The organism is Butyricimonas sp. Marseille-P3923 (assembly GCF_900184685.1).
Classification (GTDB): Bacteria; Bacteroidota; Bacteroidia; order Bacteroidales; family Marinifilaceae; genus Butyricimonas; species Butyricimonas muris.
Genome location: NZ_FXXL01000006.1, coordinates 807,400 through 865,070 on the forward strand (window position 1 = coordinate 807,400; position 57,671 = coordinate 865,070).

The window sequence follows — 57,671 nt, forward strand, 5'->3', positions numbered from 1 at the left end:
TGTAGTGTCGATTATTAGTTCTATTTTCGCGTATAATTACATATAATCTTTAGTTGATAGAATAAATATGCAGAAATTAAAGAAAGCTCGTCTGGTTCTGGAAGACGGGACGGTTTATGAAGGAACTTCCTTTGGTTACGAGAAATCGGTGTCCGGGGAAGTTGTTTTTTACACGGCAATGACGGGGTATCCCGAGAGTTTGACGGACCCTTCCTACAAGGGGCAAATACTGGTTCCCACTTACCCGATGATAGGGAATTACGGGGTCCCGGTGGATGATGAACGGGACGGGATATCGAAGTTTTTCGAGTCGGACAGGATTCATTGCAAGGCGTTGGTGATTTCCGATTATTCTTCCCGGTACAGTCATTGGAATTCACAAAAAAGCCTCGGAGATTGGTTGAAAGAACAACAGATTCCGGGGCTTTTTGGTATAGATACCCGGGCTTTGACGCGGAAGTTGAGGGATAACGGTGCGATGGTGGGGAAAATTTTGTTTGATGATGAGGACGTGCCTTTCTACGACCCGAATAAGGATAATATCGTGGCTGAGGTTTCTACCAAAAAGATTATGGAGTACGGGAACGGGAAGTATAAAGTGATGTTGGTGGATTGCGGGGTGAAGAATAATATTCTGCGATGTTTATTGAAACGTGACGTGACGGTGAAGCGGGTGCCGTGGAATTACGATTTCACGAGGGAGAAGTATGACGGGCTTTTCCTTTCCAACGGACCCGGTGACCCGGCGATGTGCGTCGAAACTATCGAACATATACGGAAGGCCTTGAAAGGGAATATCCCGATTATGGGGATTTGTCTTGGAAACCAATTGATGGCGAGAGCGGCAGGAGCTTCGACCTATAAATTGAAGTACGGGCATCGAAGCCATAATCAACCAGTGATGAAACCCGGGGGAACCCGTTGTTATATAACTTCACAGAATCACGGGTTTGCCATTGACGAGAAGACTCTTCCGGCAGATTGGGAACCGTTTTTCGTGAACGTGAATGACGGTACGAACGAGGGAATACGGCACAAGAAAAAGCCGTTCTTTTCCGCGCAATTTCACCCGGAAGCGTCGAGTGGTCCGGTAGACACGGAGTTTTTATTCGATGATTTCATCGCCTCGATGAAATCATCGAATATTTTGGATTTATGATTTACGATTTATGATTCCACCGATATCCGGCTAAATCTAAAATCGTAAATCATAAGGTAATCATTAAATTATAGAATTCATAAATCATAAATCGTAAATCATAAATCGTAAATCATAAATAAATATGAAGAAAGTTTTGCTTCTAGGTTCGGGAGCGTTAAAGATAGGGGAAGCGGGGGAATTTGATTATTCGGGTTCGCAGGCGTTGAAGGCACTGCGGGAAGAGGGTATTTATAGCGTGTTGATTAACCCGAATATTGCCACGGTGCAGACTTCCGAGGGAGTGGCAGATAAGATATATTATTTGCCGGTTACTCCTGGATTCGTGGAAGAGGTGATTAAGAAGGAACGTCCGGAAGGGATACTGCTTTCTTTCGGCGGGCAGACGGCATTGAATTGTGGGGTGGAGTTGTACAAATCCGGGGTATTGGAAAAATATAATGTACAGGTGTTGGGGACACCCGTGCAGGCGATTATAGACACGGAAGACAGGGAAATATTCGCCGGGAAACTGGCTGAGATTGACGTGAGAACACCGAGAAGTATTGCCGCCAATAGCATGGAGGAGGCTTTCGCGGCGGTGGATAGGTTGGGATTCCCCGTGATTATCCGGGCTGCCTACACGTTGGGCGGTTTGGGTTCTGGTTTCTGCTCGAACAAAGAGGAGTTGGAACGTCTGGCTTCCAGCGCGTTTTCCTATTCGCCGCAGATTCTCGTGGAAGAGTCTTTGAAAGGCTGGAAAGAGGTGGAATACGAGGTTGTTCGGGATAAGTATGACAATTGCATCACGGTGTGTAATATGGAGAATTTCGACCCTCTTGGAATACACACGGGCGAGAGTATCGTGGTGGCTCCATCGCAGACGTTGAGTAACAGTGAATACCATAAACTGAGGTCAATCGCTATCAAGATTATCCGTCATATCGGGATAGTGGGAGAGTGTAACGTGCAATATGCCTTGGACCCCAACTCGGAGGATTACAGGGTGATAGAGGTGAACGCGCGTCTTTCCCGTTCCAGCGCTTTGGCTTCTAAGGCCACGGGATACCCGTTGGCATTCGTGGCGGCGAAATTGGGCATGGGCTACGGGTTGCACGAGATTAAAAATTCTGTAACGAAGGTGACCACGGCTTGTTTTGAACCGGCGTTGGATTACGTGGTGTGTAAGATTCCCCGTTGGGATTTGAATAAATTCGAGGGGGTTTCCAAGGTGATAGGTTCCTCGATGAAGAGTGTCGGGGAGATTATGGCTATCGGCAGGACTTTTGAGGAGGCTATCCAGAAAGGGATTCGGATGATTGGGCAAGGGATGCACGGGTTCGTAGGTAATGTGCTTAAATCGAGAGATATAGATGAGGAGTTGGCGAACCCGACGGATGCCAGAATATTCGCCATAGCCGGGGCTTTCGATAAAGGGTACAGCGTGCAGAAGATTCACGATTTGACAAAGATAGACCATTGGTTTTTGCAACGTTTGGAGAATATTCACTTGTTGAAAGAAGAGTTGTCAAAATTGAATGGCGAGGAGGAGATTAGCGCGGATTTATTGCGCGCGGCAAAGCAATACGGGTTTTCCGATTTTCAGATAGGTCGGTTGACGATTAAAAATACGCCTCTTTCGCATCACGAGAAGATGTTGAAAGTGAGAGAATACCGTAAAAAACTGGGTATTTTGCCCGTCGTGAAGCAAATAGACACGCTGGCGGGGGAGTATCCTGCCATGACGAACTATCTTTATATCACGTACAATGGCTCTGAAAATGACGTGGCGTACGAGCGTGACGGTCTTTCGGTTATCGTGTTGGGGTCGGGAGCGTATCGTATCGGCAGTAGCGTGGAATTTGACTGGTGCGGGGTGAGTGCTTTGAACACGATTCGGAAAATGGGGTATCGCTCGGTCATGATTAATTACAATCCCGAAACGGTAAGCACGGATTACGATACCTGCGACCGCTTGTATTTCGATGAACTTTCCTTCGAGCGGGTAATGGATATTGTCGAATTGGAGGTGCCGAAAGGAGTGATTGTTTCCACGGGGGGACAGATACCGAATAACTTGGCGATGCGTTTGCACGGGCAGCACGTGAATATACTGGGTACTTCGCCCGAATCCATTGACAGGGCGGAAGACCGTAGGAAATTCTCGTCCATGTGTGATGAACTGGGAATAGACCAGCCCCGGTGGAGCGAATTGACGAGCATAGAGGATATATACGCTTTCGTGGATAAGGTAGGCTTCCCCGTGTTGATTCGTCCCTCTTACGTGCTCTCGGGGGCTGCCATGAACGTGGTGTCGAATAAAGACGAGTTATTGCATTTCCTTGAGTTGGCGGCGGAAGTATCGAAAGAGCATCCCGTGGTTGTGTCCGAGTTTATCGAGCAGGCGAAAGAGGTCGAGATTGACGCCGTGGCACAGGAAGGGGAGGTGAAAGCTTACGCTATCAGTGAACACGTGGAGTTTGCCGGTGTACATTCCGGTGACGCTACAATCGTGTTTCCCGCCCAGAAATTGTACGTGGAAACGATTCGCCGGATTAAAAAGATTGCCCGGTCGATAGCGAGGGAATTGAATATATCCGGTCCTTTTAATATGCAGTTTCTGGCGAAAGACAATGATATAAAAGTAATCGAGTGTAACTTGCGGGCTTCGAGGAGTTTCCCGTTCGTGTCGAAAGTCTTGAAATACAACTTTATTGACATGGCAACCCGGATTATGCTGGGGGAGAAAGTGGAGGCGTTGAACAAATCGGTTTTCGATTTGGATTACGTGGGAGTGAAGGCTTCTCAATTCTCGTTTGCCCGCCTGTTGAAAGCCGACCCCGTGTTGGGAGTGGATATGGCATCGACCGGGGAAGTCGGTTGCATCGGTGAGAATTATTACGAGGCAATATTGAAGAGTATGCTTTCCGTGGGACATCGTATCCCGAAGAAGAATATCCTGATTTCCTCGGGTCCCACGCGTTCCAAAGTAGAGTTGTTGAATTCTACCCGGATGCTGATAGAGAAAGGATTCACGATATATTCCACGGAAGGAACGGCTAAATTCTTCAAGGAAAATAATATCGACGTGAATATTCTTTACTGGCCGGATGAGGATAAGGAACCGAATATCATGGAATATTTGCATGACCGTAAGATAGACCTCGTGATTAATATCCCAAAGAATCACACGAAACGGGAGTTGGATAACGGGTATAAAATCCGTCGTGCTGCGGTGGATTATAATATCCCGCTAATCACGAATGCCCGTTTGGCAAGCGCGTTTATCTATGCAATCTGCAAAGTCAATCCTGACGAAATCGCTATCAAGAGTTGGGACGAATACGGGGAAAGCTGAGAGATAAAAACTAAAAGTTGAGTAAATTGCCGATTTAAAGTAGCGTTTTTTGAACAAATTGCTGTTTTGAATCGGCAATTTTGTATTTTTGTAATCACCATTACAAAAAATAGGTGCTTATGAAGAATAAGAAATTGAAAGGGATACTTTATTTATGCGCTATTCTGGTGTTATTCGCGCTAGGGTTGTTCATTTGGATGAAGACGTCCAAAATAGTGGAGGAGAAGACATTCACGATAAAAGGGCAACAGGAAGCGATTTTCGAGTATAACACGAAGATAGAATTACCTAAAGCGATACGTGTACATTTTGACGGGAAATTAGATTGTGATGCTATATTGATTATCAAGGAAAACGGGGAAGGAAATGCCATTCGTTTCCGTCGTTCTTTCCCGCTGAAAGCCGGAGAACTCAAAGATTACGATTTTCAGACAACTTGGACACATCCGGGTATGATTATCGAGTTACGTTCTAAAGATTGCGAAGTAAACGATGTGGAAATTCATATCGAAGTCGAAGGGTAAGTAAAAATTATTTGTTCTGGTTTACATTTTTGATTAAAAATCGTATATTTGTAAACTCAAATAAAAGTTACTATGGAACAAATATTTTCTCAAAGATTAAAGAATGCGAGGATCATGCAAGGACTCTCTATGGATGAATTGTGTGAAGTAATGGGTAATATTGTTTCTAAACAAGCTATTTCGAAATATGAGAATGGAAAGATGTTACCCAATAGTACTGTGTTGATACAATTGGCAAATGTACTTCACACGAGTATTGATTATTTTTTCAGACCGTTTCAGGTTAAATTAGAAGGAATTGAATTTCGAAAAAAAGCAAAATTATTATCCAAAGAGAAAGCTAAAATTGAAGAACAAGTTTTGGATATGGTGGAAAGATACTTGGAAATAGAAAGTATTCTTAACATTGATTCTACGTTTAGTACTGAATTGGATTATATAGTAGTACGGGATGCCAAAGATATAAGACCTTTAGTTGATCGGCTCCGAGAGGTATGGAAAATAGGTGAAGATCCTATCAATAATATTATAGAATTATTGGAAGAGAATAAGATTAAAGTAATAGAAATTGATGCAGATAATTCCTTTGATGGGCTTAGTGGCTTTATTGGGGGAAAATGTCCGTTTATTATTTTGAATAAGAATTTTTTACCGGAAAGAAAAAGATTCACGGCGGCACATGAATTAGGGCATTTATTATTGAATATAGATCCTGTTTTATCAAGTAAGAAGAAAGAATATTTATGTAATCGATTTGCTAATGAGATTTTGATCTCTGAATCTGTGTTTATTAATCTTATTGGCAACAGTCGGAAAGATATTTCTTTAAAAGAGTTGATAGATATTCAATGTCAATTCGGTGTATCGATAGATGCGTTGATGTATAAGGCGAAAGAATTGAATATCATAACGGAATCAAGATTAAAAACGTATTATATAAAAAAGAATAGAATATCTGATTTTAAAGAAATTGTAGAAAAAAGTCGTTTTCCTGAAGAATGTTCTTCTCGTTTCGAACGACTCGTGTATCGGGCTCTAGCAAGTGAAATAGTTTCATTCTCAAAGGCTTCTGTGTTGGTTAAAAAGCCAGTACACCAACTAAAAGAAAGTTTAAATCTCGTGTAAATGGAAACTGTTGTTGTTAATGATACCAATGTATTTATAGATCTCTGTGATATAGATTTATTGGATGATTTTTTTAGACTTTCTCAGAAAATTCATACAACTGATTTTGTTATGAATGAATTGGTAAAGGAAGAACAACGGGTAAAAGTTGAGCAATTTTTTAATGATGGCTTGTTAGCGGTTAAGACACATTCTGTTGATGAATTATTAGAAATAATTAATTATCAGCAGAAACAAGATAATAATGTGTCTATTACTGATTGTTCCGTTTGGTTATACGCTCAAAAGAATCATTATAGATTACTCACGGGAGATAACAAGTTGCGTAGATCGGCTGTTAAATCGGGAACTATTGTTTCTGGAATTCTTTATATTTTTGATCAGTTGGTAGAACAACATATAATAACTCCTCAAATTGCGTATGATAAACTAAATTTGTTGAGGACGATTAATCAACGTTTACCTGATAAGGATATTTCGGAACGTTTGAAAAGATGGACTGAAATGGTGTCGTGATGTTTGCGGCTAGAATGAGTGAAAAAAAAGGTAAAATAACAGGCAATGAATTGATTTATCCAGATTTTTACCGATATAAGTCCGGATTTTCGTGTATGCTTTTTTGATGTTTTTATGAACTTGGGAATGTGTTACGTTCAGCTCATTCGATATTTCGTCGTAGTTTTTGCCCGCTAATTTCATTTCTACGATTCGCTTTTGCAGGTCGGAAAGGTTATCCATTGCCAGATTCAGTTTTGTGAACAAGTCGTCATACGTGGTGTCATATTCGGAAGTGGTACTGAAAACGAGCGATTCGAAATACTTCAGGTTATTGCGGTCTATCACGTTCTTGTGGCGGAGAAAGCTGATACAACGATTTTTAGACATAGCCAGCAGGTATTGTTTCGTGTTTATCTCTTCCGGTATAGTTTGATATTTCTCGAAAAAACAGATAAACACGTCTTGAACCAAATCTTCGGTATCATCTCTATTCATTATATAGTGATAAATGAAGTTATATATATCACTATAATAGCTTTTGAAGATATGTTCAAATTTCTCCTCGGGCATATTCGGGATTTAAAATTTCTGTTTTTTTCCAAAACCACATCACAAATATATGCGATAAAATTTTTATTTGGACTTGTTGGGGTAAAAATATATTGTTGGAAATAATAAAAAAATATTGGAATAAGGGGGGCCCATTTTTTCACTTAAGCGTTTTATTATAAAAATCAAGTGGTTTTATGCAGATAGATTGGAGCAAATTATTTTCATATATCAACGGTTTTGCGGACCGGAAGACTATCGAGGAAGTGGAAAGTTGGCGTGAAAAGGATTCCCGGAATGAAGAGTTTTACCGGCGTACCCGGGATTATTATGCGAATAGTCCAACCCGGAACGAATCTTTTTCGGAAGGACAATTGGATATTCTTTACAAGAAGATGTTGAAGAGTAAACGAGGCAGGAAACGGCGTGCGTTGTGGCAAAGGACAACGGTGGCAGCGTCTGTTATTTTGTTGCTTTCAGCAGGTGTTTGGTGGTATTATACCGGGAATATGCACGACGAGAGTAAAGCACATGTTCCCGTTCATGCGGCGGAGGTAATCATTATTACCGAGAGCGGCGATAAGTTTACAGCCAAGCAATTGGATTCCGGTATCGCGAGACAAGTTGCCGATAATAAATTGGAATATTCCGCGCGTGAGAACACGAGTGAAGAGGATGCTGCCCGTGTGGAAAAACAGGTGCCGAGGCACACGATAATCGTGCCGCGGGGTAAGACTTTCGAGTTGGTTTTGGCTGATGGGACTTTCGTGTTACTCGGACCTTCCAGCGAGTTGATTTATCCCGTGCAATTTGATTCTTGTTCCACGAGAGAAGTTACTCTTCGGGGAGAGGCTTATTTCGAGGTGACTAAATCATCCAACCGTTTTGCCGTGAACACGGAGCGAATGAAATTGCAGGTGTACGGGACCACGTTTAATGTTTTTGCCCGGGAAAAGATGCCGGTTGAAGCCGTGTTGGTCGAGGGGCGGGTGGGAATCACTCCCGAAAATGGTACCGAAGAAACGATACTCCATCCCGGGGATATGTATTCTATTGACGAAGCGGGAGATATTAAAGTGATGCAGGTGGATTTGGCAGAATACAAGGCAAAACGGAATGGTTATGTCCTTTTCAACGGTAAAACGATAGAACAAATAGTGCGAAGTCTTGAATTATATTATGATGTTGATTTTGTGCACGAGGGAGTAGTTCCGGATACGCGGGAATACGTGTTCTCGGTGAAACGTACTTCCTCTCTTCGGGAGGTTTTGGACGTGATAGTGTCTGTTGCTGATGTTAAATTCGTAATCGACGGGAAGGAGGTGGAGATTACCCGGAAATAGCATCATGTATAAAGAAAAACAGGATACCCGTTTGCCGACGTGCATCCTGTAGAATAAATTAATGGTTCAGTGTGTATCTCGAAAATCACGAACCGGTTAATTAACTCGATAAATATTTAAAAACAAAGTTATGAAAAAAAGTTTACTATTTCGCAATAGGGGCGGTTCTTTTTGTAAGATATGCTTGTGGGTTTGCCTGCTATTGGGAGTTACGAGCGTGAATGCTCAAGACGTTTTATCTAAAAAAATTACACTTGAATTGAAAGATGCCCCCATTATTGAGGTGTTGTTGGAAATTCAAAAACAAACGGATGTGAATTTCGCTTACGGGAAGACGCAATTGGAACAACTGAAACCCGTTACGCTTAGCGTGAAGCAAATGCCGTTGGAGGAGGTTTTGAAAATCGTGTTGAAAGATACCGGTTTTGAGTATGTTATTCAACAGAATACGGTAGTAATCAAGCGGAAAGGTGCTAAAACGCCTGAAGTAGCAAAAATCACAATCACGGGTAAAGTAACAGATAAGGATAATATTCCTTTGCCGGGAGTTACGATTTTGCTGAAAGGAACAACTTTAGGTATCACGACGGATATGGACGGAAAATACTCGCTCACGATTCCCGGCGTGGAGAATCCGGTTTTAGTTTTTTCATTCATTGGTATGAAAAAAGAGGAAATTGCTGTTGACGGGCGAAAAGTTATTGATGTTGTGCTGCAAGAAGAAAAAACAGAGGTAGAAGAAGTTGTTGTGACCGGTATCTATAACCGTAAGAAAGAAAGTTTTACCGGTTCTTCGCAAACTTATAAAGCGGAGGAGTTGAAAGTAGTCGGTAATCAAAACTTATTGCAAAGTTTGAAAACACTGGATCCCGCTTTTGCTATTCTTGAAAACAATCAATACGGTTCCGACCCCAATCGTTTGCCCGACGTGGAAATTCGGGGAAAGAGTAGTATCGTCGGTTTCAAGGAGGAGTTCGGGGAAGATCCTAATCAGCCGTTATTTATTCTGGATGGTTTCGAGAGTTCTTTGCGCACGATTATGGACTTGAGTATGGATAGGATAGCTTCCGTTACTATATTGAAGGATGCGGCTTCCACTGCCATATACGGTGCAAAGGCTGCCAACGGGGTTATTGTCGTGGAAACAAAAGTTCCGGAGGCCGGTAAAATAAGATTAACGTATAACGGGAGTTTTGATGTGTCGTTTGCCGATTTGAGCGCTTATAACCTGATGAACGCGGCGGAAAAGTTGGAGTTTGAACGTTTGGCAGGAAATTTTTCTTCAAATGTTGTAACTCATGAAGAAGAGTTACAAATGCGTTATAATCGTTTATTGGCGAACGTGAAGAAAGGTGTTGACACATATTGGATGTCCGAGCCTTTGCGAATAGGTTTGAACCAACGTCATAATTTATACGTGCAAGGAGGTGACCAGCAGATTCGTTTCGGGTTGGGGCTGAATTACACGAATATAGAAGGTGTGATGAAAGAGTCGCGTCGTCAGTTGGTAAGTGGAAACTTGGATTTGTTGTACCGGGTTGGTAAATTGAATTTCCAAAATAAATTAACTCTTGATTTCACGAAGACCACGGACCCGATAGTTCCTTTCTCGGAGTATTCAAGAGCAAACCCGTATTACCCTAAATACAACGAGTTCGGGGGAATAGATAAATGGCTGGAAACACCGGGTGCAGGTGATACTCAATCTTCAGACGGGGGAATCTACGTGCCGAATCCACTTTGGAATGCTTCATTGAACAGTTATAACGAGGGGGATACTTATGATATGCGCAATAATCTGGATATAGAATATCGTCCTTGGGATTTTTTATATGTTCGCGGACGTATCGGGGTATCGAAATCGGTATCGACAACAGAAGTTTTTCGTTCACCAGAAGACACGCAATTCGATGAAACAGAGTCATTGAAAAAAGGTTCTTATTCTGATAGCCATTCCGAATCATTCGGGTATGACGGCTCTTTAACAGTAACTTACGGACAACTATTGGCCGATGCACATCAAATCAATGCTGTTCTCGGGCTTTCTTTTTCGGAAAGCACCAGTGATTCTAAATCTTTTTCCGCGATAGGTTTCCCACGCGGAGATTATACTACACCCGGTTTTGCCAATTCGTACACGGAAAACAGTAAACCCGGTTATAGCGATGCCAAAAAGAGAGCGGTTAATTTTTATTTTAACGGTGGATATTCTTACATGAATCGCTATTTGCTGGATGTCAATTTAAGAGCTGACGGTTCATCTGTATTTGGGTCTAACAAACGTTTCACCACGACGTGGGCTATCGGGTTGGCATGGAATCTTCATAACGAGGATTTTATAAAGAATAACACGAATTTGTTTTCCATGTTGAAAATCAGAGCTTCTATCGGTAACCCGGGTAACCAGAATTTCGGTTCATTCAAAACGATTAATACTTACAAGTTTAACAACTGGATGCAGAATAATTTTGGCACGGGTATTTTGGTAGACGCCTTTGGAGATCCGGATTTGGATTGGCAGAAGACATTGGATAAAAATATTGGTGCGGATGTGAGTATGTTCAATAATCGATTCCATATTACTTTTGATTATTACCACAAATTGACGGATCCTTTATTAGCCTCCATCGGGGTTGCCATGTCCGTGGGAGTCACTTCCCGTTTGGCAAATATCGGAAAGCAAGTTGACAAAGGATTTAACGGAACGATAAAATACTCTTTCATTTATAAGCCTAAAGAGCGTGTAAATCTGACAACGAGTTTGACTTTCCGGAGAAGCAAGGCGTATTATGATGGCATCGAAACAAAATTGGGAAAATACAACAACGAGAATATCGGGAAAAATTTGTCCCGTTATTTTGACGGCGGTAGTCCGACAGCTTTATGGACCGTTCGTTCGGAGGGAATTGACCCTGCCACGGGAAAAGAAATTTTCTTGACAAAAGACGGACGTAGAACATTTACTTACGATTATGAAAATGAAGTACTTGTAGGTGATACTCGTCCGGATTTGGAGGGGGTATTCGGCAATGTTTTGTATTTTAAAGGTCTTTCGGCTAGTATTTATTTCAGGTATAGTTTTGGGGCTGATGCGTTCAACTCTACTTTGTACAACAAGGTGGAAAATATTTCGAGAGAAGGTTTACAAAAGAATCAAGACAAACGCGCGCTGTATGACCGTTGGAAAGAACCGGGGGACAAGGCCAGATTCAAAGGAATAGCCTTGACGGATGTTACCCAAATGTCATCTCGTTTCGTGCAGAAAAATAATTATATCGTGCTGGAGTCCGTTCGATTGGGATACGAATTGCCGTACAATTGGATAAAGAAGACGGGTTTTTCAGGAATGTCGTTAAGTGCCTACATGAATGATATTTGCCGGATTGCTTCTTTGAAAGATGAACGCGGTATTGATTATCCGTTCGCGAGAAGTGTTACGTTTGCTATCTCGGTTAATTTTTAATTTTTGACAATTATGAAAACGAAATTTATATCTGTTTTTCTCCTGTTAGCTGGAATATGTAGTGGATGTTCCGATTGGTTGGATGTGAAACCCAGTGACAGAATATCGGAAAAAACAGCTTTTTCAACTATTGCCGGTTTTGAAGAAGCGTTAAATGGTATTTACGTTGAATTGAACAACGATAACTTGTACGGTCGGGCACTAACATGTGAATTTGTGGAAATCTTGGCACAGCGTTACGCTATCCCGGAAGAGAATAAGAGTCTCTATTCTTTAGCGAATTACGAGTATGATGGAGCTTATTCCAAGAGTAAAATTGAATCTATTTGGCAAAAGGCTTATAGCTTGATTGCCAATACTAATCTGTTGATAAAGAATTGTGAGGTAAACCGTGCCGTTCTATCGGACGATTACTATCATTTGTGCCGGGGTGAAGCATTGGCTTTACGCGGGATGTTGCATTTTGATTTATTCCGTTTATTCGGACCGGTTTACGGGGCTTCCTCGGAAACACTTCCTTATTACGAAGAGTTTGTGTTAGATGTAAACCCTTCTTTGCCGAGCGATAAGTTTATGGGTAAGGTGATAGATGATTTACTGAACGCGGAGAAAGAGTTGGAGATTGATCCCATAATTACGCATGGAGTCCAAGGCGATTCAAGAAATGTCTTTTTCCAATATCGTAATTTACGTCTTAATTATTATGCAGTACAGGCTTTGTTAGCCCGGGTTTACATGTATATCGGAAATACGGAGAAAGCGAAAGAATACGCGCTGAAAATTATTGAAATATCGGAAAAGTTATTCCCGTGGGTAGATCCGATGACGATGGGAACTGATGGGACTATTCCCGATAGGATGTTTTCGACCGAGGTATTATTCGCGTTGCAAAATTTGAATCGTAATTCAATATTTACCTCTCTGTTTGACGCGCAAAATCTGAAATTGCAATCATCATTATTGATTCCCCGTTTCGATGTTGTAAGACAAGTTTTTCAAAAAGCAGGAGGCTCGGGAGCTGATTACCGGTATAAATATTTTTTGTCTTCCGCTACATTTGACTTTGATGGAGAGAGTTATGCACTTTATGACCGTTATCAAGGGCAAGATTCATTGTACCAGCAAATGATACCTATGTTAAGAACAAGCGAGATGTATATGATTGCCACGGAGGTGACAGAAGATCCCGAGGAAGCAACCGACTATCTTAATACCTTGCGGGTAAACCGGGGATTGCGTGAAATCTCTTCGACACAAGTAGAACAGTCTTTGGAAGCGGAATGGCTTAGGGAGTTATATGGAGAGGGACAATTGTTTTTCTATTACAAGCGGAAAATGAAAACAGAGATTCAATCGGCATACGATCCGTACGGAACGAAAACAATCAATCTGTTGAGATATGTATTACCCATTCCAGACGGGGAAACAAAATATAATTAAAGTTTAAGTTATGAAACGAATTATTTATATGCTTATCCTGTTCATGATCTTTTTGGGAGCATGCGAGGAAAAAATAGATGTATACGAGGGTGCAAGTGGGATTTATTTTGACCCGACGGAAGCCGTGTTAGACACGATTGTGGTGCCATGGGGATTGAAGAATTCAGACATAAAGACGCAAAATATGAATCTGCGAGTGTGCTTGTTGGGAGATGTGGCTGATTATGACCGAAAATTCACGATTCAGGTAATCGCAGATGAACAAGATACTTTGAGTGCCGTGGAGGGCGAAGATTTCCGTCTTCTGCAAAAAGAATACGCGATTCTCGCGGGAAAAGCGGATGCGTTGGTGGAAATCGAGTTGTTGCGGGCTGATGATCTTATCGAACGTCCCCGGCGTTTTACGTTACGACTGGAAGAAACTCCGGAATTGGGATTCCTGTATTCTCGTATGCAAACATTAATTGATACTGCTCAAGTAACTTCACTGCGAGCGATAGATTATCAACGTGTCATACACATGGATGAACGTTTTCAAACCCCCGTGTGGTGGTCGCTTTATGGCGAAAACTTCTTTGGTAAATTCTCAACGAAAAAGGCTATATTTATTTGTGACCAAATGGGGTACGATCGTGAGGATTTTGTTGCTTCTTTCGTGGAAAGCGGTTTGAATAAAGGTAAGTTGAGATTTGCCGCGAGATACTTGCATGAATACCTTCAGGAGCATCCCGAATTGGATGAGGATGGAGAACCGATGACAATGGGACCTGATGCGCAGAAATAATTTTAAATATAGCTAAATAAGAGCGTTATGAAAAGATATTTGTTTTATATATTATTGGGGTGGTGGGCATTTTCCTCCTGTTTCGATGACAAGGGAAATTACGATTATCGCGAGATTAACGAGTTGTCCATTGCCGGAATCGGTAGGGATACGACTTACACGCTGATGGCTTTCGCGGATGTACTTCGTCTGCAACCGGAAATAGCTTCTACTTTAGAAAAGGATGAATCCGAGTACGAGTATGAATGGAAATTGATACCCAGTGGAATAGATATTAATGAAGTGAAAGACGGGGAAGATTTTGTTATCGGTCGGGATAAAAACTTGGAATGGTTAGCCGAGGCGAATGCCGGCACTTACGCCGGGTTTTATATCGTGACGGACAAATCAACGGGAGTTGCCTATCGGGAGCGTTTTTCCGTACGTTTGACAACAATGACGAGTGAAGGATGGTTGGTGCTTTGTGACATGGGGGGAGAAGCTCGTCTTGATATGGTAGTCAATAGGGATGAAACAAAGGATATTATTGCCAAGAATATTTGGGCAAACCAAGATTTTTCAGTGGGGAAACCCTTGAAGTTACTTCCTTGCTGGTTCCGTAATAAACATTCTCGTATGTTACTTGTTTCGGAAAAAGGTACTTACGAGATTGATAAATCGGATATGCACGTGGGTGAAGATACTGATTTCAAATGGTTTTTTGGAATTGTTCCGGAAGTGGTAAATCTTCAGATGGCTAAGTTCTCGCAACGTTGTACCCAAGGAGAAGACCGTTGGACACTTGTTACAGAAAGCGGGGATGTCTATTCCGAGCTTGCCGCTAACGGGGTCGGTTTTTTCGGGTATCCGGTGAATTTTATCAAGGGGGAACGGTTCGAGGCGGCTCCTTTCGTCGGGGTGATGAATCGCTGGATTTATATCGCCGGTGCTTCGGACCCGGTTCCGGTGATGCTATATGATGCCACGAACCGTCAGTTTGTGAATATTAAGCAAAAAGAAACTTATCCTTCCGTGATGGAATTTTCCGGGGATAAAAAGTTTGATGCACGAACCGGGCGGGATTTTGTAGCAGGGGCGAGTACGTATAGTTCGTTGGGCGAAGGGCTCAATTGGGTTGTTTTGAAGGACCCGAACACGAGGAGGCATTACGCTTATGGGATTCTCATGGGATACGACGAGAAAAATGAACAAAGGTTCTACGAGGAGATTAAAGGTCCCGGCTTGGAAAATGCGACTCAATTTGCCTTTAGTAATAACTATAATCATATTTATTATCTCAGTAACAACACGATTTATGCTTTTGACGTTGCTTATCCCGACGAAGAAGCGATACCGGTATTGACATTCCCGGGAGAAAAGATAAAAGTGATAAAATTTGAACCTTTGGTGTCTAATAATTCTTGGGGTGCTACTGATTCATGGCAAAGAAAACGCGCTTGGCGATTAATCGTGGGGTCTACGGTGGATGGTATGGATGAATCGGAATGTGGTGTCATGCGGACCTACGATACTCCTCAAGATTTGCGGAAAGGTAAGTTTGAACTACATAAAAAACACGATAAACTGGGAAATATTGTGGATATCACGTATAAAGAACCTGATAAAAATTAAATATTGATGAAAATGAATTGGATAGTCTGGTTAGGCAGTATGATTTTGGCTGCCTGCCAACCCTCTCCTCGTTACGTGGTAGAGGGACAGATAACCGGTTACGAGGGGCGAATATTGTTGGTTACCCCGAGAGTGACGGGAACGTGGGATACCTTGGGAAATGTATTGTCGGCAGATGGCACGTTTCTCTTTGAAGGAAGTGTAAAAGAACCGGTTATGGCGGAAATCGTGGCTCCGGACACGAGATTACGAGTGCCTATACTTGTTGAAAATAGCGAGTTTAAAGTGGAAGCGAATATACCGGATGTTTCAACTTATGTCATAAATGGAGGGGGAGTCCTGCAACAGCAACGGAATGAATTGCGGAAAAAAGAGTTGGAGATAAAGGTGCAAAAAGATTCGATGCGGTTAGAATACGAGAAAATTTATGGCAATGATTACTTCGGTAAACTGCAAATACGTGGTTTATTGTCTAAAATGGATGAGCGTTATAGTGAAGTTGAGAGTGATTTTGTTCGTCAACACGATAATCTTGTCGGTGCTGCCGTCGTGTACGGGCGTATGCAAACTTTTTACAGGGCAAAACGTCTACACGAGAGATATGCTTTGCTGGGTGAAAACGCTCGTAAAACAGTGCCGGGGCTTTTAATGAAGCCGTATGTTGATAAAGAGTCACGAATCATCGTCGGGGGAACCGCTCCCGATTTCAAAATGGTAACTCCCGAAGGAGATTCGCTTTCTTTGTATGATATAAAAGCAAAAGTAAAAATACTGGATTTTTGGGCTTCTTGGTGTGGACCTTGTCGCGCGGAAAATCCTAATGTCCGGAAAATTTATCGCAAGTATAAAGACGCGGGATTGGAAATCGTAAGTGTATCTTTTGATACCAAAAAAGAGGCATGGATACGGGCGATTCAAGAGGATAAATTAAACTGGATTCATTTGTCTGATTTAAAAGGATGGAGTAGCATAGCTTCCAACCTGTATGAAGTTCACGGCATTCCTTACGTTTTCGTGTTGGATGAAAACAATCGAATTATAGCTGAAAGCCTAAGGGGAGAAGCATTGGAAGAATGTATTGTTGCAGCTTTGAAAGGAACGGAATAGGCTTGTTTCTTTAATAACTATTTGAAAATGTAGAGGGTGTGTTTCGACACACCCTCTCGTCCATAAGGCCTGAAAGTCTGACAATATCAAGATACGGAAAGGTCAAGCACGGGAAAGGGAAAAGATGTTCTCACGTCGGGTTATCGAAGTTCAGTCGTTTCGAAACGGCTGGACAATGACGGAATAACGGTTGAAGAACGAGAGAAGGGGCTGATTGAGGTCTTAACGTGAATTGTAATATCTTTATTGTCTTGCTTAATAATGTTCTAAATCTCGTTGATTTTGCCTAACTTTGTGGTTTAAATGCAAGAGAAATGAGCAACGGGTTATATCCTATCGGTATTCAGAATTTTGAGAGCCTGCGGAAAGACGGGTATCTTTACGTGGACAAAACAAGGTTGATTTATAGGCTGGTAAAATCAGGGCGTTACTATTTTTTGAGTCGTCCGCGTCGGTTCGGGAAAAGTTTGCTTATCTCGACGATTGAGGCTTATTTTCAAGGAAAGCGTGAGGTGTTTCATGGTCTTGCCATGGAGGAGTTGGAAAAAGAGTGGCTGCAACATCCTATTCTGCATCTTGATTTGAATATCGAGAAGTATGATTCTGTCGAGAGCTTGGGTAATATTCTCAATGATAACTTGACCCGGTGGGAGAACCTTTACGGGCGGGAAGCGTCGGAGGTGTCGTTCTCGTTACGATTCGCCGGGGTTATTCGTCGGGCTCACGAGCGGACGGGGCAACGGGTGGTAATTCTTGTTGACGAGTACGATAAACCGATGTTGCAGGCCATCAATAACGAAGGGTTGCAACGGGAATTTCGTAATACGTTGAAACCGTTTTACGGGGTTTTGAAAACTATGGACGGGGATATCAAGTTCGCTTTATTGACAGGTGTTACCAAGTTCGGGAAAGTCAGCGTGTTCAGTGACCTTAATAATCTGAATGATATATCCATGGATAACCGGTATGTCGCTATATGCGGGATGACGGGGGAAGAGATTCATCGTTATTTCGAGGCTGATTTGCACGAATTGGCTTCTGCCCAGAACATGACGTACGAGGAGGTATGCGCCCGGTTGAAAGAGTCTTATGACGGGTATCATTTCGTGGAAAATTCCGAGGGAATTTACAATCCCTTTAGCGTGTTGAACACCTTTTACAAGATGAAATTCGGTAGTTACTGGTTTGAAACGGGAACCCCGACTTATCTGGTGGAATTGTTACAGAAAAACCATTATAATTTGGAACAAATGTCCCGGGAGGAAACGAGCGCGGAGGTGTTGAACAGTATCTACGCGGACGAGAGCCCGATTCCCGTGATTTATCAAAGCGGGTATCTCACGATTAAGGATTATGACCCCCGCTTTGAGAATTATGTTCTTGGATTCCCGAATCGTGAAGTGGAGGAGGGATTTGTCAAGTTTTTGATGCCGTTTTACACGAGAGTGAACAAGGTGGAAACACCTTTCGAGATACAACAGTTTACACGAGAGATTGAAACCGGTAAGCCGGATGCTTTCTTGTGTAGGCTTCAGAGTTTTTTTGCCGATACGCCTTACGAGATTATCCGGGATTTGGAAGTGCATTACCAGAATGTACTTTTCATTGTTTTTCGTTTGGTGGGCTTTTACGTGAAAGTCGAGTATCACACGTCGGAGGGAAGGGTTGATTTGGTGTTGCAGACAGACCGTTATATTTACGTGATGGAGTTCAAGTTGGACGGAACGGCGGAGGAGGCTCTGCGTCAGATAGAGGAGAAGCATTACGCTCGTCCGTTCGAGGCTGATTCCCGGCAGTTGTTCCGGATAGGAATTAATTTTGACAATAAAACTCGAAATATCGGGGAGTGGATAGTGGAATGAAAATAGGTAATAAATATTTAACAGAATGCAGATATTAAAGAAATATTGGAAAGACTTTGTCATTTTTTGGGGATTGTTCGTGATATTCGTGGGAGGAATATTTTTCTTTTTTTACTTGGTTTCCGACGGGAAATTAGGTTTTATGCCCACGTTCGAGGAGTTGGAAAATCCGAATAATAGTTTTGCGACAGAGGTGTATTCTGCTGACGGGAAAATCATCGGGAAATATTTCGAGGGTAGCGAGAACCGTCGTTACATGGAATATAAAGATATTCCCCAGAGCGTGATTGACGCGTTGATAGCCACGGAGGACGTACGTTTTTATGAACATAGCGGTATTGACGTGCGTGGTCTGTTCCGTGTGGCAAAAGGAATGGCGACAGGTAATTCGGCTGCCGGGGGAGGTAGCACGATTACCCAACAGCTGGCAAAGATGTTATTCCCCAGAGAGGCAAACCAGAACTTCATGGAATTGGCGATGCGTAAGTTCCGGGAATGGGTGATTGCCGTGAAGTTGGAAAAGAGCTACACGAAAGAGGAAATCATCACCATGTATCTCAATAAATTTGACTTTTTGAATTTGGCGGTTGGTATTAACTCCGCGGCAAATATTTATTTCTCTACTTCTCCCGATTCATTACGGGTAGAGCAATCGGCCATGTTGGTGGGTATGGCGAAAAATCCTTCACTTTTCAATCCCGTGCGCCGACCGGATAAAACGTTGGGACGCCGGAACGTGGTGTTGAATCAGATGTTGAAATATGACAAGATTTCCGAAACGGAATACGATTCTTTGAAGAATTTGCCGTTGGGACTGGATTTTCATAAAGAAGACCATAAAGAGGGTATCGCTACTTATTTCCGGGAATATATGCGTTTGTACCTGACAGCTAATAAACCGGAAAAGAAGAATTACAAATGGAATAAAGATCAATATGCAGTTGATTCGCTGGCATGGGAGAGGGACCCGCTTTACGGGTGGTGTAACAAGAATCTGAAATCCGACGGTTCCCGTTATAATATTTATACCGACGGACTGAAGATTTACACGACACTGGATTCCCGGATGCAAAAATACGCGGAGGAGGCGGTGACCGAGCATTTAGGGGGAACGTTGCAACCGACTTTTATGGCGGAAAGAAAGCATAAAGCGAATCCGCCTTTCTCCAATGACCTGACGAAGGAAGCGATTAATGAAATTTTGAATACTTCTATCCGGCGCACAGAGCGCTATCGCTCCATGAACAAAGCTGGCAAGAGTTTTGCCGAAATCAAGAAAGAGTTCGCTAAACCGATAGCCATGTCTGTTTTCACGTGGAATGGAGTGCGTGACACGACAATGAGTCCGTTGGATTCTCTGAAGCATTATAAATCGTTCTTCCGTGCCGGATTTATGGCAATGGAACCCGCTACCGGACATATCAAGGCGTACGTGGGAGGTCCTAATTATCATTATTTCCAGTATGATATGGTGAGCACGGGTAAACGGCAGATCGGATCTACTATTAAGCCGATTCTTTACACCTTGGCGATGCAGGAGGGATTGGAGCCCTGTCAGAAAGTGTTGAACGTGCAGCAAACTTTCGTGTTGCCGGACGGGACTACATGGACGCCCCGCAATTCGACAAATAAGCGTGAGGGTGAGATGGTTACTTTGAAATGGGGGTTGGCGAACTCGGTAAATAATATTTCCGGTTGGGTATTGAAGCAATTTACCCCGGAGGCAGTGGTACAGATGGCTCATCGAATGGGTATTAACAGTTTTATAGATCCGGTGCCTGCTATATTCTTGGGTTCTTCGGAAGTTTCCGTGAAAGAGATGGTTTCCGCTTTTTCCGTGTACGCGAATAAAGGAGTGTACAATTCGCCGATAATGGTGACCAAGATAGAGGATAAGTACGGTAATTTATTGGCGACGTTCCAGCCCGAATCCCGAGAGGTAATCACGGAGAATACGGCTTATTTGATGGCGAATCTTTTGAAAGGTGTTATTGATGAAGGAACCGGTATCCGGTTGCGCTATCGTTATAAATTTACCAATCCGATCGGTGGGAAGACCGGAACGACACAGAATCACTCCGACGGTTGGTTTATCGGAATCACTCCCGATCTTGCCGGGGGAGTGTGGGTTGGAGCTGAAGACCGTTCCATCCATTTCCAGAACTTGGCGAATGGTCAAGGAGCCAGTATGGCTCTCCCGATTTGGGCATTATTTATGCAAAAAGTATATGCCGATAAATCGCTTGCCGTTCCGCAACGAGATTTCGAAAAACCGAATGGCGTGAATAAAGTCCTTGATTGTGATGACGAGGGTGACGAGGTGGTCACTGAATCCGATTTCGTGGATGAAATTTTTGACTAATACAATTGAAAATTGAAAGTTGAAAATGAAAGAGGAAAATATTGTTGCGGGGAAGTCTTTCCGATTTGCGGTACGGATAGTTAATTTGTACAAGTTTTTATGTGCAGAGCGTAAGGAGTTTGTGTTGTCGAAACAGTTGCTTAGGAGTGGGACGTCGATTGGAGCGTTGATTAGAGAGAGTGAACATGCGCAGTCTAAAGCAGATTTCATTAATAAAGTGAATATAGCTTTAAAAGAGGCCAATGAAACGGAATATTGGCTTCTATTGCTGAAAGAAACAGATTATTTAACCGAGTCAGAGTTTGATTCTATCATAGGGGAGAGCCGTGAATTAATCCGGCTTACAGCAAGTATAGTAAAAACAACAAAATTGAACGTTGAAAACTAATCATTTTCAATTTTCAATTTTCAATTTTCAATTGTTATGGTGAAATCTAAGACCGTTTACGTTTGCCAGAATTGCGGGGCGAAAGAATCCAAGTGGGTAGGGAAATGTGCCACTTGTGGGGAGTGGAATAGTTTTGTGGAGGAAGTGGAAGTTTCCGTGAAGGGGAAACGGGCGGCTTCTATTATCGGGAATAGTTCTTCCCGCCCGTTGAGGTTATCGGAGGTGAAAACCAATGCCGACGAACGGATGGATACGGGCGACGGGGAATTGAACCGGGTGTTGGGAGGCGGAATTGTACCGGGCTCTATGATCTTGTTGGGCGGAGAGCCGGGCATCGGGAAATCCACTCTTATCTTGCAATTTGCCTTGCATAATCATAACGGGAAGGTGCTTTACGTGTCAGGAGAGGAAAGTGTATCCCAGATCAAGATGCGGGCACAACGTTTGGGTGCGGAGAATGACGATTGTTTGTTTCTTTCCGGCAATTCACTGGAAGCGGTGCTGGAACATTCCCGTGCACTGGAACCGAAACTGTTGATTATCGATTCCATTCAGACGTTGTCTACCGAAACGGTGGATGCTATCCCGGGAAGTCTTTCACAAATACGGGAATGCACGAATGTATTGTTGCGTTTCTCCAAAGAAAATACTATTACCACTATATTGATTGGGCATATCACGAAAGACGGTCAACTGGCCGGTCCCAAGATTTTGGAACATATGGTGGATACCGTGTTACAATTCGAGGGTGACCAACAACACATGTATCGTATCCTGCGTTCCATGAAGAACCGTTTCGGTTCGACGTCCGAGATCGGGATATACGAGATGCTGCAATCCGGTTTACGTCAGGTAGCAAATCCTTCCGAGTTGCTCCTTTCCAATCATGACCAGAATTTAAGCGGGGTGGCTGTTGCCGCCACGATGGAAGGCGTCAGAACGATTTTGTTGGAAGTGCAGGCATTGGTAAGCACGGCTGCTTACGGGACGCCCCAGAGGTCCGCGACGGGCTTTGACACCCGTCGTTTGAATATGTTGCTGGCGGTGCTCGAAAAGCGGGTAGGATTTCGTTTGGCGGCAAAGGATGTTTTTCTGAATATCGCGGGAGGTATTCGGGTGAGTGACCCTGCCTTGGATCTCGGCGTGGTTATGGCTGTACTTTCCTCGAATATTGACGCCCCGATACCGTCGGACACGGTATTTGCCGGGGAAGTCGGGCTTTCGGGTGAAATACGTGCCGTTAGTCGTATCGAGCAACGAGTATTGGAAGCCGAGAAACTGGGGTTTCAACAGATATTCGTGCCGTCGGGGAATAAAAAGGCTCTTGTCAAAACTCCGGCACATATAAACGTGAAATTCGTGTCCCGAATAGGAGATATTTGCAGGGATTTGTTCGGTTCATAGATTGTTATCCACCATGTGTTTTCGTAGGATGATGACCGCTTCCCGCCGTTTATTATAGACGGTTTGGAGAGCGATACCTAGTTTTGATGCAATCTCTTCCGGTTTCCAACCTTCGAGATACATACGAATCACTGTGGCGTAATCTTCGGGCAGGATTTGAAGGGAATCGTACAGGGTTTTGTACAGCTCTACACGTTCCATATCGTCCGAGAATTCATATTCTACTTTACACTCCAATTCGAAACGTTGCTGGTGTCCCAAATGTTTTAATTTATTCTTGTATGCGTTTTTCAGGGCGATAAAACAGAATGTCTTAATGTATGCCAGCGTGGGAAATTGAACAGAACTTCGCTTCCATATATCGGCCATGACATCTTGGATAATATCTTCGGACGGGATGTTGAGAGGTTCAAACAAACGAGTTGCATATAGATATAGCTCTCTGTATATCCTACGATAAACAACGCCGAATGCATGGGCATTCCGTTGGTTGAACGATTTCAAAAGTGCATCATCCGACTCGTCTGAGTGAAGTGTCATATTCCTTCAATTTTTGCAAAAATAATATTATTTCGCAAGATGTAATAATTTATCCGCCAATCTTATCACCATTTTATCGTGGAATTCTTGCAATTTTGAAAAAAAATGTAGTTTCTCTCGGTAGTTTTTCCGGTTTCGGTTTATATATGGGTAAAAGCATAAGATATGAAAACAAAAAGAGATATAGACGAATTGATTGATACGATAAAAATACCCTCGGACCGAGAGGTTGAGGCGGCTGTGCGTCGCTTCGAGCAAAGGCTTCGCCGGATGAAGCGTCGTCGTCAAATAATATGGGCTACAAGTTCTGCAGCGGCTGTGATATTATTCGGTATCATTTTCACCTTGTTGTGGACAGAGGAACACAAGAGCGTTGAACCTGTGAAAGTTGCCAAGACCGTGAAAGTCGAAAACAAAGTCGTAGTTCCCACGTTGATTCTTGCCGGGGGAAACAGCGTGAACCTGAAACAAGAGAATGTAGAAAAGACAATTCACGAATCGAATATTCGAGTAGAGGAGAATCATATCGTTTATGATTCTGCCGTGAACAATACTCGGGAGATCGAGTACAACACGCTTGTGATTCCTGCCGGGTACACTTATAATGTTACGCTTGCCGATGGTACTCGGGTAACGCTCAACGCAGGAAGCCGCTTGAAATACCCGGTTGAGTTCGTCGGGGACAAACGGGAGGTAGAGTTGTCCGGGGAAGCGTATTTCGATGTGACCAAATCGGAAAAGCCCTTCGAGGTAAGTGTTTCTGATTCTAAAATCTGGGTTTACGGGACTCAATTCAATGTGAAGACCTCCCGTGAAAATACCGTAGAAACGGTATTGGTGGAGGGAAAAATCGGATTCCGGTCACCCGGTCGGGAGGAAGTGAAAGTTGTTCCCGGCGAACAAGTATCGTATAACGCAACTTCCGGGAATGTCGATGTTAGGCAGGTGGATACACGTTATGCTACTGCATGGATGGATGGTGTGTTCAAGTATCAGGATAAAAAGTTGAATCTTGTACTGGAGGATATTTCTGCTTGGTACGGGGTTGAATTTGAGCTACAAACTGATATTACGATGATTGAGGTTACCATGAATCTGAACAAAAAGACTTCGATAGAGGAGGTGATTTCATTTATCGAGTTGATGACAAATTGTAAATTCATAAAGGAAAGGGGGCATTACATTGTAAATAAGTAACAGAGAATAAAAAGATATCCCGCTAGGCGGGATAATCTTCAAGACAAAATCGCGGTCTTATAAAATTGGACCTTTATTGATCGCGACATTGATGCAGTAAATATTATTTACTATTTAAATTAATTAGTACTACAAATTTATGCAAAAAAAAGGAAGGGCGGTACATCTATCGCTAAAAAAAAGTATGTTGTGCATGTTATTGATATTCACAACGCTTAGTTTCATACCGTTGAATATGTATGGGACAACGAATTTTATTTTGGATGATATCCAGAAAAAGGTGACTATTTCAATGAAAGATACTACTTTGGAGAAAATCCTTGCAGAAATCAATCGGCAAACAGGAGTGGATTATGGTTTTCAGAGTAACGGGAAAGTAGATAAAAACAGGAAGTTTACAATAGACGTAAAAGAAGTTTCTGTCGAGGAAGCACTCACGATTTTGTTGAAAAATAGTCCTTATGATTTTATTTTTGAGAAGAATCGGGTAGTTATTATAGAGCGAAAAAAAGTTGCTAAACCGGTAGATTTGATAAAAATCAGCGGTCGTATCGTGGACGAGAAAGGAAATCCTATTGCCGGTGCGACAATCGTTATCGTGGGAACGACGCAAGGAGTGGCTTCTGATGCGGAGGGACACTACACGATAGCGGCTAAGCCGGATGATGTGTTACGGGTTTCCTTTATCGGTTACAAGACCGAAACGATTGATATTAACGGAAAAGAAAAATTGAATGCTCGTTTGAATCCCACGGAGGAAAATTTGGAAGAGGTGACTGTGGTGGCATTTGGAGAACAGAAACGGGAGAGTATCGTATCTGCAATAACCACGATCAGGCCGGAATCTCTGAAAAGTTCAAATAGTGATTTGACAACAACTTTTGCGGGGAAAGTTCCGGGAATGATTGCGTGGCAAACTGGCGGACTTCCGGGTGCTCTTACTGAAGAGGAGATGAACACTAAGTTTTATATTCGGGGTATCACTTCGTTCGGAGAAAATGCAAAAATTGATCCGCTTATTCTTTTAGACGGAGTGGAGGTCTCGAAACTTGATTTGGCACGTATTGATCCTGAGGATATTGAGGCATTCAGTGTGCTGAAAGATGCTTCTGCTACGGCGATGTATGGTGCGCGTGGTGCAAATGGAGTTATTCTTGTAACGACTAAAAAGGGTGTTGAAGGTAACGTGTATACGTCTATCCGTTATGAGGCAATCATGGCTGAAGCGACCCGAGAAATTGATGTCGTGGATCCGGTAACCTATATGATTGCGTATAATGAAGCGAGCATGGGGCGTTATCCCGAGCAAGGACCGAAGTATTCTGCTGATAAAATAAATAACACGGGGAACCCGCATTTCCCCTCGTGGCTTTACCCGGCTAACGATTGGTATAATATGATTTTTCGGAAAAGGGCAATAAACCATCATTTCGGATTGAATCTTCGTGGGGGCGGCTCAAAAGTTCAATATTACGCCTCACTTAACCATAATTATGATGAAGGGCGTTTTAAATCGGACAGATTGAATGATTTTGATGTCAATGTAAGGAATAATCAGTCTTCTTTACGTGTTAATTTGAATGTGAACATGACAGAGTCGGCAAAACTTGTGGTGACTTCTTTTACTACGCTTGACCAGTATAAGGGACCGGTATCTAGTGCTGCTGGAGCTTATGCAATGGCATTTAAGGCTTCTCCTGTGGATTATGCGGCGATGTATGAACCAGATGAAACCTATAATTGGCCACATTTGATGTTCGGTGGGGTTACGAAAGATTCTCCAAATCCTTACATGGAGATGCAATACGGTTATATCGAGAGAAGACGTTATTCTTCAGTGAATCGTATTGAATATATTCAAAATTTGTCCTTGTTATTGAAAGGATTGGAATTGCGTGGTAATTTATCCATTTATCAAGAAGGGCTTTATGTAACTCCTTTTGTAACAGAGCCCTATATGTACCGATTACTCGATTATGATCATCAAACCGGGAAGCATCAACTTCAGTCTTTGAAAGAGGATGCAAGGAGTACTTTGCAAACGGGGGAGAGTTCGTCTTCAGGATCAACTAGTCTAGAGGGACAATTTTACCTGTTACACAATGGTGTGTGGGGAGACCACACGACGAGTTTCACGTCAGTATTTAATTTGTCGCAGAAGTCAAATGCTCATCCGGGGGATATTTTATCTGCGATTCCCCAAAGAAACATGGGACTGTCAATGCGACTTTCTTATGGGTATAAGAATCGTTATTATTTGGAAGGTAGTTTCGGCTATAATGGTTCCGAACGTTTTGATAAAGATAAAAGATTTGGATTTTTCCCTGCCGCTGGTGCTGCTTGGATTGCTTCCAAGGAGCCGTTCATGCAGTCGACATCAAGGTGGCTCGATTATTTGAAACTTCGATTGTCTTATGGGCAAGTCGGGAATGACGGTATTGGAGGAACTCGTGGAAATCGTTTTCTTTTCCTTCCCAACATAATCCAAAATAAAAACACGAAAGAGTACACAATACGTGCATACGAAAATCCGTATATCGAGTGGGAAATTGCGGAACAGGTTAATTTGGGGGCAGAAATCAAGTTATTTAAAAATTTGATTGAATTGAATATCGATGCCTATCAACAAGTTCGTCATAATATACTCTCGTTCAGAACAACGATCCCCGCCACTGCAGGATTTGGTTTGAATCCTGAGGCCAATATCGGAAAGGCTCGTTCGCGAGGGATAGATTTGGAAGCAAACGTGAGACATTTGTTTAATCCTGATTTCTGGTTTATCCTGAGTGGAACATTCACGTATAGCAAAGCGACCTATCTCAAATTGGACGAGGCATTTGATAAACCCGTGTGGCAGATGAAAAAAGGACACGATATTTCGCAACAAATCGGTTATATCGCCGAAGGCTTGTTCCAGAGTCAGGAAGAAATAGATGCTGCTCCGAAGCAATCAGGTAACGTGATGCCCGGGGATATTCGTTATAGGGATATCAGTGAAGACGGTGTGATTGATGTGTATGATGCCACGCACATAGGGTTCCCTACCACTCCGAGAATTATATACGGTTTTTCTGGTACGCTAGCTTACAAGGATTTTGAATTTAATTTCTCTTTCCAAGGTTCTGGGCAACGGTCTTTGTTTATGAGTGCGTCGGCGTTATCGCCTTTTGTGGGTGACAATGCTTTGTTGAAAGATATTTGGGAGGATCATTGGTCGCCCGATAATATGAAAGTGAGACCTTTGTGGCCTCGGCTTTCCCCGGATGGAATCGAGGCTCATAATAAAGAGGAATATGTGGCAGGACAGGAGGCTACCCGTTATTCCACGTATTTTATGCGCGAAGTAAAATTCTTGCGTTGCACGGCATTGGAGTTGGGGTATAATTTACCTAAGAGATGGTTGGAGAAGATCAAGATACAACGGCTTAAAGTGTATGCCAGAACCAATAACCCGTTTATCATCAGTAATTTTGATTTATGGGATGTAGAATTGGGTAATAGTGCATTCAATTACCCGATACAAAGAACTTATTCTGTAGGTGTTAATCTTAGTTTTTAACTTTTAATGTATGAAAAAGATATTTATAGGAGTAATTGTTTCTTTGCTAGCGTTTACCGGCTGTAAAGATTACTTGGATATTGTCCCGAGAGAGGATATTCAGACTCTTGATGACATTTTCCAAACTAGAACAGGAGCCTTTCAATGGATGGTGGACTGTCATAAAATATATGAGGATTTAGTGTATGGAGAGCATTCGAACATGGCAATTCTGGGGGCGGATGAATATGCTGGAGGACAACGATTAAGAGATCGTTACGCTGCTTTTTTGATTGCGGATGGTGATCAGAACGTGATGCAACCGTACGATAATCGATGGACAACTTCGGGGATATGGCACTTGATTCGTAAGTGTAATACTTTCTTGGAATATATAGATAAAACCTCGAATTTAAAGGATGGTGAATTGGGAGAGTTTACAGGTATCGTAAAAGCCTTGAAAGCGTTTTATTATTTTGAATTGATCAAGCGTTATGGGCCTATTGCCATTGTGGATGAGAATTTAGAGGTGTGGGAATCATCGGAGAATTTGCGTCAGGCTCGACAGCATATTGATACTTGTTTCAACGAGGTTGTTCATCTGTTGGATGAGGCGAGCGTGTTGCTCCCGAAACAGAAAGACAAGAAAGAAAGTATGTATTCTTATTTTTCACAGGAAGCCGCAAAAGCACTGCGCGTAAGGGTGTTGCTTTATGCTGCCTCACCGCTTTATAACGGGAATGGGGCTTTTTATAAAGATTTCAGGAATATGAAAGGTGAGCCGTTGTTCGAGACGGAGTATGATGCTGAAAAGTGGCGGAAGGCTGCCGAGGCCGCAGACCAATTGCTCTCTGAACTTGTGGCGGAAGGGTATGAACTAATTTCTGGAAGTGACAATCAAGATTCGAAATTGCGAAACGTAATACGCGATGTGGAACTGTCCATTTGGGCTCCCGGTTATAAATCGACGGAGGCCATACATGTGGTGGACGGAAGGAATACGCTTTGGGTGAATCAAATCCCAATGTTGGGTACTACCGGAAATACATCAGACGAGAATGGAGACACGCATTGGGGCTCTTATTTTAAAGGAGATCTTGCTGCCAACATGAAAATGGTTGAGATGTTTTATTCGAGTAATGGAGTGCCTATTGATGAGGATATAAATTGGGATTATAACCGAAGGTATCAGATGGGACGCGAGTCGGATGTAAATTATCAGAATATCATCCCTCTTAACGAGGATGTTCTAAGGTTGCATTTGAGACGGGAACCTCGCTTCTACGCTTGCATTGCGGCGCCGGGAACTTATTGGCAAATGGGACCGGATCCAGCCATTTCGTCGGATAGAACGATGAAAGGTGATATCGTGTTGGTTCAGTCTTATAGGGGACAGCGTTTTGGATTGAAAGAGAGAACGATAAATCCGGATTATCCACAGAATCTTACCGGATACTGGGTGAAAAAAGGAACTCGAAGTGAGTTGGCAACATCTGAATATTTAGCTGGCTTGAATCGGCTGAATATACACGAAACGGTGAATATTCGTTTGGCGGAATTGTATTTGATTTCGGCGGAAGCCTGGTTGGAATACGATAAAGGTCCCGGAGGGGCGCACAGCATGCGGATATTCGAATGTTTGAATAAAATACGTGAACGGGCTGGACTTTTGGGGGTAAAAGAATCATGGAGCCGGTATTCTAAAAAGCCGAATAAGGTGAACACGTATGAAGGTATGCAGGAGATCGTTCGTCAAGAAAGAGCCATCGAACTTATGTACGAAGGCCATCGATTCTGGGATTTACGCCGTTGGAAAACGGCTCATTTGGAATTGAACGATAAACCGAAAGGTTGGAATGTGCTGGCGGAAACGAAACGGGAATTTTACAATAGTTACAGAGAGCCGGAGGTAATGTGGGGGCGTGCCCAGTTCTTGGCTCCGCGTGATTACTTGTGGCCGTTGAAGAGCGAGGAAGTGATGATTTCGGGTAATGTGCAAAATCCTGGGTGGTGATACATCGGGGAATATATGATTTCAGATTGAATGATTAAAAATATGAAATGATGAAGAATATATTATTGTTGTTAGCATTTATATGTGGCTTGTTTGCGTGTAAGGACGACGATGGGGGGCAATTCGAAATTGTGGTGGACTCCGACAAGTTACGATTGGTGCCGGTAGAGGGCGGAGCCATTCTTTACTATAAATTCGATGATCCAGAGATAAATCTGGTCAAGGCGGTATACGAGAGTGAGTTTGATGGGGAGATTACCCGTATGGGCAATGTAGCGAGCGATTCTATAGTGTTGAGCGGATTTCATAAACCTCATCAAGGAGTCAAGATAAAGGTTTCTTTGTTGGATAGATCTTACAATGAGTCGACTCCGATCGAGATGACGGTGGATACAAAAGCGTCGTCCATGTACGCCGTGCTGGATGAGCATGCGGACAATCGGCAGGCTTTCGACGTGATCTCTTACTGGGACGGATTCTCGATTTCTTCCGATTTGACGGGTAACGTGGAGGGGACCGTTATAGTGTCATTTATCGGAATAAATCCGTTCACGAAGTTACAAGATACGGTTCAATTGGATATGTTCACGTTGGAACAGGGTAAATATCGGAAAAGTTACTCGATTTCCGATAATCAGAAGGAGCAGTTAAAGGATGGCAAGGTGACGGCAGTGATAAAGACGTTGGACCATAATGCCAAGGTCGTTCGCCATCGAGTGTATCCCGATATTGTTACTATGGAAAGAGTAAAGTTACCGAATGCCAATTTCGAGTTTTACGATCCGTTCAAAAAATCAATAGAGATAGATTTGGGTGGTGATGACGAAATCCCTTCTGCTACTACAAATAAATTTGGATGGAAATACTTGTTTGATGGGGATATCAAAGGTACGAGGAGAGCGAAAACATATTATGAAATATTGAAGCGGGCGAATCAATTTACCTTTCTTACGGATGTAGGTGCTGTGCCGATGGAAGGAGAGGAGCAGCCTTTCTTTGTTATCGATATTAAAAATGAGACGGTGATAGGAGAAGTGCGTCTTTATGCGATGGTAAACTTATTCCAAGGGTCTCAAAGCAATAATTTTAATATGGGTGCAGAGGACGTATACTATGGTCGATTGCCTTCAAATTTTTCTATCTATGGTTGTTGCGATTATGATCCGGCTAACGGGAAAACTTCCGGAACTTGGGAAAAGATCGGAGAATTCAAACAAAAAGGAACAAGAATATCCGATCGTTGGTTTGCTGATCCGGATAAAGTAAAGATGAATCCGGATATGTCGTATTTGGTTTATTATGTACCTCGCACGCAAAGTTTGGTAGAGGTGGAGGCGTTAGGTCCTTATTTTTTGTCTGTACCGATTGAATTTACCGGTAAGCAATATCGTTATCTTAAATTAGAATTTCACGAAGTTTATGACGATGTAAATGGACGCGTGACATTTCATGAGTTTGAAGTTTATGCTAAAAAAGAGTAGTCATCATGAAGAAACTATTATACAGGATATTACCCATGTTTGTCATGGGATGGATTTCATTCACAAGTTGTGAGGATCTTGAGGATACCTATTCGGATTATGCCGGTGACGGACCGAAATCATTATTAACTATTTGTTATGACGTGAAGGCGAAAGCCGGTTGGGAAGAAGTGAATCTTTCTTGGACTGTCAAGGATGATCCCAAGCGGGATTCTATTTTGATCAAGTGGGAAAATGACAACGGTTCGTGGTCGGAATTGCTCGATAAGAATGCGACGGAATATACTCTCAAAGGATTGGGAAACTTCACTTACAGCATTTCTGTTTGCGGGGTGGGAAAGGTTGATGTCAATGGGAATCGGCAGGAATCGCTTGCTAGTCCGGTTTATGTTCGTCCTTACACGCTGGACCATGAGGAGTTGACTATTTTTTCCAGTATGGTATTGAAACAGTTCAAAAGAGGGGATGATTTACTGTTATTTTTGGATAAATGGTCAGAAGATATGGCCTCATTTAAAATCGGGTATTACGAGAATGGGAGTTCTATAGAATCTTTTTGGACGCCTAAAAGAGAGAGAGTGGGGACGGAGGATGACCCGAAATTCTTGCCGGATGGAAAGAATTATCATTGGCTTCGTGATGTTAATTTTGATAAAAAAATCACGATTTACCGGGAGGGGGAGATCGAGGCGCTTCCCGGACTGCAACTTCCTTTGCCTAACGTGGAGGTCAATACATCGACCTTTATCATGAATGCCGATTTCGAGGCATTGGTAGCGATGCAGTTAGGTGTGTCCTCGCTGAGGCTTGAACATCTTGTCGGTGTGAAAAAGTTGGATTTGGACTATAATCTTAGTTCAATGGAGGATATATTATATTTTCCCGACTTGGAAATTATTAATCTCGGTAAAAATAGGTACATGATGGAACAATATGCCCAGGTTACCCAATATCAGTCGAAAGTTGAAGAACATACACTTAGTCTTTTGGCGATGGAGATTTTGCGTGAAGAGAATAAATTAGAGGTAAATCAGTATAATAACCACTATTTTATTGATGATGCGGCGGATTGGTTCGTGAAGAAAGGTAATCCGGTTTTTCCGGCAGGAGTTGAATATATCATTCCGGGTAGCGGAGGATGGGAATGTGAGTCGGATCCGGTGACGGACATGAGGGATATCATGAATTTGTTTGATAATGATTCCAAAACGGAATGGTTGGCAAATATCGGGGTGAGACCGTTTTTGACGATGCGTACTCATGAGATTTTGGTTGATCTGGGTGAATACAAGGATATTCGAGGAATTCGGCTTGTTCAACCGGCGAGTTCGACCGGTATACATTTTAGAATTCCATTTATACGGGTATATTCAGGAAGTTCTGCAGAAGGACCTTGGGTATGGGCTTTGAAGGATTACACCGTGCAGTTGGGAACCTCGCCTAATGAAACCACTTTAATTCCGGTGAAAGATGAGGTAGAAAACCCGATATTGAATACCCGTTACTTAAAGATTATGATACAGGATGTTGCACATCAAGGAAATACTTCCGGACAGATGCGGGCGGCTCTTGCAGAGTTGACATTGATAGGGAGCGGATGGCCTGAATAAATGATTTATTATGAGAGTGTGTCAAAATTCATTTTGGCACACTCCCTGTCAGTAAAGTCAAGTCTCCGGCTTCTAAAGTTTATAAAGTCAATAAACGAATAAAGATAATGATTTTCAACAAGTACATTTGACCTTGTGACTTTATAGGCCTTTCGAATTTATGATCCAGGGGGGAGATTTTGGCATTCTCAAATTTTTTATTGTTGACGTGAAATTGCATATAGTTCATGAAAAAAATACTAATATTATTGGTTGTCGTGTTTGCGATGGGGAAAATTTATGCCCAAACCGGAATAAGATTTGCTCCATCACGTGTGTGGAACAGGATTGTTTCCCAAGCATTGGCGGAAAAGAAATTAATTTTTGTTGTTTGTGCCGCGGAAGAGAGTCGAGCATGTAAGACTTTGGAAGCAGAAGTATTCACGGAGGGTAAGGTCGGAGAGTTTTTCAACGCTCACTTTGTGAACGTTATATTTGATATGCAGAAAGATGCGGACGGGGTCAGTCATGCCAACGAATGGGACGTGAAGAGTGTTCCGACATTGTTGTTTATTGATCCGGAAAATGAGTATCCCATTTGTAAAATAGTGACAGCACTTAATGCTAGTCAACTTTTGAAGGCGGGGGAAATGGCTGTAGATACCAATAAACGAATGGATATCTTGATGAAACGTTTTCGTGGAGGAGAGCGTACGGAGGCGCTTGTTGCTAATCTCATCCCTCAATTGCTTATGGCGGGAATGGAGACTGAAGTGAAACAAATCGTATCGGACTACATGAACGGTTTGAACGTGAAGGAGATGATATCACCATTTAATTGGGCGTTAATCATGCAATTTGAGAATAATCCGTTATCAAAAACATTGCTAGCGGTTCGGGATAATAAAGAAGTTTTTTACGAGATGGAGAAAGTATCTAATGCCCGGCAAGTGGTGAATGCCAAGTTGGCGGATGCCATGGTAAGTATGGCGATGGAGTTTGCAATGAATCCTAATCTTGCCATTTATGATGCAGATTGTTATAATGCATTTATCGAGTACTTGAATACGGCTGATGGTATCGGGAAAGATATTTCAGCAGTTTGGTTAAATACTTCGATGCTTTCGAGGCAAAAGGATTGGAAACAGATGCTGGAAACGATGAAAGTTATAAAAGAAAATGGATTAATGCCGGATCAAATTTATCGTCAGTATTTTTCGTTTTTTATTCGTTCTTTGGCGGCAATGGAGGATAATAAAGCTGTCATTGCCGGGGTGAAGTGGTTGGACGATATTATCACGACGACACCGGGAACTGATAAGCAAGCATGTGCTGTTAAAGGTGAGATGTATATGCTTAAATCCTTGCTTTTGCGAGCTGTCCGTAAACATGGTGGTGCCAAGAAAGCCTTGAAAGAATCCCAAAAATACCTAGAATTATTTCACTAGATTAAAATTCAAAGTATTCAAAACTAATTTTTAAGTTACTGCTTTCGTTTATCGGTAGAGTGAATAAGGTCATTTAGCATTTCACTTGACAATACTTGAGTGATTGACGAAATGTTATCTGTTTGGATAGCATAGCTAAGATGAACGGTTCTGGTTTTAAATGCTTTGAATCCTAGATAGTTCGCCTCTACATGGTAAACGATATTCCTGTCACGTCCAGCATTGATGCCGGGAATCGCATCGTTTCCAAGGTGCTTCGGGATAATGGCCTTCGCAAGGAAGTGGCAGAATTATTGAAAAAGAGTAAGAAAAAGTAATCGTGTTTTATAAATTTGGTGCGTGCTAGGGGGGAGTCGAGAAATGGCTCCCCTCTTTTTATTTATTGTTTACGCCCGTCGGTGATTTTTTCATGAGGCATAAATTTAATTGTCAATGAAAACAGATTTATCGGGTGTAAGTGCACCTTTGAGAGTGTCACCGCTGGTGGCAGATGGCTTGTTTATTCGTCAGGACGAGTATTACAAGAAATATTTTTATGCCGAAATCGTTTGGATAGAGGCATCGGGTAATTATTGCTATTTTCATTTTAAAGATAACTCCCGGATTACCGTGGCGTGCCGTTTGGGTAGCGTGGAGTGGCAGCTACTGGACGCCTATCTTGTTCGTGTACACCGTGGTTTTATCCTGAACCTGCGTTATGTCGACACGTGGGCGGGCAACTCCTTGCGAGCCGGGGAGAAATGGTTCCCGCTGGGGGACTATTACCGGAAAAACGTGTTGGCTTGTTTTAATATACTGGATACTTCCCGGGAGAACCCGAAAAGGGGGAACGGGGAGTAATCGTGTAATTTAATATTCACCGGTCTCGTGGATAGATTTATCGACGGGTGCCGGTGAATATGTTTCAGGTGTTAACACGATACACGAGGTTGGGGAAACCCGATGAATATCCCGTGAAGACGGGGTGTAATCCCGGTGAAGACAGGGAACAAATTCCTTTTAAACTCCTTTCAAACTCCTTTCAAACTCCTTCGGGAAGGTTTTTGAAAAGAGTTTGATGAGAAGGGGAAAGGAATGCGCTAGTTTACTTGTTATTATTTTCAATTTGATTAGTTTGGCGCAAGAACTAGTTAAGAGACAAAAGTTTTTTGGCGTGTTGGAACACGGGAAATATTGTAGTATCTTTGCTGTAATAACGTTTAAAGTAGTTTGATAATGAAGTACCCGATAGGAATCCAGAGTTTTGACCGGATTATAGAGGACGGTTACGTTTACGTGGATAAAACCGCCTTGATTTACTCGCTGGTGAAAGAAGGAACGATCTATTTCTTGAGTCGTCCGCGTCGTTTCGGGAAGAGTCTTTTGGTGTCGACCTTGAAGAATTATTTCCTCGGTCGGAAGGAGCTTTTCAAGGGACTGGCGATGGAGGGACTGGAGAAGGATTGGCTGGAGTACCCGGTGTTTCATGTTGATTTCAACGGGAGCAATTTCACGGAGGGAGGTACGTTGGAAAATGTAATTGAAGGGTATATATCCCGTTGGGAGCAAGATTTTGGGATAGCGTCGGACAATTCCCTCGACAGGGGACGGCGTTTTATTCAAGTGCTGGAGCAGTCGCACGAGCGAACGGGACAGCGTGCGGTGGTGCTTATCGACGAGTATGACAAGCCGATTCTTGACGTGCTTGATACCCGGTTGGAAACGGAAGTCGACGGGAACTGTGGACGATTGGAAGGTGATCGAGTGATACTTGCAATATAAATTATGGCAGTGAATTGGGAAGAGCAGATATTGATTGATTTCCGGAAAGGGAAGTTGGATTTGTTGTACCGGGAGGTATATCCCGGGCTGATTCTCTATGCCGTGAAGTACTTGGGAGGGGAGAGTGAATTTTTGGCGGAGGATTGCGTGCAGAATGCCATTTTCAGCGCTTGGCAGCGACGGACAAAATTTGACTCCGTGTACACGTTCAAGTCATTTTTATATACTTCGATAAAGAACGAGATCATTAGTATTCACCGTAAAAATTCTGCAAAGGAGCGTTATGTATCGCAATTGGAGAATGAAGCGTTTTTCCAAAATTCGGTAATCGATCAGGAGGCGCAGACGATTTTGTACAACGCGATAGAAGAGTTGCCGGAGAAAGCGAGAATGGTGTTCGAGATGAGTTTTATCGAGGGGTTGAAAAACGTGGAGATTGCCGAGAAGTTGGGATTATTTGATAGTTCGGTCAAGAAATACAAAGCGAGTGCCCTTGATTTTCTGAGAGAAAAACTAGAATCTACGTTATTTTCTTTCTTATTTCTTTCCTTGTAATTAGAGGTTTATAATTTTTTTTGAAAAAAGATGCTTTTTCTATTACCCCATTCGGGGGAGGTTGCGTTATAGGGATAAATTTAAGAATCGATGATGATGCGTGATAATAAAATCGAATACCGGATAGCGAAATTGTTGGCTCGCCAGCGTGCCGGGCAAATCACGGACGAGGAGATGCGGGAGTTGGAGGTGTGGAAGGAGAACTCTCCCGAGAACGAGGAGTTGTTTCTTCGTTGGCAGAGAGGTGATTTCTTTTCGGAAGAATACGCTAAATACAAAAAGATAAATGGTATTCGGGCAAAGAATGCCATGCAGAAAAGAATCGACCGGGAACGCCGTGCCGGATTGCGTTTAAGGATATTGCGCTTTGGTGTGGCTGCCGCCGTAGTGTTATTGGTCGTTGGCAGTTTCTACTTGTTCAAGGGTGAACGGGAAGAGAAACGTGACGCTATGCCCTCTATAGCCTTGATTTCCGCCCAGCGCCCGACGCTGAAGTTGAATGACGGTTCGGTCGTGCTGTTGGATAGTGTTGCCGCCGGGTTTAAGGAAGAAGGGGTGACCGTGGCAAGAACGGGTGGTTCGACGTTGGCTTATCTGGCAGAAGATGCCATTAGTAAGCAGGTATTGGCCTTCAACACGTTGAATGTACCGAAGGGGGCGGAGTTCGATTTGATACTGGCTGACGGTACTCAAGTGTGGTTGAACGCGGAGTCGAAATTGAAATACCCGGTTGCTTTCGGGGGCAAGGAACGAGTGGTAGAGTTGGAGGGCGAGGGATTCTTCAAGGTGTCGAAAGACGCTGCACGCCCGTTTCGGGTGAAAACAAAGGGTCAAGTAGTGGAGGTGCTGGGAACGGAGTTTAACGTGGATGCTTATCCCGACGGAGAATACGTTTACACGACTTTGGTGGAGGGAAAAGTAAAAGTAGATACCGATGGGAAGAGTCTGGAATTAACCCCCGGTATGCAGTCCGTGGTCGGGAAACAGAATGTATATACCCGGAAGGTGAACACGGGGGATATCGTGAGTTGGCGGAACGGGATGTTCGTGTTGGAGGATAAGACACTGGAAGAGATTATGTCCAAGTTGACTCGTTGGTATGATTTCAGCGTTTTCTACCAGAATCAAGCCGCCAAGGATATTACTTTTAAGGGAAAGATTCCACGGTATGCTTCCTTCGAGTCAATTCTGGATATTCTGGAACGAACGGGTGAAGTGAAATTCAAGGTATCGGGACAAACGGTGACTGTATACCAGTGATATAAATAAAAAAGGGGAATTTGGTCGATTCCCCTATTACAAAACATCTGTTGGTCGCAGATGCATGTTTAACTGTAATGCTTTACAAATGTATGAAAAAAAAGAGTACAACGTGTAGTCTTCCGGAAGGAAGATTGCGAAAAATTCTGTTAGTTATGACATTGAAGTTTTTTGTTCTGCTATTGACGTTCGGGACAGCGAGTGCCATGGGGTACGCGCAGGAGCAGAAATTGAACGTGGTGTTTCATGATGAAATGCTGGAAAACGTGTTGGAATATCTCAAGGAGAACACGGATTACGAGTTCGTGTACCGGAAGGAGATTCTAGGAAATACAAAAGTGAAAAATGTAGAGTTGAAGGACGTAACCTTGCGGGAAGTGCTGGATCAGGTGTTACGGCAGAACGGTTTTGATTACGAGATCGTAGATCAAGTGATAGTGATCCGTAAACTTCCGACGGTGCAACAAAAGAAGGAAATTAAGATTGCCGGGCAGGTGACCGACGAGCAAAAGAATCCCATGCCGGGAGTAACCGTCATGGTGAAGGGGTTGACGATAGGGACGGCGACAGATCGGAACGGAAAATACGTGTTGAGATTGCCGGAGGTGAAAGATCTGACATTGATATTCTCTTTCATCGGGATGGAATCTAAAGAGGTGAAATACACGGGGCAGGACACGATCAACGTGGTATTGAGGGAAACCGTGAACGAGATGGACGAGGTAACCGTGGTCAGTACCGGTTACCAGAACGTGAACCGGAGAGATATGGTGGGTTCCTATACCACGGTGAAAGCGGAAGATATCATGATGCCTGCTTATGCCACTATCGACCAGATGTTGCAGGGACAGGTGCCGGGTATGATGGTATTGAGTTCCAGTACCCGTGCGGGTACTACTCCTAAAATTCAGATACGCGGTACTTCCACGTTATTGGGAAATCAAGATCCCATTTGGGTGGTGGACGGGATTATTCAGGACGACCCGATTTCCCTTAATGCCAGTTCCAACATGACTTTGGATATGAAGGAAATTATTGGAAATCAGGTGTCTTGGTTGAATCCGAATGATATTGAAACCATTACTGTGTTGAAAGATGCTTCTGCCACGGCTATTTACGGTTCCCGGGCTTCCAATGGTGTGATTGTGATCACGACGAAGAAAGGAAAGACGGGACGTATGTCTATCAATTACGCCGGTAATTTCTCGATAGCCCCTCGTCCGAGATACAAGAATTTCAATTTGATGAATTCGCAGGAACGAGTGCAATTCAGCGAGGATGCTTTTGCCGCCGGATTGAGGTATAAATTTGAGCCGATAAAACAAATTAATACTTATGAGGGAGCCTTGAAGATGTTCCAGAGCGGGGAAATGACGTCGGATGAATTTATTAAAACACGTAATTATTTGGAAACGGTGAACACTGATTGGTTGGATTTGTTAACCCGGACTTCTTTCGGGCACAATCATAACGTGAGTGTTACCGGGGCGTCGGATAAGGTGAATTACGCTCTTTCCGTGGGTTATAATTCAAATGACGGGCAGGAGAAAGGAAATAGTTCCGAGCGTTTGACTGCACGGGCAGCCGTGACCTTGAATATGAGTGATAATATTCGTGTGAACTTGACATTGAATGGTACAACCGGAACAAACAAAGGGTTCAACGGGGTAGACCCCTTGAACTATGCTTTGACAACAAGCCGTTCCATCGCGGCATTCGAAGAAGACGGAAGTTATTCCTATTACCGGAAAAGATTGGAATACAAGTACAATAAAGAAGTAGAATCTATCGGTTACAACGTGCTCAATGAATTGGAAAACACGGGTTCGGAAGTCAACACGGGTAGTTTGAAGTTGAGTTTTGATTTTCAATGGAAATTATTGAGTTGGCTGACCTATCAGTTTACTGGTGGGTACTCGTACAACACGACGAACAGCCAATCGTGGGCGTTGGAGCGTTCTACGGCAATCGCCTCGGCGTATCGGGGTTATGATTATGGTTCCGTGAGCGCCGAACACCCGTGGTTTAGTGCGGCTCTTTTGCCTTTCGGGGGAACGCTGTTCAGTTCTGCTGCCACGGTAACCTCGTATAACGTCCAGAATAAATTGATGTTCTCGAGATCGTTTAACGAGAATCACCGCTTGAATGCCATGGTGGCGATAGAAGCCCGTTCCACGAAAAACAAAAACGATCAAAACACACGCTACGGGTATGTACCCGACCGGGGTAATTTGACGGTACGTCCTACTCTGCCGGAAGATTTTGTTCCCGTGGGGGGAGGTGCCTCTTTGACGGGTTACGGGATATTGGAAGATTTATACAACGGTAGAAGTACTTTGAGCGAAAAGACGGATAATTTCTTCTCTGTTTTCGCGACCTTGGCTTATTCGTTGAAAAACAGGTATGTTTTTAATTTCAACGTGCGTAATGACGCCTCCAATCGTTTTGGGCAGAACACGAATAAACGATTCGACCCGACTTATTCTTTTGGTTTATCATGGAGGATGACTGAGGAGGAATTTATGCGGAACCAACGGGTATTGACAAACGTGAATTTGAAAGCGACTTGGGGGATTCAGGGAAATGCTTTGACGAATCTCAGTCCGGATTTAATATTGAACCAGAATGGGGTATTGGGGATATTCAACGAGTATTATTCGTCCATCAATTCTATTCCTAACCCGAACCTCTCTTGGGAACGCACACATTCGTGGAATTTCGGGTTGGATTTGCAGTTCTTCGGTAAAGTGAATGCCAATATCGATTACTACATCCGGCGTTCCAACGCGATTATCTCCAAGGACATTCCTTTCGAGAACGGTAGAGATGCCATGTCTGTCAATGGTGGGATAATCTATAACAAAGGTATCGAGTTTACGGTTTCTTTCGTTCCAGTGAATACGAAGAATTTCGGTATTAACATGAGCGTGAACTCTTCCAAGAACTGGAACTCCGGGGGGAAAGTCGATAAAGAAGTTGCCGATTTGGGTCAATTTTTGAACGGAACTACTGAAAGAATTTTGAAAAAGGGCTATCCGTTAGGAAGTATGTGGTCGTTTGACTTTGCCGGGTTGAATCCTGAAAACGGTCGCGCGATGTTCAATCGCATTATGTCGAAAGAGGAGTATAACGGGGACATGACCAGTTTCTTGAAATACTCCGGTCAGAAAGACCCTTATTTCACGGGAGGGGTAAATTTGAATATTCGTTATCGTTCTTTCACGTTGGCAACTTCATTTTCGTTGTTGTTAGGGGGTGTTGCCCGTTTGAGTTCTCCCTATCGTGATTTGGATACGGGGATTTATATGCCGAATGCGGAAAATAATCTTAACCGGGACTTGCTGAAACGCTGGAAACAACCGGGTGACGAGGCGCACACGAGTATCCCGGGATTCGTGATTGGAGGTAAAAATTACACGATGGAAATACCGGTAAATTCCAGGTATAATTTGTTTACCGCTTATGCTAATTCGGACGCGTTGACGGTACCGCGGTCATTCTTGCGTTGCCGGGGATTAAACTTGAGTTGGAGATTGAACAACGAGATGGCACAACGGATCGGGTTAAATAGTTTGACGGTGACGGCTTCCGTGAATAACTTGTTTGTCATTGCTTCCAAGCGCTACAACGGTTTTGACCCGGAGATGCCCAATCGAGTGATGCCCAAGACCTATTCGGTAGGAATTAATGTTGGTTTTTAAATGATTTGATATATGAAAAAGATATTATTCAATATAATTTTGCTCACGAGTTTATGTGCTTGTTCGAGCTTTTTGGAACCGGATTCTCCCAGTGAATACGTGCCCAAAAACGTCAATGCTTTGAACGAGATGCTGTTGGGAGATGCTTACCCGTTAGCAACTTCCGAGGGGTTGTTCAATCTTCACCATGCTTTTGACGATGATATCGAGATGAGTGAAGACTGTATTTTGCAGACCTCTACTCAGGGGATTGTCGGTTTGCAATACATCTATTCATGGAATCCTCATATGTTTGAGTTATATCCCTCGCAAACTTCCGTTTCGGAATGGAACAAGTATTACCAGTATATTTTGGGAGCGAATGCCGCTTTGGATTATCTGGACGACGTGAAGGGCTCGGCAGAGGAGAAGGCTTACGTGGCCGCGCAGGCTTATGCTTTGCGTGCGTTCTATTATTTCAATCTGGTAAACCTTTTCGGGGAACCGTACAATCACGATAAGAATGCCGACGGGGTGCCTTTGAAATTAACGAGTAATTTGTTAAGTAGTTTCGAGAAAAGGGAAACGGTTGCCAAGGTGTACGAGCAGATCGTGAAGGATTTGAATGCCGCGGAAGAGAATTTCCTGCTCTTGCCGATGGATCAACAGAATGCGGCGGGTTACCGTATAAATTTACCGGCTGTGCAATTACTCCATGCCCGCGTATGCCTGCACATGGAGGATATGGAAGAGGCTGCCCGATACGCGAAGAAAGTGATCGGGGATTGGGGGTTCGAGTTGTATGACTTGAAATCGTTCGTGAAGAAAACAACCATCACGGCAGGGGAAGATGCTTCTTATCCCAATTACGTGTCATTGGATAACCCGGAAACCATTTGGGTGTACGGGAATTCGGGGGATTTTACCGGGATCATCGGGGGTTCGGAAAGAATGGAAGATGGAACCACCTATGGCTATTACGTGAATGTTTCCCGTGATCTGATTGCTTGTTATAAAGATGAAGAGGATTTGCGGAAGACACTCTATCTCGTGGAAGAGTTACGCGGACCGATGAGTGCGAAACCGGAGCAACTGAAGCCGGTTGCCGGGCACTATCTCCCGTGGAGCAAGTGCGGGATGCAATATAATAATAAAGTAAAAGCTAAAACGGAATTCGGTATGTCACTTCGTTTGTCGGAGGCTTATTTGATACTCGCGGAAGCCGTCTATGACACGGACGAATCTTTGGCTTTGAAAATGATAAATGATTTACGTGAGAAGCGATACGCGGCGGATACGGATTACGAGGTAAATTATTCCGGCGAGGAGCTGTTGAATTTTATTCGGGAAGAACGTCGTCGGGAACTCTGTTTCGAGGGACAGCGCTGGTTTGATTTGCGTCGTTACGGGATGCCTCGTTTCGAGCGTCGCTGGGTGGAGTTGGGGGTAAATTTAGGCAAGTACGTGATGGAGGAGGGTGATGCCGCCTACACTTTGCCGATCCCTGTAAACGTGATAGAGCGTAATTCCGCCCTGACTCAGAATAAATTAACAACCGAGAAAACATTACAATAAAACGAGGAACCATGAAATACAAGTATGCCTTTAGTTTGATATTCTTGTTGGCAACGTTAGTTGCTTGTAACGATGAGGATAAATTGTATCCCCGTTCTGAGGATGCTTCCAGTATCAGTCGTTTTGAATTTCCTCAAGGGAATAACGCTTGGGATCAAGATTTGTTGGAAATCGCGAATACCTTCGGAACGATTCCCATTTACACGGCTTTCGATACCTTGGATTTGAATCAAGCTTGGTCCGGGACGTTCACGATAAAATATTACGGGGAACCCTTGAGTGACGAGTACGCGATATTTTATACCGATTTTTTCAAGAATCATGTATTTGGTTTCTTGAAACCGGAATTGTGTAAAGGTGTGTTACCCAATTATATCTATTTGGTCGATGATCTTCGTCAAGCAGGAGGTTTTACAGGCGGATACGCTCCTTTGCTCTGTTTTTGGGGCGGATTGGATTATTGGGCGTTTTCTTTCCGTGCGAAGGAGGAAAATTTGGCTTACTATGATTACGGGAGTATAATCATTAGACCGTATAAGCCTTACGATTTGCCGAAAACCCCATGGGAGTATAAGATACGGCGTACCGTTATTCTGCAAAACATTTTGACCAAGATGGTGGATAAAGGTACGATCGCGATTCCGGCAGATTTTCAAACGGGAGGAGCTTTCGATTATTCGATAAAATTCAGCACTTCGGTGAATGCCGAGAATTATTATATGAAACTCGGTTATCCCGGGAGTATGCTCGTGACGGCTTACGATTTCACACCTCTCCAGACAACGCTGACCATGGATGCCAAAACCAATTTCTCTAATTATTTGAAATTGGGAATGCGCTACACCCGTGATTCGGTATTGATCAAGTACCCGGAAGACAAGTACCCGTTGATCATCCGGTACTATGATTTCACGGTGAAATACATGAAAGATAAATACGATTGGGATATTACTCGAATGGCGGCTTTGAAAGAAGATTAATATGATGAAATTATTCGTATCTACTTTATTTATGTTATTGACGTTTAGCGTTTCCGCGCAGTTTTCCCTGAAGGGGAAACTGCGGACGCTACGTCCGTTGACAATCAAGGTGACCGATTTGTCGGGGAATACGATTGTCGAGTGTTCGGTGAAGAGTGGAGAGGAATTCAAAACCAAACCGGTACGTATCAAGAAAGATTTGTATAACGTCCATTTCGGAAGTTACTCGGAAATGATGATCCTCACGGATAGTCCTGTAATATTGAAAGGCTTTCTGAATGAAGACCGGCCGGAAGAGAGTTCCATAGAGTTCGACGGGATTGATCTGTATATGCAATATATGGATATCATGGCTAAATTTAGGGCTTCGGGCTCTAGGCGGGAGGAGATCCAGAATCCCGTGAAAAACGATTCGGCACTGGATCCCGTGGTACGAGTTTCGTTGATGTATTTGAACAAGGGATTCTTTGATCTGGATTACGAGTCTTACAGGCAGATATTGGATATGATTCCCGAGAACGAGAGGGAATCGCGGGTAGTGAAATACCTCGTGGATGAGGTGGCACGTCGCCGGAAATTTGCTTTGGGGCAGCAGGCTTACAATTTTACTTTCGTGGGTTTGGACGGGAATGACGTGAGCTTAAGTGATTTCAAGGGGAAGTTGGTACTGTTGGATTTCTCTGCCTCTTGGTGCGGGGGATGTCGCACGGAAGCGAGAAAGTTGGTTAAAGAGTACGACTCTATGAAAGGGGATGATCTTGTCGTTATCACGATATCCATGGACAACCGGGAAAAAGATTGGCGTAGGATGGTCGAGGAGGATAAACTGCCTTGGGTGACCTTGTGGAACCGGGAAGGATTCACGAAAGGGAACAAGCAAAATGTAATTCAGGATGCCTACGGTTTTTATCAGATTCCTTTTATCGTTCTAATCGATAAAGAGGGTAAGATCATAGCCCGTGACTTGCGGGGCGACGAGGTGAAAAAGGCAATAGAAAAAGCGAGAAAGACGTATCAATTTTAGATTTTAAATTTTAGATTGAAGGATTAGGGGATTTCCAATTCTGCATTTTCAATTTTCAATTGGAACAGGGTTCGTTTTGTATAAAAAATAAAAAACTGTAATGATGAAAAAGTATTTTACAATCTTGATGATGAGTGTATTGGTCGCTATTGGTAGTGCGGCAAAGGCTCAATTGGTGAAACAAAATTCAAAGGTGGAAGAGCAAAAACAGTCGAATAGGGACTGGTATAATTGTTCTTTTGAAAAAGACGGTGTGTATGGCGTTGGTGTAAACGAGGCGTATGAATTTTTGAAAGGAAAGAAAGCGAAAGCAAAACCTATCGTGGCACTTATCGGTACGGGTATCGACACGGAGCACGAGGCGTTGAAAGCGAATATCTGGAAGAATCCGAAAGAGAAAGCCGACGGGAAGGATAACGATAAAAACGGGTACGTGGACGACGTGAACGGCTGGAATTTCATCGGGGGCAAAGACGGGCAGGTGATGCCGTCCGTGAACCGGGAGGGAGAACGCGAGTTCTTGCGCCTGAAAGACAAGTACGGGGATATCATGAAAGACGGGGGTAAATTTTACACCTTTGTCAGCGGGAAAAGAGAGGAGTGTGCTACACCCGAGAATATGGAAGAATATAATTACTTCAATTCCGTGGTTCGGGGGGAGTCCCGGTTGTTGCAGGCTTATGGAGCCATAAATTCGGTGTATAATTCCCGGTATTACATGGGGCTGTTCGACCGGGAGGTACGGGCGGTTTCCCTAAAAAAGACAGGATTCACGGTCGAAGATGTCGTGAAGATGTGCTCGCCTAAAACAGCAGAGGATCCCACAAGCCGGGGAATAATGATTGCGGCGTTGCAAATGAGGGCTCATATGATGAAAAATGACGAGTGGGAGCGTAATCGCGATGCTTTTTTGTCGGAGACTTATCTTGCGGATCAAAAAAAGAAATATGAGCAAGCGGTAGCGAGATACGGTAATGACGGGCGTCAAGCGATCGTGGGTGACAATTATCTGGATATAAATGATCGCGCGTACGGGAATAACGTGTTGTTGACTGCGGATGCCGCTATCGGGACGATGATCGCGGGGGTGATTGCCGGACAACGGGATGTGGAAGGACGCAACAATCCCATCGCTGAACAAGCGAGAATTATGACCTTGGTGGTAGAAGCCGGTGCGGGAGAACCTTACTTGAAAGACATGGCTTTAGCGATTCGTTATGCTGTGGAGCACGGGGCTTCTGTCGTGGTATTGCCGCAACAGAACTCGTTGTACCCGGAGGTGCAAAAACAATGGATAAGCGAGGCGATTCGCTATGCAGAACAAAAAGGGGTATTGGTTATCGTCCCCGTGCACGAGATGTCCCGTGACATGAGCGAGGAAACGTTTTTCCCGAATCGTTGGATGGATGGCGGAAAAGAATTGACCAACCTGATGACGGTGGGAATGTCTGACAAAGAAGGAATGCCGTCCGCGAATTCGAATTTCGGGGCGAAGGAGTTGGATATTTACGCCCCGGGGATAAAAGTATTGTCCGCTTGCACGGGAGATATCTACCAGTACGGGAATGGCGTGCCGATGGCTTCCGCCATGGTAGCGGGTGTTGCGGCTTTGATTAAGACGTATTATCCGAAATTGACGGGTAGCCAGATTCGTGATATATTGTTACAGACGGTGACCTCCCGGAAGGGCGTGGAATTGGAAAAGAACGTCACGAGAGGAGGGAAGAATGCCGTAGACCTGTATCTTTTTGAACAATTGTGCCTTTCCGGTGGTATCGTGAATGCTTTGGAAGCCGTGAAAGCCGCTGATAAATTAAGCAAATAAGCTATGAGATACAAGATTATCATTCTATGCTTGCTTTGCGTGAGCGTTTTCCCGTCGATCGCGCAGCAATACAAGGCTGAATTGCCCTACCGGATGGTCGGGGGCAAGATGGTTGTGGAGATGAAATTGAACGGGACTCTACGTTCGTTTATTTTCGACACGGGGGCATCCCGAACTACCTTGACGGGTGAATTTTGTCGGGAGTACGGGCTGGCAGTGACGGATTCCTTGGAAGTGACCGACGCGAACGGGCGCAAGTCATTTTACCCGCTTGTGCAGATCGATAGTATAGAAACCCCCGATAACGTGTTTCGTTTCAAGAATGTGCCGGCGATGAAACTGCCGGAACCGTCGCCTTTGGCTTGTTTTCCGATCGACGGTTTGATAGGGAGCGATTTGTTGGCGCAATCAATCGTGGTGATCGACGGGCAAAAGAAGACCGTGACCATCACCACCGCCGAGAAAGAGTCTAGCGTGTCGCTTCGGAAAATGGCTCGTTTCATGCAAGCGAGAATGCCTGTTATATCACTCCAAGTGGGAAGCGGACACAACATTATTTGCCTGTTTGACACGGGTTGCCCGAGATTTCTTTCATTGAAGGAATCCGATTTCGAGGCATTGCCATCCGGCTCCGCTTATGAATTTTTGTCCGAGGGGCGTAGCGTGGGTTCTATCGGCGTGGGGGGAATAGCCGCGGAGCGTGTTTCACGGCGAGTGAACTTCCCGTTGTTATCCGTGGCGGGGACTAAATTCAAGAACGTGATAGCGGAAACTGCCACGCCTCCTTACACGTTGTTAGGCGTCAAATTACTGGATTACGGTAAGGTGACGATAGATTATCCCCGTGCCCGTTTTTATTTTGAATCCTATAAGCCAGAGAATGAGTTGGGGGAGAAACCTCATAACGTGGGATTGCAGGTGAAAGACGGTGATCTGGTGGTTGCAGCCGTGTGGGGAGATATGAAAGATGTCGTGGAGATGGGCGACAAGGTGCTTAAAATTAACGGGAAGCCTGTCGGGAAATATGATTTTTGCGAGAGCATCCTTAACGGAATCCCGGAATTGAAGGCAAAAAAGAAAACAAAATTGACGATTCAAACTCGAGAGGGGGAGAAAGTGATTATTTATTAAAATCGAAACAAGAGATGAAAAGTAAATTATTCGTGTGGCTTTTGGTGGTCTTGCTCCCCGTGGTATCGTGGGCGCAGGTTAAAAATAACGTTTCCGAGGTAAGAGATTACCGGGTGGTAGACGGGAAAATCATTATAACGTGTGTCGTGAACGGAATGGATGCCGATTTCGTGTTAGACTTGGCAGGACATCCGGCAATATTGCCGGAGTACGTGGAGAAGTTGAATATCGACCCGGGTAGCAATGGAAAACTCCCGTACAGTACGTTCCAGTTCAAAAAAGTACCGACGTCCAAGGTCGTGTCGATTCATTCGATTTCTTTCGGGAATAGCGCTTTCGCTAATGAGCTTGGGGCTTTTATACTGGAAGATGAACCATATCTGCGGGAGTTGGGTGTTGCCGGTGTCATGGGAGGGGCTCTTTTCCGGGGGGTGGTTTTAACCATTGATTCCCGTCGGGAAAAGATAACGATGTCACAGCCTTATCGTCCCGTTTACATGAAATTGGATCATCGCGCGAATGCCAAACTGTTACAAGGCGTCGGGATGGAATGTCCGGTAACGATAGACGGCATGACGTTCTCTTGTATATTGGATACTTGGAACTCGGGATTGGTGGAATTGAACGAGGCTGATTTTGCTCGTCTGAAGGGGGCGTCGGGAAATGCGGTTCCCGTGTATAACGGGTACGGCAAAACTCCGGTATCTAGTCCCGCTAAGGTGGCATCACGATGTGATTTTGTACGGGAATCTTTGCAAGAAATGGTAATCCCCGTGAATGGTTCCCTTCTACGTTCCGTGGTGGGTGCGGGTATATTGAAACACGGGATTCTCTCGGTGGATTTCACTCGCCAGACAATTTATTTCCAACCTTTTGACCTCGTGGAAGTGAAAGATGAGGTGACGGAGAAAAAAGTCAAGCTGGAACCCGGGAAACTGAACGAGATCACGGGCATCTATTTCCGGGAGAACATTCATGATTACAAGAACGGGACGGAGTTCACGTACAAGGGCGATAAGCCGGTTGTAATTGATTTCTGGGCTTCGTGGTGCGGTCCCTGCATGAGATTATTGCCCGTGATGGAGCAATTGGCGGAAAAATATAAAGACCAAGTGATTTTCTTGAAAGTGAATGCAGACAAGGAAAAAGAGTTGTGCAATAAATTTAATATAAACGCGTTGCCGACCTTGTTCTTTTTGCCCGTGAACGGAAAGCCTATTGTTGAAATCGGGGCAGATCCCGAGAAATACGAGAAGATTATACAAGAGCGGTTGCTGAAATAAGTGTTGGCGATAGTTAGTGGAATGTTTATTCCTTTCTAAAATATATTTTTAGAGGGTTAATAGTTTGTGCTAAAAGTCCGTCCGTGAGGACGGATTTTTTCTTTATCAGGTGACCTGAGTGTTCGATTGAATTTTTCTTGATTTTCTCTCTCGGTTGAGGTGAATTTATGGTGTATTCAGTCATATAACTATTATTTAAAATGATAATATAATACATTTACTATATATTAAATTTTAATCAAATTCAATTAAAATACTATTATTATACCTTTGTAATAGGAGATGAATAGGAATTGAATGGGAGTTGAATAGGAGATGCTATAAAGCAAGTATAAAGTAGATACATGAAAAATTATAATTATTTAGCTTATTTCACTTTTTTCATGTCTGTATTGGAAGAGGTGTACGAGCATTTTGTTTGTTATGGAGAATGTTTTATATTTGTCGGGAATCCAATGAAGAGAAAGAAAGGGAGTATAATTTGATGCGGGAAGAAATTTACCGGGAACTATTTCTGGCTATACAGGAATTACCGGATCGTAGCCGAGAGGTGTTCGAGTTACACTTACAGGGAAAAAAGAACGAGGAAATAGCCGAAGTGCTTGCTATTCAAGTGAAAGCGGTGAAGGTATACAGGAGAGATTCCATTACTTTTTTGAAAAATCGTTTAGGAAACAAGTTCTGTTGGTTCATATTCATGCATGTAATTTAAAATTGTAATCTGTTATCGGATAAAGAAAAAGTTTTAACTTTGTGGGAGAAATAAGTGGGGATAACGGTGTAGGCGAGTAGTATGATTTGTAGTAAAAGCGTGAAAGATAATGGGGAGACTCGTGATGGACAGGCGGATTTGCGATTTGTTGAATGCTCATGACCAAAAAGGGATGGTGCTTCTGTTCGAGGCTTATTATAAATCCTTGGTTTCATGGGCAAATACCTTTTTGAATGATTTGGATTTGGCAGAGGATGTTGTTCAAGAGTTTTTCATCGCATTATGGAATCAGGAAATACATCGGGAGTTGAAACCGGATACGCTTGCCTCGTTTTTACGGGTGTTGGTACGTAACCGGTGTTATAACCGGATGGTGAAACGGGATGTTTTCAACCGTTTCGTGGGGTTGGAGCGAATTGAGTGTATATTTGAAGAATATGATGATTCCCGGGATCGCATGGTGTCGAAAGTGATGGCCGAGATTGCTCTCTTACCCCCTCGTAGTCGTGAAATTTTGAATTGCGTGTTTGTCGAGGGTATGAAATACCGGGAGGTGGCGGAACGGTATGGAATATCTGTTTCAACGGTAAAAACTTTGTTGGGTACGTCCGTGCGCAAGTTGCGGGAGCGTATGGGACGGGAAGGATTTGCCGATTTTTTACTTTTCTATTGCCGGTATTGTTAAATTTTTGGATTCGATTCATTTTTTTTGAAAAAGCACTAGACTTTTTTATTCTCTTTTTTGTACTAAGTATGAAAAATGAGAAGAACTATGGAGAAGTTAAGATTAAATAAGGAAACAGAAAGTCAATTGATAGCCTATTTTAATGGAGAGTTGGACGGGGAGGAAGAAAAAAAGTTGGGTGAATGGATAGCTGAAAATCAAGAAAATAGAGAGGCTTGCGAGGCGTTGTTGGAAGATTATTTGCGAATACGTTGGGCGCAGGAAAATGCCAGTATCCAGGAAGAGCGGGCAAAGAAGGTGATTTTCTCGTCTTTAAAGAGGAAGCGGAAACCGTGGTTGTATTATTGTGCGGCGGCGTCTGTGATATTGTTGTTTGTTTGTGTCGGGATTTTATTCACGAGGGAAAGGAAGGAGGTGTTGCCGCAAGGTGCGGTTGACGTGGAAATAAAGTCGGTTCATCCGCGGGCTGTTTTGGTGTTGTCATCCGGGGAGCAAGTGGAATTGGCTTCATCGCGGTTGGAAATACAGGAGCGGGATGGGTTGATCGTGAAAGTGGATAGCGGCAGGGGGATTCGCTATGATTCGTTGGCTCCGGAGTTGATTGAAAAGGTGGAGTTGATTTATAATAAAATTGTTGTTCCGCGAGGGGGTGAATATTTCGTGACGTTGAGTGACGGGACAAAGGTGTGGATGGATGCCGAGTCGGAATTGGAGTATCCGGTTAATTTTAGCGCGGATTGCCGGGAAGTAAAATTGAAGGGAGAGGCTTATTTTAGCGTGACGAAAGATGAGGAGAAGCCTTTTTACGTGCGCTCCGGGGAGTATTCCGTGCGGGTTTACGGGACGGAGTTTAACGTGAACGCATATAATCTGCAACGGATTGAAACGGTTTTGGTGGAAGGCTTGGTTGGTTTCAGGCTGAACGCCTCGTTGCCGGAACAGATGTTGCAACCGAACCAGTTGGCTTTAGTGAATATGGAGACGGGAGAGTGTGAGATTCGTGAGGTGGATATTACGCCGTACGTGGCGTGGAAAAATCAGGATATCGTGTTCGCGAACGAGCGTTTGGAATCGATCATGGAGAAGGTGGCGCGTTGGTATGATGTGGTCGTGTTTTTCCAGAACGAGGGGTTGAAGAATTTGCGATTCGATTGTAATATGCGGCGTTACGCGAATATTGAGGATTTGCTTTTCTTTTTGGAGAAGACTTCCAACGCTTGTTTCGCGATAAACGGAAGGACGGTGGTCGTGAGTAAAAAATAAGTGATGAATAGATTGAGCCCTTTTCATCACTTACGTTAAATAAATAGATAGGTTCCCTTGTGTCGCACCTATCAAGTATTAATAGTTCAATTACAAATGTATGAAAAAAAGAGAAATCATGTGCCATATTTTTGATAAGGCACATAAAAAAAATTGGATGATCATGAGATTATGTGTCATTTTTGTGTTTTTTCTGGAGTTCACGACTTTTGCCAATGGAGTGGCACAAGAGCAAGTCATTAGCTTGAATTTGAAAAACGTGAGTTATTACGAGTTGTTCAGTGAGATTCACAAACAGACGGGTTTGCGTTTTATTTACAACACGAACCAGTTGGAAAAGATGTCACTGATAGATGTTCAAGTGTACCGGAAAAAGGTTGCCGAGGTACTGAACGATGTGTTGGCGAATACGCCTTTCACGTGCTTGTTCGACAAGGAGGTGGTTATGTTGATTCAGCGGGAGAATGAGGACAAGAAGGGATTCCGGATTGTAGGGAAGGTTGTGGACGAGCAGAAAGTGCCTATGCCGGGGGTGACGGTGAAGGTCGGGGGGACAACCTTGGGAACTGCCACTAATGTTAAGGGGATGTTTTCGTTGTTGTTGCCTATTCAAAAAGGAACGTTGGAGTTTTCTTTCGTGGGGTATAAAACGTGTAAGCTGGAGTTCACGAAAGTGACGAAAGACACGTTGCTGATCGTGATGCAGGAGGATGTGCAGGCGTTAGACGAAACAGTTGTCGTGGCATACGGGACGACAACCAGAAGGGAGTCTACCGGTTCTATTTCCGTGGTTAAAGCTGATGAATGGAAGGGAATACCTTCGCCAAGTATTGCGAATTTGCTACAGGGGCGTGTTGCCGGATTGGACATCACGAATATGTCCGGGGCTCCCGGTAGCGGCGGTACGGCAATCACGATTCGGGGGTACAATTCTTTGGATGTGGAACAGGGACGTCGTTTTTCTAACCCGCTGTGGGTGGTAGATGGGGTGCCGATGAATACTTTCACTTCTCCTATTACCGGAACGAATTTGTTGGCAGAGATTAATCCGGATATGATCGAGTCGGTACAGGTGTTGAAGGATGCTTCTTCCGCGGCTATTTACGGTTCCCGTGCGGCGAATGGAGTGATTTTGGTGACCACGAAGAAAGGGAGAAACAGTCAAAAGGCAACTTTTTCGGCAAATGTTTCCCAGTCGTGGAATATATTGCCTAAATTACCGCAAGTAACAATTGGGCGAGCGGAACGGGATTTCCGGTTGAAGGCATTAAGAAATTATCGGGTAGCTTATTTGGACATGGAAACGTACCGGTATAAATATCCGACAACTTTATTGGAATGCTATTTGCACAATAAGGGACGTTTGGATTATTTCTTTTCCGCACAAACTTCTGATGCAGACGGAATGTTTTTGCAGGATAGTTTGAATCCGTTCTATAATAATTCAACGAATTTTTTCCCGGTTTATTTTGAAAAGGCAAAAATCACGAATGCTAATGTGCAGACTTACGGGGGATCGGAGAATATGAATTATGCTATCGGGTTGGGGTATTATGATGAGTCTGGTATATTGAAGGGAACCGGATTTAACCGGGTGGATTTAAATTCCACGTTGAACGTGAAGCCAACGAAACGTTTGGATGTAGATTTGCGATTCACGGCTTCTTTGACTAACCGGAAGCGGGGGGAGAAGGTGGATTTTCTAGGATATAGTCCCGTGATTGAAACTGTGCCGGGAGATCCGTATGAATTGTCTTCTTTGTATCCGGGGAAAGGTACTGAAGTATGGAATTATATTTTGGAAAAATTGAGTGGCACGAAAGAGAAAAATCGTTCAATTCGTTTGCGTACGAATTTTAAGTTAGGATATGAAGTGCTCGACGGATTGAATTTATCCAGTTCTTTTGCGGCAGATTATTCGGTTCACCGGAGAAATTATTTTTCTCCATCTTATTTAAGTGATGAAGGGTTTTCTATGTCTATTGGGGAAACGGGAGTGAATTTGATGGTGTTGAGTGAAAGTTTACTTTCTTATAATAAAACAATTCGAGAAGATCATAACTTGAATTTTGTTGCAGGATTTTCTTACCAGTACGATCAGATGGAGTATAACGGGGGATCGGCAGAGAATTCTCCTAGTGATAAGATCTATTATGCTCCGTCGGGAATGCCGGAATTGATTAAAAAAGATTATGATTCAGGGGGTGAGATCGTGATAGGACCGGGTACGACTGATTACAGGGCTTTGCAACATTATCAATCGGATATGCAGGAGAAAGTGTTAGTTTCTTATTTTGCCCGTTTGGAGTATAATTATAAAAAGAAGTATTTGCTTTCTGCCAGTTTCAGACAGGATGGAAGTTCGGTATTCGGGAAAAATAATAAATGGGGAACGTTCCCTTCTATTGCGGCAGGTTGGTCGTTCTCCGAGGAACCTTTTATGGAATGTTTTTCTTCTTGGTTTAATTTCGGTAAAATTCGGGCAAGTTGGGGAAAATCTGGAATGCATTTTGACGAACCGTATTTGGCACTAGGGTTAATGAGAGTTGGTGGAAATTCATTCCAAGGTAACGGAGTTATTGTTCCACAGTATAGTAACGGACTTTATAACGAGGATTTGTCATGGGAAGAGACTGACCAGTATGATTTCGGGTTGGATTTGGATTTCTTGAATTATCGTTTGGGTATCACGTTTGATTATTATTATCGTTATTCCGACAAGAAGTTGATGCCGGTTGCTCTGCCGGGGGATCATAATGGATATGGTACACAATGGCGTAATGCTGCCGCTGTTTCTAATGAAGGAGTTGAGTTGCTGGTGAAATACGAGGTATTTCGACGTTCCGATTTGTATTGGAAAGTGTCCGTGAATGCTGCAAAGAATTGGAATCGTTTCGAGAAGTCGTATGACGGGAAAGATGTTCCTGCTTATGGTTGGATTATTGGTAAATCGTTGAATGGTATTTATGTGGGAAAGACGGATGGATATATAAATTCACAAGACGAGATGCCGATATATTATAATGCGGGAGGTGTAGGTACTTATTATAATGCGTTTCGTGATCGGTACTATAAACCGGGTGATTATAAATTGGTCGACGTGGATCGAAGTGGAGGTTGGGAAGGAAGTCCAGATGATATTTACGCTGGGAGTGCTTTGCCGGAAGTTACGGGAGGTATTGTCAGCGAGTTACGTTGGAAAAATTTTGATTTGAATTTATCGATGGCGTTTCAGCTGGGACGGCATATGATAAATTTGACAGAGCCGAACGCCGTGGCGACAAATGATGGACGAAAATTGGTACATCCGTTATTGTTTGATGTTAATAAAGTGACATTTTGGGAAAAACCGGGTGATAACACGGATTATCCGATGTTGCAATACGATCATGGTGTGGGTAATTTCATGGGAGAGCTGGATCGTTTCGTGGAGAAAGTGAATTGGTTGAAATTGAAAACTGTGACACTGGGATATAATTTACCGGATAGATGGATGAAACGATGTGGGCTGGAACAAGTGCGTGTTTTTGTTAGTGGTGAGAATTTGTTTACAATCACGAATTATTCCGGATTGGATCCTGAGATCGTGTCAATTAATACGGGTATTGATAAAGGGATTGGTTATCCTTTACCCCGGAAGTACACCTTAGGTTTAACTGTAAAATTCTAAGATTATGAAGTATAAGATTATATATTTGTTATTTGTGTTGATGGTAACATTTGCATCTTGTGAGGATGTATTGGATGTTTCTCCTCAAAATTCATTGACTTTCAGGAATGCTTTGGAAACGGAGAAGGATTTGGAAGGTGCTTTAGCCGGGGCTGGGAATTACATGAGGAGTATGGCGAATATGAATATGAGTTGCCAGATTTTGAAAGGGGTTTATATGGATAATGATTTGTATGGTAATTATACATCAGAAAGAACGCTTGCCCCGGACGGAGGGGAAACCGATCCGGTGGGTTGGGATCGTTATTATGTGATCATTGCTCAATCTAATGTGGTTTTACATTTTGCGAATCAAGTGAAAATGCCGGATGCCCGAAGAAAAATATACATGGGACAAGCTTATTTTTATAAAGCCTTTGTCTATTTGGAATTGCTGCGGCGTTGGGGGGACTGTATTTTGGTAAAAGATGATGTGAGTTTGGAGCCACAAGGGCAATCACCTTGGACGGAAGTTTGTGATTATGCTATTGAATTGGCTCAGAAGGCTGTCGACTGTTTACCGGAGTTCCCGTACGTGACGGATCATTTGGGGAAAGCTCCGCATTATAAATCTACTCCTTGCAAGGGGGCCGCTAACGCTTTGTTGGCTCATCTTTGTGCATGGAAAGCCGGTGGAAAATATTTTGCGGTGGATCAAAATTATGACGAGCAAGCATTGTGGCGCAGGGCGAAAGCTGCATGTGATAGTATTATTAATTCAGGGATTTACGAGTTGGAAGATTCTCCGGAATTAGTTTGCACTTCTGCTTTGGTTGGAGATAGTAAGGAGTGTATATATGAGACCGTGTACAAGGATCTTTGGCATGAGATGTCGGTAATGGATAGAAGTCAAGCGTTTTGTTTGGCAGATTGGTTCCAGTCTTTTCCGGTTGTACCCAATAGTACACCCTATGATGCTTTAGATGTATCTTGTCAAATATATTTGTCAGAAATGGAAAAGATGTTCCCAGGTGATGACGAGAGAAGGAATGCTTATTTTTATAAGTTTGACATTTATAATTGTTCCGATAGTCTGGAAACGACACAAGGATTGGCTTATCCTTACAAATGGCGGAATCCTTACGTGGAAACCAGTGGTCATCAAGCCGGAGAAATGATAAATTACAATCAAAATAAAGTTTGGTGGCGTTTGGCGGATATTATTTTGTTGCGGGCGGAGTGTGCGGCTCGTTTGGGAGACAATGCCACGGCGATCGAAGATATAGATCGTGTGCGAGAGAGAGCGAATGCAAAATTGTATGATGTTTCCGAATACGGTGGGGATGTTCGCTATGCTGTATTTAAAGAACGGGAGAAGGAGTTGTTATTCGAGGGGTATCGTTATTATGATATCATTCGTAACGGTTATCATAAAACGGAATTGGAAGGAGGTTTCCAGACAGCATCGGAGCAGGATTTTAAAGATGGAGCATTTTTCTTGACTATTTATGTGACTTCGATGGAA

Annotated in this window: 39 protein-coding genes and 1 pseudogene (1 of these 40 running past the window's edge); 38 read left to right on the plus strand and 2 right to left on the minus strand. The window is 43.3% G+C overall.

Going from position 1 to position 57,671, the window contains the following annotated elements:
- Nucleotides 1-67: 67 nt before the first annotated feature.
- From carA to CS948_RS09215, 5 genes are all read left to right on the plus strand, one after another.
- Complete coding sequence (gene carA / locus CS948_RS09195) at nucleotides 68-1,159, plus strand: glutamine-hydrolyzing carbamoyl-phosphate synthase small subunit (RefSeq protein WP_099291386.1); 1,092 nt, start codon at nucleotides 68-70, stop codon at nucleotides 1,157-1,159.
- A gap of 124 nt (nucleotides 1,160-1,283) precedes the next feature.
- Nucleotides 1,284-4,496, plus strand: coding sequence for a carbamoyl-phosphate synthase (glutamine-hydrolyzing) large subunit (gene carB / locus CS948_RS09200; protein WP_099291387.1), 3,213 nt, complete (start codon nucleotides 1,284-1,286; stop codon nucleotides 4,494-4,496).
- A gap of 119 nt (nucleotides 4,497-4,615) precedes the next feature.
- Nucleotides 4,616-5,020: a hypothetical protein gene (locus CS948_RS09205; protein ID WP_099291388.1), complete on the plus strand. Its 405-nt coding sequence runs from the start codon at nucleotides 4,616-4,618 to the stop codon at nucleotides 5,018-5,020.
- Nucleotides 5,021-5,092: 72 nt separating this feature from the next.
- The gene (locus CS948_RS09210) at nucleotides 5,093-6,145 is read left to right on the plus strand and encodes a helix-turn-helix domain-containing protein (RefSeq protein WP_099291389.1); all 1,053 of its coding nucleotides are present in this window, start codon (nucleotides 5,093-5,095) and stop codon (nucleotides 6,143-6,145) included.
- Nucleotides 6,146-6,661, plus strand: a complete 516-nt coding sequence (locus CS948_RS09215; protein ID WP_099291390.1) for a hypothetical protein — start codon at nucleotides 6,146-6,148, stop codon at nucleotides 6,659-6,661.
- A 9-nt stretch (nucleotides 6,662-6,670) separates the two neighbouring features.
- Here the strand turns inward: CS948_RS09215 and CS948_RS09220 are convergent, their stop codons facing one another.
- On the minus strand, nucleotides 6,671-7,213 hold the full coding sequence (locus CS948_RS09220; protein WP_099291391.1) for a sigma-70 family RNA polymerase sigma factor: 543 nt from the start codon (nucleotides 7,211-7,213) through the stop codon (nucleotides 6,671-6,673).
- Nucleotides 7,214-7,389: 176 nt separating this feature from the next.
- Between CS948_RS09220 and CS948_RS09225 the strand changes: the two genes are divergently transcribed.
- The 10 genes from CS948_RS09225 (at nucleotide 7,390) to radA (ending at nucleotide 22,956) form a co-directional block, all read left to right on the plus strand.
- Nucleotides 7,390-8,535 (plus strand): FecR family protein, encoded by a 1,146-nt coding sequence (locus CS948_RS09225; protein ID WP_099291392.1) that lies wholly within the window; start codon nucleotides 7,390-7,392, stop codon nucleotides 8,533-8,535.
- Between the two features lie 130 nt (nucleotides 8,536-8,665).
- Nucleotides 8,666-11,998: a SusC/RagA family TonB-linked outer membrane protein gene (locus CS948_RS09230; protein ID WP_099291393.1), complete on the plus strand. Its 3,333-nt coding sequence runs from the start codon at nucleotides 8,666-8,668 to the stop codon at nucleotides 11,996-11,998.
- A gap of 12 nt (nucleotides 11,999-12,010) precedes the next feature.
- Nucleotides 12,011-13,438 carry a RagB/SusD family nutrient uptake outer membrane protein gene (locus CS948_RS09235; RefSeq protein WP_099291394.1) on the plus strand — a complete coding sequence of 476 codons (1,428 nt, stop codon included), beginning with the start codon at nucleotides 12,011-12,013 and terminating at the stop codon, nucleotides 13,436-13,438.
- 10 nt (nucleotides 13,439-13,448) lie between these two features.
- On the plus strand, nucleotides 13,449-14,222 hold the full coding sequence (locus CS948_RS09240; protein ID WP_099291395.1) for a DUF4843 domain-containing protein: 774 nt from the start codon (nucleotides 13,449-13,451) through the stop codon (nucleotides 14,220-14,222).
- 27 nt (nucleotides 14,223-14,249) lie between these two features.
- Nucleotides 14,250-15,833 carry a PKD-like family lipoprotein gene (locus tag CS948_RS09245; protein WP_099291396.1) on the plus strand — a complete coding sequence of 528 codons (1,584 nt, stop codon included), beginning with the start codon at nucleotides 14,250-14,252 and terminating at the stop codon, nucleotides 15,831-15,833.
- Nucleotides 15,834-15,845: 12 nt separating this feature from the next.
- The gene (locus CS948_RS09250; RefSeq protein ID WP_176554989.1) at nucleotides 15,846-16,940 is read left to right on the plus strand and encodes a TlpA disulfide reductase family protein; all 1,095 of its coding nucleotides are present in this window, start codon (nucleotides 15,846-15,848) and stop codon (nucleotides 16,938-16,940) included.
- A gap of 314 nt (nucleotides 16,941-17,254) precedes the next feature.
- Nucleotides 17,255-18,802, plus strand: a complete 1,548-nt coding sequence (locus CS948_RS09255; RefSeq protein ID WP_099291398.1) for an ATP-binding protein — start codon at nucleotides 17,255-17,257, stop codon at nucleotides 18,800-18,802.
- Between the two features lie 31 nt (nucleotides 18,803-18,833).
- Nucleotides 18,834-21,164: a transglycosylase domain-containing protein gene (locus CS948_RS09260; RefSeq protein ID WP_176555030.1), complete on the plus strand. Its 2,331-nt coding sequence runs from the start codon at nucleotides 18,834-18,836 to the stop codon at nucleotides 21,162-21,164.
- 25 nt (nucleotides 21,165-21,189) lie between these two features.
- A complete protein-coding gene (locus CS948_RS09265) occupies nucleotides 21,190-21,552 on the plus strand; it encodes a four helix bundle protein (protein ID WP_099291400.1) in 363 nt (120 codons plus the stop codon).
- Nucleotides 21,553-21,588: 36 nt separating this feature from the next.
- A complete protein-coding gene (radA, locus tag CS948_RS09270; protein ID WP_099291401.1) occupies nucleotides 21,589-22,956 on the plus strand; it encodes a DNA repair protein RadA in 1,368 nt (455 codons plus the stop codon).
- Here the strand turns inward: radA and CS948_RS09275 are convergent.
- Nucleotides 22,951-23,496 carry an RNA polymerase sigma factor gene (locus CS948_RS09275; RefSeq protein ID WP_099291402.1) on the minus strand — a complete coding sequence of 182 codons (546 nt, stop codon included), beginning with the start codon at nucleotides 23,494-23,496 and terminating at the stop codon, nucleotides 22,951-22,953. The two genes, radA and CS948_RS09275, sit on opposite strands and share 6 nt — an antisense overlap.
- A gap of 165 nt (nucleotides 23,497-23,661) precedes the next feature.
- Between CS948_RS09275 and CS948_RS09280 the strand changes: the two genes are divergently transcribed.
- The 23 genes and pseudogenes from CS948_RS09280 to CS948_RS09390 form a co-directional block, all read left to right on the plus strand.
- On the plus strand, nucleotides 23,662-24,693 hold the full coding sequence (locus CS948_RS09280) for a FecR family protein (RefSeq protein WP_099291403.1): 1,032 nt from the start codon (nucleotides 23,662-23,664) through the stop codon (nucleotides 24,691-24,693).
- Nucleotides 24,694-24,886: 193 nt separating this feature from the next.
- Complete coding sequence (locus tag CS948_RS09285; RefSeq protein WP_255301932.1) at nucleotides 24,887-28,252, plus strand: TonB-dependent receptor; 3,366 nt, start codon at nucleotides 24,887-24,889, stop codon at nucleotides 28,250-28,252.
- A gap of 10 nt (nucleotides 28,253-28,262) precedes the next feature.
- On the plus strand, nucleotides 28,263-30,245 hold the full coding sequence (locus CS948_RS09290) for a RagB/SusD family nutrient uptake outer membrane protein (protein WP_099291405.1): 1,983 nt from the start codon (nucleotides 28,263-28,265) through the stop codon (nucleotides 30,243-30,245).
- A 50-nt stretch (nucleotides 30,246-30,295) separates the two neighbouring features.
- Nucleotides 30,296-31,726: a DUF4959 domain-containing protein gene (locus CS948_RS09295; RefSeq protein ID WP_176554990.1), complete on the plus strand. Its 1,431-nt coding sequence runs from the start codon at nucleotides 30,296-30,298 to the stop codon at nucleotides 31,724-31,726.
- A 5-nt stretch (nucleotides 31,727-31,731) separates the two neighbouring features.
- Complete coding sequence (locus tag CS948_RS09300) at nucleotides 31,732-33,336, plus strand: DUF4998 domain-containing protein (protein WP_141560917.1); 1,605 nt, start codon at nucleotides 31,732-31,734, stop codon at nucleotides 33,334-33,336.
- 227 nt (nucleotides 33,337-33,563) lie between these two features.
- A complete protein-coding gene (locus tag CS948_RS09305) occupies nucleotides 33,564-34,763 on the plus strand; it encodes a thioredoxin fold domain-containing protein (RefSeq protein ID WP_099291408.1) in 1,200 nt (399 codons plus the stop codon).
- Nucleotides 34,764-34,954: 191 nt separating this feature from the next.
- The gene (locus tag CS948_RS21875) at nucleotides 34,955-35,080 is read left to right on the plus strand and encodes a hypothetical protein (RefSeq protein WP_255301933.1); all 126 of its coding nucleotides are present in this window, start codon (nucleotides 34,955-34,957) and stop codon (nucleotides 35,078-35,080) included.
- A gap of 115 nt (nucleotides 35,081-35,195) precedes the next feature.
- Nucleotides 35,196-35,603 (plus strand): LytTR family DNA-binding domain-containing protein, encoded by a 408-nt coding sequence (locus CS948_RS09310; protein ID WP_099291409.1) that lies wholly within the window; start codon nucleotides 35,196-35,198, stop codon nucleotides 35,601-35,603.
- Nucleotides 35,604-35,978: 375 nt separating this feature from the next.
- Nucleotides 35,979-36,470 (plus strand): annotated as a pseudogene (locus CS948_RS09315) (AAA family ATPase); the annotation flags it as partial.
- A gap of 57 nt (nucleotides 36,471-36,527) precedes the next feature.
- A complete protein-coding gene (locus tag CS948_RS09320; protein WP_255301934.1) occupies nucleotides 36,528-37,079 on the plus strand; it encodes a sigma-70 family RNA polymerase sigma factor in 552 nt (183 codons plus the stop codon).
- 90 nt (nucleotides 37,080-37,169) lie between these two features.
- Nucleotides 37,170-38,339 carry a FecR family protein gene (locus CS948_RS09325; protein WP_099291410.1) on the plus strand — a complete coding sequence of 390 codons (1,170 nt, stop codon included), beginning with the start codon at nucleotides 37,170-37,172 and terminating at the stop codon, nucleotides 38,337-38,339.
- A 155-nt stretch (nucleotides 38,340-38,494) separates the two neighbouring features.
- Nucleotides 38,495-42,040 carry a SusC/RagA family TonB-linked outer membrane protein gene (locus CS948_RS09330; RefSeq protein ID WP_255301935.1) on the plus strand — a complete coding sequence of 1,182 codons (3,546 nt, stop codon included), beginning with the start codon at nucleotides 38,495-38,497 and terminating at the stop codon, nucleotides 42,038-42,040.
- Nucleotides 42,041-42,052: 12 nt separating this feature from the next.
- Nucleotides 42,053-43,594 carry a RagB/SusD family nutrient uptake outer membrane protein gene (locus CS948_RS09335; protein ID WP_099291412.1) on the plus strand — a complete coding sequence of 514 codons (1,542 nt, stop codon included), beginning with the start codon at nucleotides 42,053-42,055 and terminating at the stop codon, nucleotides 43,592-43,594.
- An 11-nt stretch (nucleotides 43,595-43,605) separates the two neighbouring features.
- The gene (locus CS948_RS09340) at nucleotides 43,606-44,574 is read left to right on the plus strand and encodes a hypothetical protein (RefSeq protein ID WP_099291413.1); all 969 of its coding nucleotides are present in this window, start codon (nucleotides 43,606-43,608) and stop codon (nucleotides 44,572-44,574) included.
- Nucleotide 44,575: 1 nt separating this feature from the next.
- Nucleotides 44,576-45,598, plus strand: a complete 1,023-nt coding sequence (locus CS948_RS09345) for a peroxiredoxin (RefSeq protein WP_099291414.1) — start codon at nucleotides 44,576-44,578, stop codon at nucleotides 45,596-45,598.
- 127 nt (nucleotides 45,599-45,725) lie between these two features.
- A complete protein-coding gene (locus CS948_RS09350) occupies nucleotides 45,726-47,423 on the plus strand; it encodes a S8 family serine peptidase (RefSeq protein WP_255301975.1) in 1,698 nt (565 codons plus the stop codon).
- A gap of 3 nt (nucleotides 47,424-47,426) precedes the next feature.
- Nucleotides 47,427-48,554, plus strand: coding sequence for a retropepsin-like aspartic protease (locus CS948_RS09355; protein ID WP_099291416.1), 1,128 nt, complete (start codon nucleotides 47,427-47,429; stop codon nucleotides 48,552-48,554).
- A gap of 14 nt (nucleotides 48,555-48,568) precedes the next feature.
- Entirely contained in the window at nucleotides 48,569-49,837 is a 1,269-nt protein-coding gene (locus CS948_RS09360; RefSeq protein WP_099291417.1) for a co-chaperone YbbN, read from the plus strand.
- Between the two features lie 430 nt (nucleotides 49,838-50,267).
- Nucleotides 50,268-50,549 carry an RNA polymerase sigma factor gene (locus tag CS948_RS09370; protein WP_099291419.1) on the plus strand — a complete coding sequence of 94 codons (282 nt, stop codon included), beginning with the start codon at nucleotides 50,268-50,270 and terminating at the stop codon, nucleotides 50,547-50,549.
- 109 nt (nucleotides 50,550-50,658) lie between these two features.
- Entirely contained in the window at nucleotides 50,659-51,234 is a 576-nt protein-coding gene (locus CS948_RS09375; protein ID WP_099291420.1) for an RNA polymerase sigma factor, read from the plus strand.
- An 87-nt stretch (nucleotides 51,235-51,321) separates the two neighbouring features.
- Complete coding sequence (locus CS948_RS09380) at nucleotides 51,322-52,497, plus strand: FecR family protein (RefSeq protein WP_099291421.1); 1,176 nt, start codon at nucleotides 51,322-51,324, stop codon at nucleotides 52,495-52,497.
- A 100-nt stretch (nucleotides 52,498-52,597) separates the two neighbouring features.
- Nucleotides 52,598-56,167 (plus strand): SusC/RagA family TonB-linked outer membrane protein, encoded by a 3,570-nt coding sequence (locus CS948_RS09385; RefSeq protein ID WP_255301936.1) that lies wholly within the window; start codon nucleotides 52,598-52,600, stop codon nucleotides 56,165-56,167.
- Nucleotides 56,168-56,171: 4 nt separating this feature from the next.
- Nucleotides 56,172-57,671, plus strand: partial view of a RagB/SusD family nutrient uptake outer membrane protein gene (locus CS948_RS09390; protein WP_099291423.1) — the 5' portion only. It continues 48 nt past the right edge of the window; only the first 1,500 of its 1,548 coding nucleotides appear in the window; the start codon lies at nucleotides 56,172-56,174; its stop codon lies off the right edge, out of view.

Excerpts from the sequence above, each read along its gene's own strand:
- CS948_RS09305 (WP_099291408.1), top strand. The coding sequence starts at position 33,564 with ATGAAAAAAATACTAATATTATTGGTTGTCGTGTTTGCGATGGGGAAA.
- CS948_RS09325 (WP_099291410.1), top strand. The coding sequence starts at position 37,170 with ATGATGATGCGTGATAATAAAATCGAATACCGGATAGCGAAATTGTTG.
- CS948_RS09245 (WP_099291396.1), top strand. The coding sequence starts at position 14,250 with ATGAAAAGATATTTGTTTTATATATTATTGGGGTGGTGGGCATTTTCC.
- CS948_RS09205 (WP_099291388.1), top strand. The coding sequence starts at position 4,616 with ATGAAGAATAAGAAATTGAAAGGGATACTTTATTTATGCGCTATTCTG.
- CS948_RS09320 (WP_255301934.1), top strand. The coding sequence starts at position 36,528 with ATGGCAGTGAATTGGGAAGAGCAGATATTGATTGATTTCCGGAAAGGG.
- carA (WP_099291386.1), top strand. The coding sequence starts at position 68 with ATGCAGAAATTAAAGAAAGCTCGTCTGGTTCTGGAAGACGGGACGGTT.
- CS948_RS09290 (WP_099291405.1), top strand. The coding sequence starts at position 28,263 with ATGAAAAAGATATTTATAGGAGTAATTGTTTCTTTGCTAGCGTTTACC.
- CS948_RS21875 (WP_255301933.1), top strand. The coding sequence starts at position 34,955 with ATGGTAAACGATATTCCTGTCACGTCCAGCATTGATGCCGGGAATCGC.
- CS948_RS09250 (WP_176554989.1), top strand. The coding sequence starts at position 15,846 with ATGAATTGGATAGTCTGGTTAGGCAGTATGATTTTGGCTGCCTGCCAA.
- CS948_RS09335 (WP_099291412.1), top strand. The coding sequence starts at position 42,053 with ATGAAAAAGATATTATTCAATATAATTTTGCTCACGAGTTTATGTGCT.
- CS948_RS09375 (WP_099291420.1), top strand. The coding sequence starts at position 50,659 with ATGGGGAGACTCGTGATGGACAGGCGGATTTGCGATTTGTTGAATGCT.
- CS948_RS09215 (WP_099291390.1), top strand. The coding sequence starts at position 6,146 with ATGGAAACTGTTGTTGTTAATGATACCAATGTATTTATAGATCTCTGT.
- CS948_RS09280 (WP_099291403.1), top strand. The coding sequence starts at position 23,662 with ATGAAAACAAAAAGAGATATAGACGAATTGATTGATACGATAAAAATA.
- CS948_RS09340 (WP_099291413.1), top strand. The coding sequence starts at position 43,606 with ATGAAATACAAGTATGCCTTTAGTTTGATATTCTTGTTGGCAACGTTA.
- CS948_RS09220 (WP_099291391.1), bottom strand. The coding sequence starts at position 7,213 with ATGCCCGAGGAGAAATTTGAACATATCTTCAAAAGCTATTATAGTGAT.
- CS948_RS09210 (WP_099291389.1), top strand. The coding sequence starts at position 5,093 with ATGGAACAAATATTTTCTCAAAGATTAAAGAATGCGAGGATCATGCAA.
- CS948_RS09330 (WP_255301935.1), top strand. The coding sequence starts at position 38,495 with ATGACATTGAAGTTTTTTGTTCTGCTATTGACGTTCGGGACAGCGAGT.
- CS948_RS09275 (WP_099291402.1), bottom strand. The coding sequence starts at position 23,496 with ATGACACTTCACTCAGACGAGTCGGATGATGCACTTTTGAAATCGTTC.
- CS948_RS09255 (WP_099291398.1), top strand. The coding sequence starts at position 17,255 with ATGAGCAACGGGTTATATCCTATCGGTATTCAGAATTTTGAGAGCCTG.
- CS948_RS09355 (WP_099291416.1), top strand. The coding sequence starts at position 47,427 with ATGAGATACAAGATTATCATTCTATGCTTGCTTTGCGTGAGCGTTTTC.
- CS948_RS09285 (WP_255301932.1), top strand. The coding sequence starts at position 24,887 with ATGTTATTGATATTCACAACGCTTAGTTTCATACCGTTGAATATGTAT.
- CS948_RS09230 (WP_099291393.1), top strand. The coding sequence starts at position 8,666 with ATGAAAAAAAGTTTACTATTTCGCAATAGGGGCGGTTCTTTTTGTAAG.
- CS948_RS09350 (WP_255301975.1), top strand. The coding sequence starts at position 45,726 with ATGATGAGTGTATTGGTCGCTATTGGTAGTGCGGCAAAGGCTCAATTG.
- CS948_RS09370 (WP_099291419.1), top strand. The coding sequence starts at position 50,268 with ATGTTTTATATTTGTCGGGAATCCAATGAAGAGAAAGAAAGGGAGTAT.
- CS948_RS09295 (WP_176554990.1), top strand. The coding sequence starts at position 30,296 with ATGAAGAATATATTATTGTTGTTAGCATTTATATGTGGCTTGTTTGCG.
- CS948_RS09240 (WP_099291395.1), top strand. The coding sequence starts at position 13,449 with ATGAAACGAATTATTTATATGCTTATCCTGTTCATGATCTTTTTGGGA.
- CS948_RS09265 (WP_099291400.1), top strand. The coding sequence starts at position 21,190 with ATGAAAGAGGAAAATATTGTTGCGGGGAAGTCTTTCCGATTTGCGGTA.
- CS948_RS09385 (WP_255301936.1), top strand. The coding sequence starts at position 52,598 with ATGAAAAAAAGAGAAATCATGTGCCATATTTTTGATAAGGCACATAAA.
- CS948_RS09235 (WP_099291394.1), top strand. The coding sequence starts at position 12,011 with ATGAAAACGAAATTTATATCTGTTTTTCTCCTGTTAGCTGGAATATGT.
- CS948_RS09300 (WP_141560917.1), top strand. The coding sequence starts at position 31,732 with ATGAAGAAACTATTATACAGGATATTACCCATGTTTGTCATGGGATGG.
- radA (WP_099291401.1), top strand. The coding sequence starts at position 21,589 with ATGGTGAAATCTAAGACCGTTTACGTTTGCCAGAATTGCGGGGCGAAA.
- CS948_RS09225 (WP_099291392.1), top strand. The coding sequence starts at position 7,390 with ATGCAGATAGATTGGAGCAAATTATTTTCATATATCAACGGTTTTGCG.
- CS948_RS09380 (WP_099291421.1), top strand. The coding sequence starts at position 51,322 with ATGGAGAAGTTAAGATTAAATAAGGAAACAGAAAGTCAATTGATAGCC.
- carB (WP_099291387.1), top strand. The coding sequence starts at position 1,284 with ATGAAGAAAGTTTTGCTTCTAGGTTCGGGAGCGTTAAAGATAGGGGAA.
- CS948_RS09345 (WP_099291414.1), top strand. The coding sequence starts at position 44,576 with ATGATGAAATTATTCGTATCTACTTTATTTATGTTATTGACGTTTAGC.
- CS948_RS09310 (WP_099291409.1), top strand. The coding sequence starts at position 35,196 with ATGAAAACAGATTTATCGGGTGTAAGTGCACCTTTGAGAGTGTCACCG.
- CS948_RS09360 (WP_099291417.1), top strand. The coding sequence starts at position 48,569 with ATGAAAAGTAAATTATTCGTGTGGCTTTTGGTGGTCTTGCTCCCCGTG.